Genomic DNA, 54,966 nt, shown 5'->3' with positions numbered 1-54,966 from the left:
CTCGGACCAGAAGACCGAGGCCTGGCCGTCGAAGCGGTAGATCGAACCCCACACGTACGGCTTGTTCAGCAGCACGCAGGCGTCGTTGACCAGGTAACGGGTCGCGAAGTTGTCCGTGCCGTCGACGATCAGGTCGTACTGGCTGAAGATCTCCATCACGTTGTCGGCTTCCAGCCGCTCCTCGTGAAGGATCACGTTCACGTACGGGTTGATGCCCTTGACGCTGTCGCGCGCGGACTCGGCCTTGGAGCGGCCGATGTCGGCCTGGCTGTGGATGATCTGGCGCTGCAGGTTCGACTCGTCGACCTCGTCGAACTCCACGATGCCGAGGGTGCCCACGCCCGCGGCGGCCAGGTACATCAGCGCCGGCGAGCCCAGGCCGCCGGCGCCCACACAGAGCACCTTGGCGTTCTTCAGCCGCTTCTGCCCGTCCATCCCGACGTCGGGGATGATCAGGTGGCGGGAGTACCTGCGAACCTCGTCTACGGTGAGCTCAGGAGCTGGCTCGACCAGGGGTGGCAACGACACGGGGACTCCGTTGGTCGGTCAATCACTACAGTTGTTCTCCTCGTAACACTGCCACGGCCTTCTTCATTCCGAGACACCCGTTCCGACACGCGAGACGATGTCGTCCCAGTAGCCGGGCATGGTCTCCCAGGGGTCCACGCGACCGCCCCTGTCCGTGCGGTCCGTGAAGTAGACGGTCGCCGCTCCCTGCCAGCGGGCGATCCGCAGCGCCTCGTCGAGATGGCCGCGGGGCACGCTGTGCACGAAGTGGCAGAAGCGATCGGGCGGGTAGTCGGCGGTCCACTCGGCCACCTGCGACCAGCGGTAGTCGGACCAGGAGCCGGCGAAGGTCACCAGCTGGTCGGCGTGCTCGGCGTAGCCGGGGTGCGGGTGGCGGCCGTGGCCGAGGACGATGTGGGCGGTGTCGCTGATCGCCCGGAGCGTGGTGACCGCGCGGCGGACCTCGGACAGCGCGGTCCGCTCGGTGGGACAGCGGTCCAGCAGGAAGCCGTCGACCCGGTACCAGTCGAGGTGGCGGTGGGCGTCGGAGAGCAGCTCGCCGAAGACCCGGGCGCCGTGGGTGAGGTCCAGGTGGCCGAGGACGCGCACGCCCGCGGCCCGCAGCCGGACGGCGGCCTCCAGGCAGTGCGGGTCGGGGCGGCTGCCGGGGCCGGACGCGACGTCGAGGACCACCCAGTCCAACGGGGTCCCGGGGCGGGCGAGTTCCGCCCACTGGGCCGGGGCGACGAGCGGGTGGGCGTAACCGGGGACGCCGAGGGCGGTGCGGACGCCGGTCCCGGTGCTGCCCGCGGTGCTGCTGGTCAGATGCGGCATGCCGCCTCCATCCAGATGTCGGCCAGGGACTCTTCGAGGTTGATGCGGGGCCGCCAGCCGAGCCGGTCGCGCGCGGTGCGGACGTCGGCCTGTTGCCAGCTGCCGCAGCCGTCCGGGTACGGGTACGCCACCGGGAGCTGGTGCTCGGATTCGGGGCGGGGGTGGGCCAGGGCGCCGCGCAGCGGCCCGGGCGGGGTGTCGAGTTCGTGCAGGGCACCGCCGTATCCGGCCACGCGCGCGAGGACGGCGGCGGCGTCTCTGAGGCGGACGGCGCGGCCGGAGCCGATGTTGATCACTCCCTGCGCGGCGGAGAGCGAGGCGGCGTGCACGGCCCGGGCGACATCGCGTACGTCCACGAAGTCCCGCTGGACGCCGAGGCCGCCGAGTTTGAGTTCGCCGTCGCCGGACTGCATGGCGCGGCGCATGGCCTCCGCCAGGCGGCCCAGCGGGGAGCCGGCCGGGGTGCCGGGGCCGGCCGGTGAGAAGACGCGCAGGACGACGGCGTCCAGACCGGAGCCGAGGACCAGTTCGGTCGCGGCAAGCTTGCTGACGCCGTACGGGCCGCCGGGGCGCGGTACGGCGTCCTCGGCCGTGGAGGAACCGGGCTGGCTCGGACCGTACTCGGAGCCGCAGCCGATCTGCACCAGGCGGGCGCCGCAGCCGCTGCGGCGCAGTGCCTCGCAGACGGTGGCGACGGCGACGGTGTTGTGCCGGGTGAGTTCGCGGGCGCCGCCGCGGGTGGCGCCGGCGCAGTTGACGACCACTCCGGGGTGGACCGCGTCCAGGAAGCGGGTGAGTGCGCCCGGGCTGCCGGTGGCGAGGTCGAAGCGGACGTCGGCGTCGTCGCCGCGGCCGAGCGCGGTCAACTGGACGGCCGGGTCGGCGAGCAGGCGGTCGGCGACGAAGCGGCCGATGAATCCGTTGGCTCCGATCATGAGGACCCTCATCGGGCGGCTCCCGGGGTGTGCGCGCCGGTGGTACCGGCCGTGTCGACGGCTCCTGCGGCTGCTCCGGAGGCGCCGGCGGTTCCGGGCGCTCCGGCTCGGGAGGTGGTCATCTGGTGTTCTCCTTCAGAAGGGTCGTGCGGATGCCTCCGGCGGCCGGACCGGGCCGGTGGCGGAAGGTTCACTCGGGCGCTCCCGTGGGCGCGTGGGCCGAGGCTCGGGTGAGGGCGCGGCCGGCGTGCCACAGCAGGGCCAGGGCCGTGGTGCCGCAGGCCAGGGTGGGTGCGGCGGCCTCGCCCCAGGCATCGGTGAGGGTTTCGACGGGCGTCGCCAGGAAGGCGCAGCCGGGCAGGCGTCCGGCCAGGGGCAGTGCCAGGGCAGCCGCCTCCCCGGCCGCCGCCGCGCCGAGCGCCAGGGCGGGCGCGCGCCGGTGCCGGTGCGCGGTGAGCAGGCGGGCGAGCAGGAGCAGGGCGCCCAGGGTGAGGGCCTGCAGGAAGGCGGCGGGCTCGTGCAGGGCGGTGCCGCACACGGCGAGCAGTGCGGTCAGCGCGCCCAGGAACAGGGCGAACACGCCGGACAGCAGTGGTTTCGCGGCGGCCGTGAAGTCCCCGAGGCCCCGGCTGCCCTCGAGCCTGCGGCGCGCGCCTGCGGCGAGGAGGTGGGCGGACCACGCAGCCGGGGCGCAGGCCGCGAGGAGGGCGAGGACGGGCGCGGTGGCCGTGGGCCAGGGGCCGTCCGGGGCCCCGGTGGGCGGGGAGTCGGGGCCGCCCGTCAGGACCGCGTGGAGGAGACCGTCGCCGACGAGGGCGTACCCGAGCAGCCAGAGCGTGCACGCACGCGGGCCGAGAGCGGTGCGCCACGTGCGCGTACGGAGGACGGTGCGCCACGCGCGCGTGCCGGGCGGGCCGGCGAGCGGGCCGTGGCGCAGGGCCGCGCGGGTGGCGACGGCGAGGGCGAGGAGGCCTCCGAGTGCGACCAGCAGCCGGGGGTGCCCGTGGGTGAGGCGCAGCCCGCTCACCGTGGCCGCGCCGAGCGCTCCGGGCAGAAGGGTGAGCAGGACCCAGCCGGCACGGACCCGGGGCACCGGCAGGGACCCGGAGCTGGGGCGCGGCTCGTCGGCGCGCGGCACGCGCGCGTACAGCTCCTCGGCGAGGGAGAACACGTCGCGGTGGCGGAAGCGGGTGGCGGTGCGGTCGGTGACCCCGTGCGCCTCCAGCCCCGCCGCGATCTCCAGCGGATCCACGGCGCGTTCGCACAGCGCACGGTGTCGGTGCAGCAGGGCTTTCACCGGGTCACCGGCCCCGCGGCGCGGACCCACGGCCCGCTTCCGCTCGGCCCCTGCATCCGCCCTGGCCTCCACGCCCGTCCTGACCTCCGCGTCCGCCCTGGCTCCCACGCCCGTCCTGGCCTCCGCGTCCGCCCTGGCCTCCATTGCGACCCGGGGGTCGACCGGGAGGGGGGTGCCGTGGGTGGGTGCGTCCGGGATGGGGATGCCACGGGTGGGACCGACCGGGGCCGGGGCGGCGCGCGTGGATCCGTCCGCCGTCGGGATGCCACGGGTGGGACCGACCGGGGTCGAGGCGTCGCGGCTGGGAACGGCAGGGGACGAGGCGGCGCGCGTGGATCCGTCCGCCGTCGGGGCGCCACAGGCGGGACCGACCGGGGTCGAGGCGTCGCGGGTGCGGCCGGCAGGGGACGAGGTGGCGCGGGTCGATCCGTCCGGGGTCCAGGCGTCACCGATGGCGCTGGCAGGGGCCGAGGTGCCGCGGGCGGGGCCGGCCGGGGCTCCGGACGTGTGCCCCGTGCTTCGCACGGCAGGGTCGGCCGTCAGCCACGCCCCCGACCGCGCGTCCCAGGGATCGGCGCCACCGGGCATCCCGGGCCGGTCCTCCGGGGCCGGCTCGTCACGGCGCGGGGTGACGTCGTCCGCGCCGGCATTCCTGCCCCCGCCGGCCCCCCCGCCCACGGTCCGGTCGTCCAGGTCGCTCATCGCGCGCCCTCCGCCGCCAGCGGGGTCGCGCGGACCGGGGTGTGGGCGGCCCAGGCGGGGGTGGAGCGGGTGGGGACGGAGCGGGGCAGGACGCGGGCCGTGGGGGCGGTCCAGCGGCCCGGGACGTGGGACTCGGCCGGGGTGGCGAACGGCAGGGGTTCGCCGGACTCGTCCAGGACGACTCGGCGGACCGGGCAGTGCGAGACGATCTCCAGGTAAATGCCGTGAAATGCCGCGATGTTCTGCTCGACGGTGAACAGTTCGAGCGCCCGGGCGCGCGCGGCGGCACCGAGGCGCTCACGGCGCTCGGGGTCGCGCAACAGCGCCACGCACGCCTCGGCGAGCGCCCTGGGATTGCGCGGGGGCACGACCAGCCCCGTGCCCCCGATGACCTCCACGACCGCGCCGACGTCGGTGGACACGGTGGCCCGGCCGCAGAACATGGCCTCGACGAGGCCGACCGGGAAGCCCTCGACGACGCTGGAGAGGACGACGACCGCGCCGGCGGCGTACGCGTCGGGCAGCGTGGGGGCGTCCGGTGCGCCGATGTCCTCGAAGGAGACGGGGTTGTCGCCGACGGCGTGCGCGCCCTCGGCCTCGTCCGGGAAGAGCTGCGCGGCCAGCGCCCGGCAGTGGCCGAGGTACTCCGCGCCCTCGGTGCCGGAGGGCGAGCCGACGATCCGCAGGCGGGCCTCGGGCTCCTCCTTGCGGACCTCGGCGAACGCGTGCAGCAGGGACACGAGGTCCTTCGCGGGTTCGACGCGGCCGACCCAGACCAGGGTGTGCGGATCGGCGCGGTCCGGGGACTCGCCGACCTCGGTGAAGCGGTCGGCCGCCATGCCGGGGTACACCGTGCGGATCCGCGCGCGGTCGGCGCCGCACCGCTCCTGCCAGCGGCGGGCGTGCGCGTTGCCCGGGGTGAGGATGGCGGCACGGCGGTAGACCTCGGTCGCGAGCCGGCCGTGGAAGGCGCCGAGCAGGGCGCGGACGGCGGGGGCGGCGGTGTCGGGGCCGAGGGCCAGGTAGTGCGAGCGCAGGTGGACGCCGTACTCGGTGACGAGCAGCGGTACGTCGCAGAAGTGCCGGGCGAGCAGTCCGGCGAGGGCGGCGGGGCCGCCGGTGGTGGCGTGGCAGAGGTCGGCCGCGCCGAGGGCGTCGTCGTCGTACCAGTCGAGGGAGAGGGGGCGCAGGGCGCGTTCGAGGTGGGCGGCGACGGCGAGCAGGTCGGGTACGCGCGCCTCGTGCGCCGTGCGCAGCGCGTGCGGGGCGCGGCAGGCGCGCTCCAGAGCGCGTACAGCGGTGTCGGAGCGCAGGGCGCCGACGAGTCCGCCCTTGTCGCGGGCGAGTTCGGCGAGCCCGTACAGCGCGTTGCCGAAACGGTCCGCCAGATCATCGGGAGTGCCCTGGGAGCCGGTGTCCGGGGCACCCTCGGCCGTGGCCGGGACGCTTGCGGCGCATACCGCCGCGACCAGTTCACCGTAGTACTCGGCGAAGCGCCGGCGTGTGCGCCATCCGTGTGTGACGCCGTCGTCCCCGGCCGTCCAGGGCGGCGCGGTACGCACGCGCCGGACCTGGGGCGGGAGCGGAACGCGGTCGTCGTCCCGCCGGAGCCCGCCGCCGTCGAGCGCGTAGACGTCGAACTCGTGCTGTCCGAGCCCGCGCACGAGCCGGTCGCACCAGAGCATGGCGTCGCCGCTGTTACACGGACGGCCACCCTCGGTGAGCAGTCCTATGCGCACGTGTACACCCCCGATCTCCCGTCTGGGGAGCCGCCCGCTCGTGTCCCGGCGGCTCACAGCGGGACGAACGTAAGGGGACGAGGCGGTGGTGCGACGGACGGTTGTCCGTCGCACCACCAAAAGGGGTGAACAGTCGTAACTTTCGCGTGCGGGTCGCGTTCCGTCGCGCTAAGGGACCAGACAGTGATCGTCCGAGCGCGAAACGTTACGCCACCCGCGAGCGCGGCCCGCGCGCCGGGCGCCGGACAGCCGCCGGTGCACGCCGGGCGTCAGACGGTCGCCGGTGCGCGCCGGGCCGCACGCCGCCGCGCCGCCAGCTCCGGGTCGAGCGCGGGTACGGCGGCCAGGAGCTGCCGGGTGTACGGCTCGCGCGGGCTGTCGTAGACCTCGTCGGCGGGCCCGTACTCGACGAGCCGGCCGCGCCGCATCACCGCCACCCGGTCGCTGACCTGGCGGACGACGGCGAGGTCGTGCGCGATGAAGACCAACGCGAGGCCGAGTTCCCGCTGGAGCTCGCCGAGCAGGGCGACCACCTGGGCCTGGGTGGTGACGTCGAGCGCGGAGACGGGCTCGTCGCACACGATGGCGCGCGGCTCGGCGGCGAGCGCCCGCGCGATGCCGATGCGCTGGCGCTGTCCGCCGCTGAACTCGTGCGGGTAGCGGTCGTAGTGCGCCCCGTCGAGCCCCACGCGCTCCAGCAGTTCCCTGACCCGCCCCCGGATGCGCTCCTCGTCCCGGTCTCCGCGCGCGCGGAGCGGGTCGGCGATGGACTCGCCCACGCTGCGGCGGGGGTTGAGGGAGGAGACGGGGTCCTGGAAGACCATCTGGACGGCAGGGTTCACCCCGGTGTGCGGGCGCCCCGCGTAGCGGATCTCGCCGGCGGTGGGTTCGAGCAGCCCGACGAGCATGCGGCCGAGCGTGGTCTTGCCGCTGCCGCTCTCGCCGACCACACCGAGGGTCTCCCCGCGCCGGACGGTCACCGAGACGTCGTCCACGGCGGTCAGCGCCCGCTTGCCGCGCCCGAACGCGCGCCGCACGCCGACGGTCTCCAGCACGACCTCGTCGGTGGCCGGGGAGCCGGTCCGGCGGGCGTCCACGCGCGGGACGGCGTCGAGGAGTTCGCGGGTGTACGGCTCGGCGGGTGCCGCGAGGACCGCGCCGACCGGGCCGCGTTCGACGGCCCTGCCGTGCCGCATGACGAGGAGCTCGTCCACGCTCTCGGCGGCCACACCCACGTCGTGGGTGACGAGCAGCAGCCCCATGCCGGTCTCCTCGCGCAGTTCGTGCAGCAGATCGAGGATCTGGGCCTGCACGGTGACGTCGAGCGCGGTGGTCGGCTCGTCGGCGATCAGCAGGTCCGGATCGCAGGCCAGGGCCATGGCGATGAGCGCGCGCTGGCGCATGCCGCCGCTGAACTCGTGCGGGCGGGACCGGGCCCGCCGCGCCGCCTCCGGGATGCCGACCCGCTCCAAAACCTCCACGGCACGCGCGCGTGCGGCGCGCCGCGACACGCGCGCGTGGACGCGGTGGACCTCGGCGATCTGGTCGCCGATCGCGTAGTACGGGTCGAGCGAGGACAGCGGGTCCTGGAAGACCATGGCGGCCTTCGCGCCGCGCAGCCGGCGCAGTTCCGCGTCCGAGGCCGCCTGTACGTCGGTGCCGGCCACCCGCACCGAGCCGCCGACCCGGGCCCCGGTGCCCCGGTGCAGGCCCAGCAGGGCGCCCGCGACCGTGGACTTGCCGGAGCCGGATTCGCCGACCAGGGCGAGGGCGGCGCCCTTCGCCAGGCTGAAGGAGAGCCCGTCGACGGCGCGCAGGGCGCCGAACTCGACGGTCAGGTCCGTCACGTCCACCAGGTTCGTGCCGGCGGCTTCCACCAGGCTCATGCGAGCACCACCCGTCGGTCGGCCACCGCGTACAGGACGTCCGCGACGGCGTTGGCGAGGACCACGAAGAAGCCGGTCACCAGGACCATGCCGACGACCACCGGCAGGTCGACGACCTTGACCGCGTGCACCAGCTCCTGGCCGATGCCGGGCAGCCCGAACAGGGTCTCGGTGAGGACGGCGCCGCCGATGGCCGAGCCGAAGGTGACCGCGTTGAGCGCGATGACGGAGGCCGTCGCGCCGCGCAGCGCGTGCCGGGCGATCACCGCGCGCTCGCCGACGCCGTACGCCCGGAAGGTGCGGATGTGGTCCTCGGCCAGTGTCTCCAGCATCGACGCCCGGGTCAGCCGGGCGAAGTTGGCCGCCTCGATGAGGGCGAGGGAGAACCAGGGCAGCAGCAGGTTCCAGGCCCACTGTTCGGGGTCGTCGGTGAAGTTCACGTACTGCGGGAAGGGCAACAGCCGGAGTTCTCCGCAGACGACGATCATCAGGACCAGGCCGATGACGAAGACGGGCGTGGCGACGCCGGCGAGGGTGACCGCGGTCAGGACGCGTTCGGAGAGCCGGCCGCGCCGCCATGCGGAGAGCACTCCGGTGCCGACGCCGAGCACGAGCCAGATCACCATCGCGCCGAGCACCAGCGAGAAGCTCACCGGCAGCTTGGTCAGGAGGATGTCGGTGACCTGGCGGCCGCTCTGGTACGACTGGCCGAGGCAGGGCGCCGGGCAGTGTTCCACGGAGGTGCCCGTGGAGAAGTCCTGGCCCGCGAAGATCCCCTGCAGGAAGTGCCAGTAGCGCACGTACAGCGGGTCGTCGAGATGGAGTTGCCGGGCCACCTGGTGGACCTGGGGCGGGGAGCAGCGCGGGCCGCAGGTGATCTGGGCGACGTCGCCGGGGGTGACGTAGAAGACGACGTAGATGACCACCGAGAGCACGAACAGGGTGACCACGGCGCCGATGACCCGGCGCAGCACGAAGCCGGTGAAGCCGCTCACGGCCGGTCCTCCTTCCTTGGCTTGCTCGGCTTGCTCGGCTTGCTCGCTTCACCGGCGGGTACGGCGGTGTCGGCGCGCGCCTCCCGCTTGCGGCCGGTGCCGATGCGCAGGCGCGAGGCGGCGCGCGGGTCGAGGGCGACGCGGACGCCGTCGCCGAGGACGGTCATCGCGACCACGGTGACGAACAGGGCGAGCGCGGGCAGCAGCAGGTACTGCGGGGCCGCCTGGTACCAGACGTCGGCGGAGGTGAGCATCTGGCCCCACGAGGGGGTGGGCGGCTTCACGCCGACGCCGAGGAAGGACAGGGCCGCCTCGGCGCTGATGTTCGACGGGATCAGCAGCGCGGCGTACGTGATGACCGGCGCGGCCAGGCCCGGGAGCAGTTCGTGCACGGCGGTCCGCCAGGTGCTCCAGCCGCTGAGCCGGGACGCGGCGACGTAGTCGAGGTTCTTCAGGGCCAGGGTCTGCGCGCGCACCATCTTCGCCATCGTGGACCACCCGGCGACCAGCGAGATGATCAGCGCGACCAGGACGGGGCGCGGGAAGCTGCCCGGCACGACGGCCAGCAGCGCGAGCGCCATGATCATCAGGGGCATGGAGATGAAGAGGTCGGTGACACGGCTCAGGACCAGGTCGACCCAGCGGTTGCCCAGTCCGGCGGCCACGCCCATGGCCACGCCGAGGACGACCTGGACCAGCGTGGCGCCCAGTGACACGCCCAGCGAGACCCGCGCCCCGTAGACGAGCCGGGCGAACATGTCGCGTCCGGTCTGCGGTTCGACGCCCAGCCAGTGGTCGGCGCCGACGCCGCCGAAGGAGCCGATGGGCACGCCCCCGCGCGCGGAGTCGATCAGGGTGGGGTGGTACGTGGTGGGGTCCTGGCCCTCCAGGGCGGTGAGCAGCGGCGCGGCGAGCGCGACCAGGACGAGCAGCGCGACGACGGCCGCGGCGACCAGGGCGGCCCGCTGCGCACGCAGCCGCCGCCAGAACTGACGTGCCCCCGAGACCGCCGGGACGGAGAGGTCCGTCCCGGCGGTCTCGACGGCGGCAAGTGCCTCGCTCACGGCGCTACTTCACCGCGACCTGGGAGATGTCCAGGACGCCGGTCCAGTCACTGATGACGACGTTCTTGACGTCCGAGCCGTACAGCCGCTTGTAGACGGGGTGGAACAGCGGCACGACGAGGGCCTTCTCGCCGATCTTCTGGTCCAGTGCGCCCCACCGCTGGGCGGCGGCGTCAAGGTCGGTCAACTTGTTGATCGCGTCAATCTCGTCATTGACCGACTTGTCGTTGAGCTGGCCCGTGTTGAAGTTCGCGCCGTCCTTGACGATCTGCCGGCCGTCGAAGATGGGGGCGAGGAAGGGGCCGCCGGACGGCCAGTCGGCACCCCAGTGGGCGAGGAAGAGACCGGGCTCGGTCTTCACGCTGTGGATCTTGTCCCGGTAGTCGTTGTCCTCCAGGCCCTGCAGCCTGACCGTGATACCCGCCTTCTTGAGGGCGTCCTGGACGGCGGTGGCGATCTCCGGGCTGGTCTCGAAGTCCTTGTTGTTGGAGTGGGTCAGCGTCACCGTGAGGCCGCTTCGGTAACCGGCCCGCCTCAGCAGTTCCTTGGCCTTCGCCGCGTTGCCGGACGCGCCCGCCGGGAACGGGTCGTGCGGCGTGTGGCCGAAGGACTTCTGGTTCGGCAGGAAGGTGGTGGCGGGCTCGGCGAGGGCGCTGCCGCCGGCCGCGTTGACCACGGAGGACCGGTCGATGGCGTAGGCGATCGCCTGGCGCACCTCCGGCTTGTCGAACGGCTTCACCTTCGGGTTGAAGGCGAGGTAGTTCGTGTAGCCGAAGTGGCCGGTGCCCACGCGCGCGGCCAGCCTCTTGTCGCCGGTCACCTTGGCGAGTTCGGCCGGGCCGAGGTTGGTGTCCGTGGTGACGGCGGCGGCGTCCGCGCCCTGGGACGCGGACAGCCGCTGGTTGATCACCGAGGAGTCGAGGCCGGAGCGCACGTCGATGCTGTCCGGGTACGCCTTGCGCTCCCCGTCGGTCGCCGCCGACCAGTGGGTGTTGCGCTCCAGGACGAGGTGCTCGCCGTCGTTCTCGTTCCTGACGACCTTGTACGGGCCGGAGGAGACCGGATGCGACTCGTACCTGGTGCCGGTGTCCTTGCTCCTGGGCACCGGGGTGAACTGCGTCTGGGTGGCGAGGTACGGGAACTCGCCCTCGGGCTTGTTCAGGTGGAAGACGATGGTCCGGGCGTCCGGCGTCTCGATCGCGGACAGGCCCTTCTTGTCCTTGTACGGCCCCTGGTAGTCGGCGGCACCGACCAGCCAGTCCCGCAGGTAGGGCGCCCCGCCGGAGAGCTCGGGGGCGAAGGAGCGCTCGATGCCGTACTTGATGTCGGCGGAGGTGATCGGCGTCCCGTCCTCGTACTTGAGGCCCTTCTTCAGGGTGTACGTCCACACGGTCGCGTTCTTGTCGGGGCGCCCGGTGTCGGTGGCGAGGTCCGGGACGACCTTGGCGCCGGCCGCGCCGTTCTCACGGTTGCGCGTGGTGAGGGTGCGGAAGACGAGCGAGGGGACGTTTCCGCCACCGGAGGTGTACAGGCGCGCGGGGTCGAAGTCGGTCTGCGGCTCGGAGTTCAGAACCGTGAGCGTGCCGCCCTTGTGGGGCAGGGAGTCGCCACCGGAACCCTTGGCATCGCTGTCCTCAGGGCCGCAGGCGGCGGCGCCCGCTGCCACGACCAGGCTGACGGATGCCGCTGCCACGCGGCGCGCTATGACGGACGGTTGACGCATCGGAATGACGACCTCTCGGGTGACGTGACGGGGTTGATCAAGAGTCGATCAGGACCTGGTCGAGGGTTTCTCGCGCGGTTCTCGATCGCTTCTCGAAAGGTGAGACATGTGGACGAGGAGTGAGACGGCTGCGGGCAGACGTCGGCCCCGGCGTCGGGTCGTCGAGACATCCGTGGCACAGCCACGGACGAAGAGGAAAAGGAGTCGCGACGCGAACGCCGGGAAGGCGGCGTCAGCGACAGTGGATGTCGGCCACGCAGAGCGCGGTCACACCGATGAGCGCCAGCTCGATGGCGGCGCTCCCACGGACGGCATGACTAGACCACATGCGCAGAAATATGTATGAACTCACGACTCATGTCAATGTGACATAAGTGAACCCGGTCAACTCGTGGGGTACGGCCAGGGGTTGGGCCGGCAGTGGATCCCGTCGTGATCGAGGAACTTGGTCTGCTGCTGCATGACGGGGGCCGGCTCGCCGTCCTTCTGGCAGGTGACATGGCCGTGGCCCAGCCGGTGGCCGACTTCATGGTTGATCAACATTTGCCGGTACGCATGGATCCGGTCACCGTATGTCTTGCTGCCTTGAGCCCACCGGTACGCATTGATCATGACGCGTTCGGTCGCTGCCGAGTCGCAGGAGACGTTGTCCTCGGTGGTGTCCAGACCGGACTTGGCGCACCACTTGGCGGTGGTGCCGGGGCTGGCCAGCGTGATCACGAAGTCGGGTTTGCCGGAGGAGACGCGCTCGAAGGTGCGGGCACCGCCGTGCGCCCAGCTGCGCTTGTCGTTCAGGGTCTTCTGCACCGCCTCGGCGAACAGCGCGCCGTCCAGCTCCAGGCCCTGCTCGACATCGACGCGGTAGCGGTACTTCTGCCCGCTGCCGGGGGCCTTGTCGAGTCCGGGCACGGCGTCGAACTTCCCCGGCCCGGCCAGCGTGGCGCCGAGCGGGTACTTCTCGCCCATCTTCTGGTCGTACGTCAGCGTCACCGCGCTCGGCCCGCCCGAGGGTGCCGGCACGCCCGGGACGTCGACGGGGGCACCCGCGTCGTGGACCTGGCCGGTGGCGGACTCCGCCTGCGCGTCCCCGTCCCGTCCCTCGGCCACCTGGCCGGCGACGATCACCGCGAGCACGGTGGTGACGGCGGCCGCCGCGATGCCGGTGAAGGCCCACCCCTTGGTCCCGCCGCGCTGCGCGGGCACGGCGGCGCCGGACGCGGGGGCCCCGGTCTCGTCGGTGTCCGGGGCGTCCCCGGTGTCCCGGGTGCCCCTGACGTCCTCGCTGCCAGCTCCGGACCCGTCGAAGGCGTCGAGGTACTCCTGCCGGGGGCCACGGCGGCGCCGCGCCCCACCCGGTCCCGGATCACCCGGCTCCGCCCGCCGCTGCCGGGGCAGCACGACACCGGGCCCGCCGGCGCCGCCGGCCCGGCCGGTGAACTCCCCCCAGCCACCGCCGGCTTCCCGCTGTTCGGGATGCCCGCCCCGCACCCCCAACACCGGCGCGTCGCCGCCGGCCCTCGGCACACCACGGGCCGGAGATCCGTCGGCCGTCCTCGGCACCCCCCGGCCGGGAGTGCCCTCGGGAAACCGGGGAGCGCCGTCAGGAGCCCCCTGGCCAGCGCCGGGGGCACCCGGCGCGCCGTCCCTCTCGGCGTCGGGGCGTGCACCCCGTCGCTCCCCGCGCCGTGCGGCTATGTCCGCGGAATCGCTCTTGGAGGCCGGTCCGCGGCGGCTGTGACGTCCCACCCCGGCCCTCAGCTCCTCGCGCCCGTGGCGACGGCACCGTCACCGTCACCGGCCTCGGCGTCGGCGTCGGCGCCCTCGCGGGAGCCGGCAGCCTGCGCCAGGAGTTCCCGGAAGGCACCGGCCACCACGTCCGGGTACTCCATCATCGCCACGTGTCCGGCGTCCGGCAGGCACAGCAGACGGGAGTTACGGAAGGCACGGGCGGCCTTGCGGGCCATGCGGAAGCCGACGAGCTGGTCCCGGCCGCCGTAGATCAGCAGGGTGGGGGCGAGCACCCGCTCTGCCTGGCGCCACAGCCCGTGCTGTCCGCCGAGCGTGTACGCGTTGACGATCCCGCGCGCGGAGCGGGCCATCGCGTCCCAGAAGTACGGCAGGCGCAGCCGCCGCTCCAATTCCTCGACGGCATGCCGGAAGGCCTCCGGCGACACCCGTCCGGGATCGCCGTAGCAGAGCGCCATGACGCCGCGCACCCGCTGCTCGGCCGTCCACTCCTTGGTGAGCCGGGTGAACAGTGCGGCGATACCGGGCACGGCGAGCAGCCCCGTCGGCACCGCGGTGCGCTGCACCCGCAGCTCGGGCAGGGCGGGCGAGACGAGCGTGAGCGTACGGACCAGGTCGGGGCGTACGGCGGCCACGCGCGTGGCGACCGCGCCGCCGAGCGAGTTGCCGAAGAGGTGGACCGGGCCGCGGCCGGCCGCGTCCAGACAGCGGATCACCGCGCGCGCGTGCCCGGTGACGGAGTAGTCGCCGTCGTCCGGGGGCGGGGAGTCGCCGAAGCCCGGCAGGTCGACCGCCTCGCTGTCGACGACACCGTCCAGCTCGGCCATGAGCGAGGACCAGTTCTGCGAGGAGCCGCCCAGCCCGTGGACGTACAGCGCGGGCGGCAGGCCCTCGCGCGCGGGGGGCCGGGAACGGACCGACAGCGTGACGCCGGGCAGGCCCACGGACCGCAGCCGCTCGCCCTCGCCGACCCGGACGGGCGCCACCCTGGGGAGCACACTGGCGGCCGGCGGGGTCGGCAACTCGGTCGAAGACATGCGGCAATGTTACGAGGTGATCACGCCGGGGTTCGTGTGTTCGCCGTCACAGCCTGACCCGCGCGGAGCTGGAGAACCGGTGCGGCGAACCCAGTGCGGCGAACGGCCCTGACGGCATGGCGTCAGGATCAGCGGTCTCCTAGGCTCGTACAGAGGGCACCCGCGTGTGGCCCCTGCTCTACCCAGGGACGTTCGTAGGAAGGGAGCCCACCATGGCCTATGACCCCATCGAGCCCGACGCGATCGAGGACGTCGACGAACTGGAGACCGGCGCGGTGCCGGAGCGGGACGTCGAGGCGCCGGAGGTGGACGCCGCCGAGCAGCAGGCGGACATCGCGCCGGACCGCGACGACCCCCTGACGGGCATGGACCCGGACCGCGGGAACGTGGCCGACCTGGTCGAGCAGGCGCGCGTGGTGTCGCTCGACGAGGACGACTACCGCTGACGCCGCGGGACCGCCACCGCCGACCTCACCGGCCCGCCGCCGCCGACCTCACCGGCTCACCGTCGCCGGCCTCGCGGGGCCGCCGTCGCGGATCTCGCGGGCCACGCGGGACCCGGCCGGCCGCGGCGGGCGGCCCGTTCGGCCTTCCGCCCTCGTCCGGTACGTGAAATTCTGCGTCCGCACCGCGCACACCGGGGTTACCGAAACGTACGATGGCGACGCGGCCGACACCGCATGTGGACGACTTTGGGAGGCGGCGTGACAGCCATCGAGCAAACTGAGGCAGCACGCCCGCGCGGCACCCGTCTGCCGCGCCGAGCCCGGCGGAACCAGTTGCTGGGCGCCGCTCAGGAGGTTTTCGTCGCGCAGGGCTACCACGCGGCGGCGATGGACGACATCGCCGAGCGGGCCGGCGTGAGCAAGCCGGTGCTCTACCAGCACTTCCCCGGCAAGCTCGACCTCTACCTCGCGCTGCTGGACCAGCACTGCGAGTCACTGATCCAGTCCGTGCGCGGCGCGCTGGCGTCGACGACCGACAACAAGCAGCGCGTGCGGGCGACGATGGACGCCTACTTCGCCTACGTGGAGGACGACGGCGGGGCCTTCCGTCTGGTCTTCGAGTCGGACCTGACGAACGAGCCCGCCGTGCGCGAGCGCGTGGACAAGGTCACCAACGAGTGCGCCGAGGCCATCTGCGACGTCATCGCCGAGGACACGGGCCTCTCGCGCGCGGAGTCCATGCTGCTCGCCTCCGGCCTGGGCGGACTCGCCCAGGTGGTGGCCCGTTCCTGGCTGCACAGCGACCGCAGTGTCCCGCGCGACCAGGCGGTGCAGCTGCTGACCTCCCTGGCCTGGCGGGGCATCGCCGGTTTCCCGCTGCACGGCACCGAGCACCACTGAGGCCGCGCGCTCCGCGTTTGTTCCCGCGCGGTGTTCGCTCCTGGCGTTCCGGCCCGCAGCGTGTACGTCCCCTCACCGGGCTAATGTGTGCGGGGTACGGCGCGGATGATCGCGCACATCACTGACCGTCGGAGGGACATAGCCGTGGAGGTCAAGATCGGCGTGCAGCACGCGCCCCGCGAGATCGTTCTGGAGAGCGGTCAGAGCGTCGAGGAGGTCGAGCGCCTGGTGAGTGACGCGCTGGCCGGCAAGACGCAGCTGCTGAGCCTCCAGGACGAGAAGGGCCGCAAGGTCCTGGTGCCGACGGACCGTCTGGCGTACGTGGAGATCGGCGAGCCGACCGTTCGCAAGGTGGGCTTCGGCACGCTGTAGACGACAGTCGTGCGAAGGGCCCGGCGGCCGTGTGCCGCCGGGCCCTTCCGCATCCACCGCGCCCACGGACGCGGCCTTGTGCCCGCGCGGGACCGCTCACACGGACGGGGCCGCGTACACAGACGGAGCACAACCTCTCCACAGCGCAGGGTTGCCAACCGCAGGTCACGGGTAAGACGGGGTACGACCGTCGAGCCAGACAGGCCGTGGGAGGGACCCCTACATGATCTTCGAAGCACTCGGCTCCGCCGTGCTGGGTCTGATCCTCGCGTGGGCGGCGACGCACCGCCTCGCCCACCGGCTGCCGGCCCGCCCACTGGTGTTCTGCACGGGCGTGGCCGGAGCCCTCTGCGGCGCCTTCGTCACCCACACCGCCCTGGGCCCCGGCACCGCCCTGCTCAGCCTCGTGGGCGCCGCGATCATCGCGGTGGCGTCGCTGTCCCTGCTCCTGCGCCCGACGGGCCGCCTGGGCCGCCGATCAGCGACGGCGTGAAGGAGCCCCACTCGGCGAGCCGGGGTGCGCCCCCACGGAGCGCTACGCCGCGAGGCCCAGCGCGGCCATCCGCTTGGTGTGCGCCTCCGTGATCCGCGAGAACATCCTGCCGACCTCCGCGAGGTCGAACCCGTCGGCCACCCCGCCCACGAGCATCGTGGACAGTGCGTCCCGGTCCGCGACCACCCGCTGGGACTGCGACAGCGCCTCCCCCATCAGCCTGCGCGCCCACAGCGCCAGCCGGCCGCCCACGCGCGGGTCGGCGTCGATGGCGGCCCGCACCTTCTCCACCGCGAACCCGGCGTGACCGGTGTCGTCCAGCACGGCCAGCACCAGCTCGCGCGTGTCCGAGTCGAGCCGGGCCGCGACCTCCCGGTAGAAGTCGCTCGCGATCGAGTCGCCGACGTACGCCTTGACCAGGCCCTCCAGCCAGTCCGACGGAGCGGTCTGCTTGTGGAAGCCGTCGAGGGCGGCCACGAACGGGTCCATCGCGGCCGTCGGCTCCTCGCCGATCCCGGTCAGCCGGTCCCGCAGCCGCTCGAAGTGGTGGAACTCGGCCGAGGCCATCTTCGCCAGCTCCGCCTTGTCCGCGAGGGTCGGGGCCAGCTTCGCGTCCTCCGCGAGCCGCTCGAACGCCGCCAGCTCCCCGTACGCGAGCGCGCCGAGCAGGTCCACGACCGCGGCGCGGTACTGCGGGTCGGCGGACGCCTGCGCCCAGTCCCGGGCGGCGACACCGGTGGGTTCGGTGGCTTCGGAGGACGGCTTCTCAGGCTTGTCAGAGCTAGTCATGAGGCGCACAATAGCCCGCTTGACGCACCGCTCAACCCCTGGTCAACGAGTGTGACCACGACTACGTGACCAATTCGGCCATCGCGTGTGCGCGATTCCGGGGTATGGTGGTATTGCGCCTGCCAGAGTGCGTCGACGATGCTCGACGCGTCCCGACAGGCCGCACGCATGAGGATGCCCGGTCGGTGGCCCGATCGGCTCCGACCCGACAGCCCTCCAAGGCCGTACGGCAGTGATCGTACGACGGCAGGAGGGACCCTCAGCGGTACGAGCGCTAGAGCGTCGGCAGAGGTCCCGTGTCATACGGCTCGCCCGAGTGGTTGATCCGTACGGCAGCCGACGTCCCCGGCACGGTCAGACATGACCCCCGCTCGCTCGCCTCGCACCGCGCACACAGAAGAGGCAGCACCCTGACTACGACGTTTCGAGAACTCGGAATCCTTCCCGAGACCGCCGAGGCCCTGGAGGCCGTCGGCATCACCACTCCCTTCCCCATCCAGGAGATGACGCTTCCCGTCGCCCTTTCCGGCACGGACGTCATCGGCCAGGCCAAGACCGGCACCGGCAAGACGCTGGGCTTCGGCCTCCCGCTCCTCGAGCGCGTCACCGTCCCCGCCGACGTCGAGGCCGGACGCGCCACCCCCGACGCCCTCACCGACGCCCCGCAGGCGCTCGTCGTCGTCCCCACGCGCGAGCTGTGCACCCAGGTCACCAACGACCTGCTGACGGCCGGCAAGGTCCGTAACGTGCGCGTCCTCGCGATCTACGGCGGCCGGGCCTACGAGCCCCAGGTGGAAGCCCTGAAGAAGGGCGTCGACGTGGTCGTCGGCACCCCGGGCCGGCTCCTGGACCTCGCGGGCCAGAAGAAGCTGGATCTGAAGCACGTCCGGTGCCTGGTCCTGGACGAGGCCGACGAGATGCTCGACCTGGGCTTTCTGCCCGACGTCGAGAAGATCATCGGCATGCTGCCGGCCAAGCGCCAGACCATGCTGTTCTCGGCCACCATGCCGGGCGCGGTCATCGGCCTCGCGCGCCGCTACATGTCCCGGCCCACGCACATCCGCGCCACCGCGCCGGACGACGAGGGCGCCACGGTCGCGAACATCAAGCAGTTCGTCTACCGCGCGCACAACATGGACAAGCCGGAGTTGGTCGCCCGCATCCTCCAGGCCGAGGGCCGCGGACTGGCGATGATCTTCTGCCGTACCAAGCGCACGGCCGCCGACATCGCCGAGCAGCTCCAGCGCCGCGGGTTCGCCTCCGGCGCGGTCCACGGCGACCTCGGCCAGGGCGCCCGCGAGCAGGCCCTGCGGGCCTTCCGCAACGGCAAGGTCGACGTCCTGGTCTGCACCGACGTCGCCGCCCGCGGCATCGACGTCGAGGGCGTGACCCACGTCATCAACTACCAGTCCCCCGAGGACGAGAAGACGTACCTGCACCGGGTCGGCCGCACCGGCCGCGCGGGCGCCAAGGGTACGGCGATCACGTTCGTCGACTGGGACGACATCCCGCGCTGGCAGCTGATCAACAAGGCGCTGGAGCTGGACTTCAACGACCCGGTGGAGACGTACTCCAGCTCCCCGCACCTGTTCTCCGACCTGGGCATCCCCCAGGGCACGAAGGGCATCCTGCCGCGCTCCGAGCGCACCCGTGCCGGTCTGGACGCGGAGGAGCTGGAGGACCTGGGCGAGACCGGTGGCCGTGGTGCGCGCGGCCGTGGCCGCGGTGGACGCGGTGGCCGTGACGAGCCGGCCCCGGCCGAGCGTGAGCGTCCGGCCCGTACGCCGCGCCGACGCCGCCGCACCCGCGGTGGAGCGCCGCTGGACGCGGCCGCCGCACCGGTCGCCGAGACCGCCGGTACGGAGGAGACGACGGCCGAGGCCCGCACTCCGCGCCGCCGTCGCCGTACCCGTGGCGGAGCGTCGGCGGAGCCGGTGACGGCCGCCGCGGCACCCGCGGCGACCGCCGAGGCCGTCGACACCGCCGCCGTCGAGACGGTGGTCACCGCCGAGGGCCCCGCCGTCGTGGACGCCCCGGAGAAGCCGCGCCGCCGCCGCACGCGCAAGTCGGCCGCGTCGGACGCTCCGGCGACCGATGCCGCCGTGACGACCGAGCCGGCCGTGGCCGAGGCCCCGGTGGCCGAGCCCGTGATCGCGGACAGCCCCGTGGCCGAGCCCGAGACCGCTCCGGCCGCGGAGACCAAGCCGCGCCGCCGCACCCGGAAGACGGCCGAGCCGGCCCCTCAGCCGGAGACGGCACCGGAAGCGGCCGAAGCCACCGAGGCCAAGCCGCGCCGGACCCGCAAGACCGCGGCTGCCGCGCCGGAAGCCACGGAGGCCGAGGCTGAGGTCAAGCCCCGCCGCACCCGCAAGACCACGGCTGCCGCCGAGGCCGCCGCGGACACCGCGGACACCGCGGAAGGCACGGAGACCAAGCCCCGCCGCACCCGCAAGGCAGCGGAGCCGGCCACGCCCGACGCCCCCGAGGCCGAGGCCAAGCCGCGCCGGACCCGCAAGGCCACCACGGCCGCACCGGAGACGACCGAGGCCGAGACCGCGACCAAGCCGCGCCGCACCCGCAAGACCACGGCCACCGCTCCGGAAGCCACCGAGGCCGAGGCCGAGGTCAAGCCCCGCCGCACCCGCAAGACCACGGCTGCCGCCGAGGCCGCCGCGGACACCGCGGAAGGCACGGAGACCAAGCCCCGCCGCACCCGCAAGGCCACCACGGCCGCACCGGAGACGACCGAGGCCGAGACCGCGACCAAGCCGCGCCGCACCCGCAAGACCGCGGCCACCGCGCCGGAAGCCACCGAGGCCGAAGCCGAGGCCAAGCCCCGCCGCACCCGCAAGACCACGGCTGCCGCCGAGGCCGCCGCGGACACCGTCGACGGTGAGGCGGCCGCCGCTCCCAAGGCGCGGCGGACCCGCAAGGCCGTGGCCGAGGCGGCCGCTCCGGAGATTCCGGCGCAGGCCACCGAGGAGCCTGAGGTCAAGCCCCGGCGCCGGACCCGTAAGGTGACGGCCGCCGCGGAGGCCCCCGAGGCCTGACCCGGCGCCGCGTGCGCGGTGACGACGTCAACCGGTCCGATGGCCGGGTTCACGACAGTGGACCCGGCCATCGGCGTTTCCCGCCCCGCGGCCCCCGGCCCCCGCCGCACCCCCACCCCGAACCGCCCCCAACCCCGCACCCACTCCGAAACCCGCAGCTCACCCCGCCCCTCCCCCACCACCCACCCCCCGTACTCCCGCCCCCTGCCGATAACCTCTCCCCATGAGCAGGCCGCCCACCTTCGTCCCGCCCCCCGGCGCCCGTGCGTACCCGCTGCGAACGGCTCGCGGTGAGTTCGCCGTGGTGGACGCTCCCGCGGCCCCCGGTGCGCAGCCCAGGGGCGTCGCGCTGCTGCTGCCGGGGTTCACCGGGAGCAAGGAGGACTTCAACCCGCTGCACGTGCCGCTCGCCGAGCGCGGATACCGGACCGTCGCCGTGGACGGGCGGGGCCAGTTCGAGTCGGACGGCCCCGCGACGGACGAGTCCGCCTACGCGCAGGAGGAGTTGGCGCGGGACGTGCTCGCGCAGGCGGAGGCGATCGGCGGCCCGGTGCACCTGCTGGGGCACTCCCTGGGCGGACAGGTCGCGCGCGCGGCCGTCCTGCTCGACCACACGCCCTTCGTGTCGTTCACTCTGATGTCCTCCGGTCCGGCGCAGATCTCGACGTCCCAGCAGCAGCGCGTGAAGCTGCTCCGGGACGCGCTCGCGGTGCTGGGCATGGCGGAGGTGTGGGAGGCGATCCAGGCGATGGAGCCGCCGGAGGAGACGGACACGCCCGCGCTCGACGCCGGGCTGGACGACCGGGACGACCTGCGGCGCCGCTGGCTGGCCACCAAGCCCGCCCAACTCATCGCCACCGGACGCCAGCTGTGCACGGAACCGGACCGCGTCGCCGAACTGGCGGCCGTACCGCTGCCGTTCCACGTGCTGTCGGGCGCGCTGGACGACACCTGGCCGCTGCCGCTGCTCGACGAGATGGCCGTACGGCTGGAGGCGCGCCGGACGGTCGTCGAGGGCGCCGGGCACTCGCCCAACACCGACCGCCCCGCGGAGACGGCCCGCGCCCTCGCCGACTTCTGGGACGGCGTGGCCGGGCAGGCCTAGTACTGTGCCTGCAGATGCTCCCAGAACCCGTCCCGCAGGGCACGCCGCAGGTCCGCCTGGCCGCGCAGGGAGTACTGCAGCAGTGCCTCGGCCTCGACCAGCAGGTCCTGGTCGACGGAGCCGGGCAGGTAGGGGTGGCCGGGGAAGAGTTCGACCATCGCCTCACGGCCCCGGGAGGCGAGCCAGCGTGCCGCGATCTGGGCGCCGACGAAGCGGACGTCCTCGCGGGTGGGGCGGTCGCCGCCGGCCGTGTCGTACGCGGCGGCCGTGCGCCGGGAGACGTACGGCTTGAAGAACTCCAGGTCGAAGGTGCGCTGGCTGTCGACCTCCCAGAGCAGCGGCTCGGCCTGGTTGCGGCCCTCGGGCGCCTCGATGCCCCACAGGTGGACGCGGGCGCCGTAGCCCTGGGCCGCCTCGACCGCCGAGACCAGGTCCTCGTCACCGCCGAGGAGGGCCGCGTCGCTGATCGCGCGGTGGCGGGCGAGTGACTCCAGGTCGGTGCGGATGAGCGAGTCGACGCCCTTCTGCTGGTTGTTGGCGTTGAGGTTGCCGAGGCGGACCTTGACGTCGGGCAGTTCGGCGATGACCTGCTGGTCGGCGGTGTGGATGCGGCGCCGGGCGCCGTCGTACCAGTACACGCGGAGCAGCCGGCTGTCCGCGAAGATCGAGCGGGCCTTGTCGATCAGTGCGTCGATCAGGCCCTCGGCGTCGAGGTCGAAGGCGCGGCGGTCCTCGGTTCCGGCGACCAGCCGGCCGGCGGCCGCGTACAGATAGCCCGCGTCGACGAAGATCGCGTGGGTGGAGGGCGTCTTCGCCACCTCGGCGAGCATGCGTTCGAGCAGCTCGTTCGTGCGGTTGATGCGGACACCGAGGGCGGCCAGGTCGTCGTTCATTGCCTCCATTGTCCCGGTGGTCACATACCGAACACAACCGGTCCCGATCCGTCCTGATCCCGACCCTCATCGATCCCGGTCGATCCCCGTCGGTCCTGATCGGTCTCGACCTGTCGGGCGTCGGCACCCGGCGGCTTACCAGTCAGTAATTAGTCGTTCGAAAAATTTCTTTAGCGTAGGGAATGTTCGTAACAAGCCGCGTGTTGACTACGTACGACGCTGGATACACCAGACGTCACACCAAGTAGTTCTCCGCAGGAGGATGACCAGACGAAGGGAGAAGCCCATGCGCTTCGAAATCATGCGACTCGACGAGGTCGACGGCACCGCCGTGGACAGTACCGTCGTGGACGCCGCCTCCGTCAACCGGATCGTTCAGCAGGCCGCCGCCATAGGGCAGCGCCTGTGGATCCGCCCGGCCGAGACCCCGGCCTCGTAGCCCGTACGGGCACGCGTCACTCAAGCTTTCCGGGGGTGCCGAGCCGTCGTCGGCTCAGCTCCCCCGGATCACCTGAGTGACCCCGTTGATGATCTGCTGCACGGCGATCGCGGACAGCATCATGCCCGCGAGCCGCGTCACCAGGACGACACCGCCGTCCTTGATGACCCGGATGATCAGCAGCGAGTAACGCATCACCAGCCACAGCACGACGTGGATCGCGAGGATCGCGGACCACACCGAGATCTGCGTGGACACGCTGTCGGCCTTCTGCACGGCCAGGATCACGGACACGATCGCGCCGGGCCCCGCCAGCAGCGGCATGCCCAGCGGTACGAGCGCGACGTTGACGTCCTTGGTCTGCTTGGGCTCGTCGGTCTTGCCGGTGAGCAGGTCCAGCGCGATCAGCAGGAGCAGCAGTCCGCCCGCGATCATCAGCGCGGGCACGGACACGTGCAGGTAGTCGAGGATCTGGTGGCCCAGGACGCCGAAGACGGCGATGACCCCGCCCGCCACGCAGACGGCCTGGAAGGCCATCCGCCTCTGCACCTTGGCCGGACGTCCGGCGGTCAGGGCGAGGAAGATCGGGGTGATCCCGGGGGGATCCATGATGACAAAAAGGGTCAGGAACAGGGAGCCGAAGACGGCGATGTCGAACATGGGGGAAGAACAGGCCTTGCGGGAAGAGGATGTACGGGCAGGAGTGGTGAGCCGGCGATCGGGATCCGAGGGCGCGGTGACTCGGTGATCCGGATCCGATGACGCGGCGATCCGGTGATGCGGTGATGCGGGCGGGCCTCAGGCTCCGCCGGTGCCCGGCACCGGGAACGCGCCCGTCGCCCGCCGGGTGATCTCCCCGTACACCTCGGGGTCGGTCGTGTACGCGCCCAGCGCCACGGCCTTACGGCTTCCGTGGTAGTCCGAGGAGCCCGTGACCAGCAGCCCCAGCTCCTTAGCCAGGCCCCGCAGGCGCTCCCGGGTGTCGGGGTCGTGGTCCATGTGGTCGACCTCGATGCCGTCGAGGCCGGCCGCGGCCATCTCCGCGATGCGGGACTCCGGCACGGTGCGGCCGCGCTTGGCGGCGGCCGGATGTGCGAACACGCAGACCCCGCCCGCGGCCTTGACCAGCCGGATCGCCTCGAAGGGGTCGGTCTCGTGCTTCTCCACGAAGGCCCGCCCGCCGTCTGCCAGCCACTCCTCGGTGAAGGCGTCGCTCACCGTCGGGACGACACCCAGCTCGACCAGTGCCGAGGCGACGTGCGGGCGACCCACCGAGCCGCCGGCGGCGATCCGCTCGACCTGCTCCCAGGTGACCGGCACGCCCAGCGTGTTCAACTTGGCGACCATGCCCTTGGCCCGCGGCACCCGGTCGTCGCGCACCAGCTCGCGCTCGGCGAGCAGAGCGGGCTCCTCCGGATCGAACAGGTAGGCCAGCATGTGCAGGGACACGCCGTCGATCCGGCACGACAGCTCGGCACCGGTGACCAGCGTCAGCCCCTGGGGCAACGCGGCGATCGCCTCGCCGTGGCCACGGGTGGTGTCGTGATCGGTCAGCGCGATGACGTCGAGCCCCGCGACAGAGGCCTTCCGCACCAGCTCGGCCGGGGTGTCCGTACCGTCGGACGCCGTGGAGTGACAGTGCAGATCGATACGCACACGAACTCCAGGCGGGGCGACGGAAGAAGGGGACACCTAAGGATAGCGGTGTTTTCCAGCCCGCCTGTCACACCCGAAACCACCCAGCGCCCCCTACGGCAGCCGACCCGAAGGGCGCCAGGAACCACGCGGGCGACCCCGACGCACCCGGCAGCCGCGGCCGCGGCCCACCCGGCACCCCGGCAGACGTCACGGCCGGAGCAAGCGCGGCGACAGCGCTCCACAGGGCACCAGGTCTATCTCCGCCCCCGCGTCACGCAGATCGGTCAGCACCAGTTCGTCGTACATGAGCAAGCCCGACTGCTCCGGCCACATCACCGCCCACAGCCACATCCCGAGCGCCTCGCCGGCGAAGACGGCGCGGTCGTCGGGGGTGCGGTAGACGTGCCAGAGCGGGGTCGGGCGGCCCGCGGCCAGCACCTTGGCCTGCGGTGGCTTCTCGACGTTCATGTACGACCCGGGGTCGGGGCCGTCGATGCCGGCATAGCGCGCGCCCAGGCCCACGCCCAGTTCCTCGGCGATCAGGATCATCTCGCCGGGGCCTCCGAGCGGGCCGGGGCCCGAGCAGGCCACCGCGGTCGCACGGCCGCCGCTGCGGTCGTCACCGGCGTACGCCACCCCGGTGAACAGCCAGCCGACGGGCAGCGGCCACGGCATCCACACCGGCACCTGCGTGCGGTGCACCACGACGTTGAGCGCCTCGACGCTGGGCGGGATCACGGGCTGCAGCGGATACACCGTGCCATGCACATCGCACTGCCACGCATCGGCGAAGAGTCCGGGAGCCCTGACCCGGCCACCGCACCTCGGGCAACTGGGTTCGCCCCTCATAGGGCTCCACGGTCCTACCCCTGCCCGCCCACGTCAAGGACGATCACCCGTCCGGACGGAAGACCCGACCATACGCCCCGCCGGGTCCGCGCGCGCCACGATAGATGCGCCTTGCATTAATTAGCTGACCTAACTTACTGTGTGTATAACCCAACCATCTCCAGTCAGCCCCCTACGTGAGGATGGGAGAAGCACATGGACCCCTTCGAGGCGGGAGCCGGAAGTCTCCTGCGACAGCCCAAGGCGGTCTGGGCCACGGCCGGCGCCTCCGTCGTCGCCTTCATGGGCATCGGCCTCGTCGACCCGATCCTGCCGTCGATCGCCCAGGGCCTGCACGCCACCGCCAGCCAGGTGTCCCTGCTCTTCACCTCGTACTTCCTGATCACCGCCATCGCGATGCTGCTGACCGGCTTCGTCTCCAGCCGCATCGGCGGCCGGAAGACCCTGCTGCTCGGCCTCGCCTTCGTGGTCGTCTTCGCGGGCCTCGCCGGAACGTCGGACACGGTCGGCCAGCTCGTCGGCTTCCGGGCGGGCTGGGGACTCGGCAACGCGCTGTTCGTGTCGACCGCCCTCGCGGTCATCGTCGGCGCGGCGGCCGGGGGCAGCGCGGCGGCGATCCTGCTGTACGAGTCCGCGCTCGGCCTCGGCATGGCCTGCGGCCCGCTGCTCGGCGCGGTCCTCGGCAACATCAGCTGGCGCTACCCCTTCTTCGGCACGGCCACGCTGATGGCGATCGGCTTCCTGTGCATCACGGTGTTCCTCAAGGAGCAGCCGAAGCCGGCCCGCAGGACTTCGGTCCTGGACCCCCTGAAGGCCCTCGGCCACGGCGGCCCGGCCTCGGCGGCGGTCTCGGCGTTCTTCTACAACTACACGTTCTTCACCGTGCTGGCCTTCACCCCGTTCGTGCTGGACATGACGCCGTACCGCTCGGGCGCGGTGTTCTTCGCCTGGGGTGTGCTGCTCGCCCTCTTCTCGGTGATCGTGGCCCCGCGCCTGCAGGCCCGCCTCGGCTCGCTGAGGGTGCTCGGCGGCTCACTGGTGCTGCTCGCCGCGGACGTGCTCGTGCTCGGCTACGGCGACCACACCACGGCCGTCGTCTGCACGATCCTGTCCGGCGCGTTCATCGGCGTGAACAACACCGTGTACACCGAGCTGGCCCTCGGCGTGTCGGACGCCCCGCGCCCGGTGGCGAGCGCGGGCTACAACTTCGTCCGCTGGTTCGCCGCCGCCGCCGCGCCCTACTTCGCGCCCAAGATCGAGGAGTGGACCGACCTCCACGTCCCGTTCGTGGTCGCGGCCGTCACGGCGGTGCTGGGCGCGCTCGTGGTCGTCGTACGGCGCAAGGCCCTCACCCTCCCCCAAGTTCTCGACTCCGCTCGAACAGGGGGGACCCCCATGGCGGAGGAGCTGGAGCCGGCGCACGCCACCGAGGACGGGGTCGGCGTCTTCGCCGACTGACCGGACCGCCGGCCGACGGGATCCCCGGCGACCGGACCGCCGACCGACCGCCAACTGACCGAATCCGGCCTTGTGTTGGTGAGATCGGTCACCCGGGCGTCAGTCCAGCGGGACGGACCGGCGGGCCGGGTCCCTCAGGTCCGTCCCGCTCGCCAGCCAGCGCTCCTGGAGGGCCTGGGCGCCGTGCACCCGCTTCCAGGCGGCCTCGTTCGGGGTCATCGGCAGCAGCGGCAGGAACCGTACGGGATCCATCGGGGCGTCCAGCTCCAGGTCCTCCACCAGCCCGCCCGGCTCGCCCACCAGCACCGAGGTGAAGGGGGCGCCGGGCCACAGCGGCCCGCCCACGTCCAGCGAGGCGCCCGGGGTCACCACCAGCCCCTCCACCTGGGGTGTCGCGGCCAGCACGGCGAGCGGGCGGAGCACCTTGTCGGTGTCGGCGAGACCCGCGCGGACGGACAGGACCAGTTCGGCACGGGGGCCCTCGACCGGGTCGGCGAGCATCGCCGTGGGATCCGCCATGGGGTGCCGCGACATGCCCAGGGTGGCGTAACGGACGACGTCCCCCTCCTGGAAACGGAGCACCTCGATGCGGTCCGTGCCGAGGAAGGTCACCGCGGCACGGCCGTCCGGTTCGCCCAGCGCGGTGGTCAACCGGGCCTCGACCAGTGGAAGAACATCAGCCATGCGCCGAGCATAGAACTCGTCAGCAGCGGGCAAAGCGGCGCCTTGACAGTACGGGCGGCTGGTACTCTGAGCCGGTGGTTCGGGGCAGCACGCGAAGCGTCGCTATCAGGTCCCGACGCCGATGAGACTCCCTTACGAGGGACCGGCCGGAGGAGGTGGGGCTGTCATGGATCGAAGTCGACCGTGCAGTACCACTCGCTCTTCCGGCTGCTGACGTAGTTACCGGCTGGCCGCCGCCTTCCTTTGCGCATCGTCGTGCGGAAGAGCACCTCGTTTCGCCCTGCCTGATCTGCCTGGTCCGCATCAGTTCTGCATCAGCAGCGAAAGTCGCCACCGCAACGGTGCGGTGCTCCCCGCTTTGTGGACGTGCCGGACGTACGCACACAGGACGTCCCCATTCCGGGTAGTTCCACCCGTTGCCGCGCGCATTCGCTGCCCGCCCGCGAAGGAGCCTGCCCATGTCGATGATCCGCGACCTGCGCGCCGTGGTCCGCCCGTCGTCCCGTGTCTCGCTGCGCAAGGACACCAGCCCGTCGTACGACACCACCCGCGCCCCCGGCACGCCCTCGGCCGTCGTCGACTGCGCCGTCTACCGCGACGGCGCCCGCGTGAGCGCCGGCCCGCTCACCCCGCACGAGGCGATGCGGCTGGTGCGCCGCGACGGCGGCTTCGTGTGGATCGGGCTGCACGAGCCGACGGAAGCCGAATTCGCCGGTATCGCGAGCGAGTTCGGGCTGCACCCGCTGGCCGTGGAGGACGCGGTCCAGGCCCACCAGCGCCCGAAGCTGGAGCGCTACGACGACTCCCTCTTCACCGTTTTCAAGACCATCCACTACGTCGAGCACGACCGGCTCACCGCCAACAGCGAGGTCGTGGAGACCGGCGAGGTCATGTGCTTCACCGGCCGGGACTTCTTCATCACCGTCCGGCACGGCGGCCAGGGCTCGCTGCGCGCCCTGCGGCACCGCCTCCAGGACGACCCGGAGCTGCTCGCCAAGGGCCCCTCGGCGGTGCTGCACGCCATCGCCGACCATGTCGTGGACGGCTACATCGCGGTCGCCGACGCGGTCCAGGACGACATCGACGAGGTGGAGACCGAGGTCTTCTCGCCCGGCCGCAGGGGCGGGGTCTCGCGCGGTGTGGACTCGGCGCGGATCTACCAACTCAAGCGCGAGGTGCTGGAGTTCAAGCGAGCGGTGGCTCCGCTGCTGCGGCCGATGCAGCTGCTGAGCGAGCGGCCGATGCGGCTGATCGACCCGGACATCCAGAAGTACTTCCGGGACGTCGCCGACCACCTGGCCCGGGTCCAGGAGCAGGTCATGGGCTTCGACGAACTCCTCAACTCCATCCTCCAGGCCAACCTCGCCCAGGCGTCCGTCGCACAGAACGAGGACATGCGCAAGATCACCGCGTGGGCGGCCATCATCGCCGTACCGACGATGGTGTGCGGCGTCTACGGCATGAACTTCGACCACATGCCCGAGCTGCACTGGAAGTACGGCTACCCGGTGATCATGGGCGTCACGGTCGCCCTGTGTCTGGGCATCCACCGCACGCTGAAGCGCAACGGCTGGCTGTGAGCGGGCCGGTACGGCCTGGTTAGGCTGGGGCGCATGACAAGCGAGCTGCTCGACCGGGCCCTCATCGAGGAGGCCTCGAAGAAGTCCGGCCTGATCTGGGTCAGGGGCGCCGGGGCGCCGGCCGCGCGTGCGCTGTGGCACGTGTGGCACGAGGGCGCGGTGTGCGTGGTCGGCGACGGTCCCGGTGAGCAGCCGCTGGAGGGGCTGGCCGACGGCGGCTCCGCCGAGGTGAGCGTGCGCAGCAAGGACAAGGGGGGCCGGCTGGTGACGTTCCCGGTGACCGTGTCCGAGCTGGCGTCCGGCTCCGAGCAGTGGGAGGCGGCCGTCGCCGAGCTGAAGGGCAAACGGCTGAACGCCCCCGACGGCGAGCGGATGCCGGCCCGCTGGGCGCGCGAGTGCCGGGTGCTCCGCCTGGTACCGACGGGACCGGTGACCCCGCTGCCCACCGGCGACCTCGCCGAGTCCCCCGTGCCGACCCCCGCGACCACCCGCACACCGGTCCCGGCGGGCCTGCACAAGCTGCTCCTCAAGCGCCGGAAGCGGAAGTGACGTGAGCGACGGGGAGTGAGGCGGGCGGCGGGGAGGCCGTGAGCGGCGGGCAGGCGACGTGAGCGGCGGGGGCCGGGGGGAGCCGGGCACCGCCGGGCCGTACCACGCGGGCTGAGCGCTTACGCGGCGGCCATGGGGCGCCCCACACTTGTCGACCGCCCCTCGGTCACCGCCTGCGGCTGCCGCCGCCGCCCTTCCGCTCCGCTGCTGCCGCCGTCGTCGTCACCGTCGCCGTCGCGGGTGCCGTCGCCACGGTGGCGTGCCGGGTCGGGCGTCCTCGCCGGTGGCCGTGCTACGACGTCGGCAGTTGCCTGCCGTAGTCCACCGTGTCCGACCTGGCCGGTTCCCGGACGGTGAAGCTCTTGCCCCAGTCCGAGAAGCGGAGCGTCCCCGCGTGGCCGGCGCGGACCAGGCGGAGGGGGTAGGGAGTGCCCTGGAGGGAGACGTCCAGCGTGCCGCCGGAGCCGTCGTCGCCGGTGATGCGGATCGTGCGGGTACCCGCCTCGTCGTGGTGGCCCTCCGTCGCCAGCGTGCCGTGCAGCGTCAGCAGACCATCGAGGAGGACGTCCTTGTCCGTGAAGCCGCTGAACTTCTTGTACGCGGGATCGCCCTGCGGCACCTTCACATACTTGCCGTCCAGCTTGCCGGTGGCGCCGTCGCTGCCGTCGGCGTGGTTCCAGAAGCCCGCGTCGGCCTTGAGGTACAGCTCCCGTCCGAGCCGCAGCAGCTTGAACGTCGATCCCCCGGAGGTCACCGACCCGGTGCCGCCGTCGGCCTTGAGCTGCATGTCCAGCCGGTACGTACGGCCGCTGGTGACCACGGTCCCGGAGAGCCGTACGGCGGAGGCCGCGTCCGCCGCGGCCCGGGTCTTCGCCTGGATCCTCGCGGCGGGCAGCTTGCCCACCCCGTTGGTCCCCGCGTCCGGGTCGTCACCGCCGCACCCCGACAGCACCATCGCTCCCGTCACGGCCAGCGCGCAGCTCGCGGTCACCAGCGCGGTCCGGCGGCTACGGCCCGGGGGAATCGCAGTCACAGGTGGGGTCGCCTTTCTGACGGTTCCTGAGCGGCGTACCGCAGGGTACCGGTGCCTCGCCCGCCCGGCGGAGCCAGTCCGTCCGGACCGCCCACCAGGGCGTATCGGAACAGGACGGGCTAGCCTGAAGCGCACCCGTGCGGGCATATCTGAGCAACTCACACGATCCCCACGCAAAGGAAGCACAGTCATGGCAGCCGGCGCCCCCCGGATCTTCGTCTCGCACCTCGCCGGGGTCCCCGTCTTCGATCCGGCCGGCGACCAGGTGGGCCGCGTACGCGATCTGGTCGTCATGCTGCGCGTGGGCCGCAAGCCCCCGCGCGTCCTCGGGCTGGTCGTCGAACTGTCCACCCGGCGGCGCATCTTCCTGCCCATGACCCGGGTCACCGGCATCGAGTCCGGCCAGGTCATCACCACCGGCGTGGTCAACGTCCGGCGCTTCGAGCAGCGGCCCACCGAGCGGCTGGTCTTCGGCGAGCTGCTGGACCGGCGCGTGACCCTCATGGAGACCGGCGAGGAGGTCACCGTCCTCGACGTGTCCGTGCAGCAGCTGCCCGCCCGCCGGGACTGGGAGGTCGACCGTGTCTTCGTCCGCAAGGGCAGGAAGGGCGGCGCCTTCCGGCGGGCGAAGGGCGAGACGCTGACCGCCGAGTGGTCGGCCGTCACCGGGTTCTCCCTGGAGGAGCACGGACAGGGCGCCGAGAGCCTGCTCGCCACCTTCGAACAGCTGCGCCCCGCCGACCTCGCCAACGTCCTGCACCACCTCTCCCCGAAGCGGCGCGCGGAGGTGGCCGCCGCCCTGGACGACGACCGGCTCGCCGACGTACTGGAGGAGCTGCCGGAGGACGACCAGATCGAGATCCTCGGCAAGCTGAAGGAGGAGCGCGCGGCGGACGTGCTGGAGGCGATGGACCCGGACGACGCGGCCGACCTGCTCGCCGAGCTCCCGGAGGAGGACAAGGAGCGGCTGCTGAGCCTGATGCAGCCCGCCGACGCCGCCGACATGCGCCGTCTGATGTCGTACGAGGAGCACACCGCCGGCGGTCTGATGACGACGGAGCCCATCGTGCTGCGGCCCGACGCCACCGTCGCCGACGCGCTCGCCCGGGTCCGCAACCCGGACCTGTCCCCCGCGCTCGCCGCCCAGGTCTACGTCTGCCGCCCGCCCGACGAGACCCCGACCGGCAAGTACCTGGGCACCGTCCACTTCCAGCGGCTGCTGCGCGACCCTCCGTACACGCTGGTCAGCTCGCTGGTGGACGACGATCTGCAACCCCTGTCCCCGGACGCGTCCCTGCCGATCATCGCCGGGTTCTTCGCCACGTACGACATGGTGGCGGCGCCCGTCGTGGACGAGTCCGGGTCGCTGCTCGGCGCGGTGACCGTGGACGACGTACTGGACCACATGCTCCCCGACGACTGGCGGGAGACGGAGTTCCACCTGGAAGAGGGGCTCGACCACGGAGAGGGGGCGGCCACGCATGGCTCCTGAGCGCGAGACCGCGACCCGCGAACGTCATCCGGCGGGTGCCACGGCCGCCGGGCGGCCCCGGGCCGCCCGGCTGGACCAGCCGCGTCCGCCGCGCCACCGGTTCCTGCCCGAGTGGGACCCGGAGGCCTTCGGCCGGCTGTCGGAGAAGATCGCCCGGTTCCTGGGGACGGGACGCTTCATCGTCTGGATGACGATCGTCATCATCATGTGGGTGGTGTGGAACGTCGCCGCGCCCCGCCACCTGCGCTTCGACGAGTACCCCTTCATCTTCCTCACCCTGATGCTGTCCCTCCAGGCGTCCTACGCGGCCCCGCTGATCCTGCTCGCGCAGAACAGGCAGGACGACCGGGACCGGGTCAACCTGGAGCAGGACCGCAAGCAGAACGAGCGGTCCATCGCCGACACGGAGTACCTGACCCGGGAGGTCGCCGCGCTGCGCACGGGACTGGGCGAGGTGGCCACCCGCGACTGGATCCGCTCGGAACTGCAGGACCTGGTCAAGGAGCTGGAGGAGCGCCGCCGTCACGACGGGCACCCCGGCCACGTCGTATTCCCGGCGGAACGGGCAGAACATCCGCCGGGACGTGACACAGACGACCGCTGAGGGGCATCCCGGACCCCCCTCGGCGCGCCGTACCATCGTCCTTATGGCTACGGAAGACGCGGTGCGCGAGGCACTGGCGACGGTGAACGACCCCGAGATCAACCGCCCGATCACCGAACTCGGGATGGTCAAATCGGTGGAGATCGGCGCGGACGGAGCGGTCGCCGTCACCGTCTACCTGACGGTGTCCGGCTGCCCGATGCGCGACACCATCACGCGGCGCGTCACCGAGGCGGTCTCCCGGGTCGACGGCGTGACCCGCGTCGACGTCACGCTGGACGTGATGAGCGACGAGCAGCGCAAGGAGCTGGCGGCGGCCCTGCGCGGCGGCCAGGCCGAGCGCGAGGTCCCCTTCGCCAAGCCGGGCAACCTCACCCGGGTCTACGCGGTCGCCTCCGGCAAGGGCGGCGTCGGCAAGTCCTCGGTGACGGTGAACCTGGCGGCGGCGATGGCCGCCGACGGCCTGAAGGTCGGTGTCGTGGACGCCGACATCTACGGCCACAGCGTGCCGCGCATGCTGGGCGCCGACGGCCGGCCCACCCAGGTCGAGAACATGATCATGCCGCCGTCCGCGAACGGCGTGAAGGTCATCTCCATCGGCATGTTCACCCCGGGCAACGCGCCGGTCGTCTGGCGCGGCCCGATGCTGCACCGCGCGCTCCAGCAGTTCCTCGCCGACGTCTACTGGGGTGACCTCGACGTCCTCCTGCTGGACCTCCCGCCCGGCACGGGTGACATCGCCATCTCCGTGGCCCAGCTGGTCCCGAACGCCGAGATCCTGGTCGTGACGACCCCGCAGCAGGCGGCGGCCGAGGTCGCCGAGCGCGCCGGGTCCATCGCGGTCCAGACCCACCAGAAGATCGTCGGCGTGGTCGAGAACATGTCCGGCCTGCCCTGCCCGCACTGCGGCGAGATGGTCGACGTCTTCGGCACGGGCGGCGGGCAGCTGGTCGCCGACGGCCTCACCCGCACCACGGGCGCGACGGTCCCGGTCCTCGGCAACATCCCGATCGACGTCCGCCTCCGCGAGGGCGGCGACGAGGGCAAGCCGGTGGTCCTGACCGACCCGGACTCCCCGGCGGGCTCCGCGCTGCGCGCGATCGCCGGCAAGCTGGGCGGGCGGCAGCGGGGGCTGTCGGGGCTGTCGCTGGGGATCACGCCGAAGAACAAGTTCTGAGAACCCCGGTTCCCGCGACTTCCCGCTTCCCGCTTGCTACGACGCAGAGGCGCCGTCTTCCGTGGACGGCGCCTCACGCGCGTCCGCGTGCTCCGGAAATCCGTCCAGGGGGCGTCCGGACGGGCACCGAGACGCTGCGCGACGAGCAGCCGTTCCCTCGGCGGGCGGCGGACCGCCCCGGGACCGCCGCACAGCCGCGGCGGTCCCTGAGGGCGCCGGTCAGGCGTAGGCGGCGATGTCCTTGATCGCGGCGAAGCCCAGCCCGTACGCGCTCATCCCCCGCCCGTACGCGCCCAGGTGCACCCCCGCCTCGGTCGTGCCGGCCAGTACCCAGCCGTACTCGGACTCCCGGTAGTGGAACGAGGCGGCGACCCCGTCCACCGGGAGGCTGAGTCTGGACCACTCGGGTCCGTCGAGATCGTCGGCGAGCGCCCACGCCGTCTCGGTCTGCTGCTCCAGCCAGTCGTCCCGCAGGCTGTGGTCCATCTGGCCGGGCCAGGTGAACGACAGCAGCCCGACCCCGGCCAGCCATGCCGCCGAGGACACCGAGGTCGCCTCCAGCAGTCCCGTGCCGTCGGCGCTGCGCCGGGACGGCTGTGCGGCGACGGTCACCACGACCGCGAACTTCTCCCGAGGCTCACCGGCGGTGCCGGACTCGCCCCGCACCGAGGGCTCGTCACCGTGCCCGATCGACCCGTGCTCGACGGCGCCGTCGGCCGCCGTGCCGACCTGCATCAGCCAGCGCGGGCCCGTGAACGCCTCGTCGAGCCCGTACCACGGGAAGGGCGCCCGCAGGTAACCGTCGACCGTACGCCGGGCGGAGGGGAGTTGCTGTCCGCCCTCCGCGGCCGGCGCCTGCGCGCCCACCCGACTTGTCGTCTCCATCTGCCCGGACGCCTCCTCGCTCTCGTCGGACCGGGGTGGCCCGCCCCCCTTCGGGCGTACGTGTCCGGTCCGCACAACAACTCGGCAGCATATCCACACCGCTGAGAGCAGCAGGGCAGGCGCTGGATGCGTGGGTCGCGCGCACGGCCTGTTCAGGCCGTGCGCGACGGGTGCGCGGTATGAAACGCGTCACGTGCGCGGCGTGCGCGCGCGTGCGCGTGTCGGCGGGGAGGGGCGCCGTCGGGAGCGCCTATGTCGCGTCCGCGTCGAAGGGCGGGCGGTCGTCGTCGGGCGTCTCGGGCTTCTTGGTCATGTCGACACGCCCGCCGCCGGACGACGAGGAGGGCAAGGAGGACGAGGAGGACGAGGAGGACGAGGAGGACGCGCCGCCGTCGCGGACCGCCTCCGTGACCTCCGCCATCTCCTTCTTCAGGTCGAATCCGTTGCGGATCTCCTTCAGCCCCAGATCGTCGTTGTCCAGCTGCTTGCGGATGAACGTCTTGGGGTTGAGGTCCTCGAACTCGAAGTCCTTGAACTCGGGACCCAGTTCGCTACGGATGTCCTGCTTCGCGCTCTCCGAGAACTCGCGGATCTTCCGGATCGTGCGCGTCACGTCCTGGATGACCTTGGGGAGCTTGTCCGGACCGAAGACGAGCACGGCGAGCACGATGATGGTCACCAGCTCCAGTGGTCCTATGTCATTGAACACCTGACGCTCCTTGCGATGTCCTCGGTCGCTCAACGGTACCCGGCGTTCCTGTCCGACCGGTACCGTCCCGAGGTGAGACTTGTGTCAGTTCTGCTCCGAGGCGCCCAGCACGAGTGACACCTCCCGTTCGGTTCCGTCGCGGTCGACCGTCAGCCGCAGCCGGTCACCGGGCCGGTGGGCGCGGATCTTGACGATCAGTTCCTCGCCGGTGTGGACGCGTTCCCCGCCGACCTCCCTGATGACGTCGCCCGCCTTGAGACCGGCCCGCTCGCCCGGGCCGCCCCTCAGGACGGCGGGACCGCCGCCGGCGCTTTTGTCGTCGATCCGGGCGCCGTCACCGGTGTAGCCCATGTCGAGGGTGACGCCGATCACCGGGTGGGTGGCCCGGCCGTCGTTGATCAGCTCCTCGGCGACGCGTCTGGCCTGGTTGACGGGTATGGCGAAGCCGAGTCCGATGGAACCGGCCTGGCCGCCGTCGGAGTCGGTGCCGCTGCCGGCCGAGCGGATGGCGGAGTTGATGCCGATGACCCGGGCCCGGGAGTCGAGCAGCGGACCGCCGGAGTTGCCCGGGTTGATGGGGGCGTCGGTCTGGAGGGCGTCGACGTACGACACGTCGCTGCCGTCGCTCTTCTCCCCGCCGGCCGTGATGGGCCGTTCCTTGGCGCTGATGATGCCGGAGGTGACCGTGTTCGCGAGGTCGAAGGGGGCGCCGATGGCCACGACCGGGTCGCCGACCCTGACGTCGTCGGAGTTGCCGAGCGGCAGCGGGGTGAGTCCGTGGACGCCGTGCACCTGGACCACGGCCAGGTCGTAGCCGCTGTCCCGGCCGACGACCTTCGCCCTGACGGTGTCACCGCTGCTGAAGGTCACGGATATCTCGCCGCCCGACCCGGCGGGCTCGACCACGTGGTTGTTGGTGAGGATGTGCCCCTCGCCGTCGAGCACGAAGCCGGTGCCGGTGCCTGCCTCGTCGGCCCCTCTGACATGCAGGGTGACCACGCTGGGCAGGGCACGGGCGGCGATCCCGGCCACGCTGTCCGGTGCCCGCCCGGCCGGCACGCTCCCGGCCTGCGGCAGCCGTACGTCGTCACCGAGGCCCTCGCGCTCCACATAGGCGCCGACGGCTCCGCCGATGCCCGCGGCGACCACGGCGACGACCAGGGTCCACGCGAGCAGGAACCGCCGCGCGCTCCTGCGGCGCTGCTGCTGTGTCGGCACCGCGGCGCCGGTCTGCTGCAGCGGCGCCCGGGCCGGCGCTTGCTCCGCGGCGGAACCGGCGGCCCAGGGGTCGTAACGGCCCCAGGGGCCGGCCTCCCGCGCCCCGGAGCCGCCGCCCTGCGGCACGGAGTCGGCGGTGTGCGGCACGGAGTCGCCGGTCTGCGACCCCGTGCCGGCCGCCGGGACGCCCGGCACGGGGACCCCGGGCGCGGGCGCTGGTGCGGGGACCGTGGGCGCGAGTGCCGGCGGGGCCGCGAGCGCCGGTGCGGTCGTGCCGTGGGCCGGAGTGGCCGCCGGGCGCTGGACCGGGGGCGCGGGCGCCCAGGGGCCGGGCTCGCCGTAGGGCGGGGTGCTGTACGGGTCGGGGTCGTGCAGCGGCCTGGGCCGCTCGGCCGGAGCCGACCAGGCGGACTCCCCGGCCACCGCGTTGTCCCCGGCCAGCGCGGGCCCCCCGGCCGCCCCGGTGTCCTCCGCGTAGGCGCCGGCCGGTGGCAGCGGTGTGGGCTCGGCCAGTTCGAAGTCGCCGTCGGTTTCCGCGGCCTGCGGTACGGCGCCCCCGGCGCCCGCCCCGCCCACGGTCCGGTAGGCCGGTGTCACCCCCGCCGCTCCCTCCGGTCCGTCCACCGGCGGGACACGGTTCCCCTCGTTCATGCTCTCCCCACGGCTGGGCCGTGACCGCGCGCTGCCGCGGCCATGGCACATCGACTGCCGGCCCGGGTCGTCGCCGCGGGCACGGCCTCCCAGGATTCAACCAGGTTCGCGGGCCGTGGCGCAGTGTCCGGTCAGGGCGACTGCCGGGGCGTGGCGGGAGCGGCCGGCGAGGCCGAGGGAGCGGGGGTGGTGTCGGGGACGGGGGCGGACAGCAGGCCGGAGCCGGTGACTCCGGGAGCGGTGGACCAGTCGCTGAGCGGAAGGGCCACGGCCTCGTCGAGCCGGCGTATCAGCGGGGCGACGGCCGCCGCACCGGCCAGCAGCGGCGCGGTCAGGCCGCGCACCGCCTCGGTGCGGCCCTGCCCGGCGGCGGGGTCCGGCACCCCGGGCAGCAGCGGCGCGGACAGGGTGGTCGGTACCACCGGGGCCGGGCCGGCGAGCATGCCGCCCTGGGCCAGCAGCGGTCCCACCGGGCGGCGGCGCTGGCTGTCCGGTGTGGCCACGCCCCCGCCGGAGCCGGTGCCCGCCGAGCGGGCCGGAACCACATTGCTGCCCGCGCCGGAACCGCTCCGGGCATCGGTGGTCAGGTCGCCGGGGAGGACGGTGGTCACGCCGCCGAGGGCGACCGCGGCCAGGGACACCGCGCCGGCGGCGGCGAACGCGAAGCGCAGCCCGCGCGAGCCCGAGCGGCCGTCGTCCGGTCGTCCGACGGGATGGATGCGGAAGCCGCGGTCGTCCGGGGCGGCCGGACGGTCCGCGTCGGACGGGGCGAAGCCGTGGGGACGGGCGGCGGCGTAGCCGAAGGGAAGGCGCTCGCCGCGCCTCACCCCGAAAGTCCCGGGGGATCCGGAGGATCGGGGGGATCCCGACGGTCCGGTTGCTCCGGCGGGTCCGGTGCCGTGGCCTCCGCCGAGGAGTCCGCCCCCGGGTGACGGCGCGCCGCCGCCGTCCAGGTCACCTCCCCCGGGGAGACCCTGGAGGCGGGCCAGGAAGTTCGCCGAGGGCGGCGGCGGGGCCGCCTCCGCGAAGACGTTCTTCAGCGCGCGCTGGGCGTCCGCCTCCGCCTTGCACCGGGCGCAGGTGGCCAGGTGCGCGAGGACACGCTCACGCGTCTCGTGACCCAGCTCTCCGTCCACCAGGGCGGAGAGCCGGTCTCCCAGGTGCTGCTCTGCGAGGCGTGCCTCGACAGGTTTCGGCCGAGATCCACTCACGCGGTCGCGCCCCCTCCCCCCAGAGCGGGGACCCGGGCCAGGAAGGAGCGCCGCTCGGCCGCGCGGGCCTCCGGGGAGCGGTGCGCGAGGGCCTTGCGGAGCTGGGACCGGCCGCGGTGGATACGGGAGCGGACGGTGCCGAGCTTCACGCCGAGGGTCGCGGCGATCTCCTCGTACGACAGTCCTTCGATGTCGCAGAGGACGACGGCGGCGCGGAACTCGGGCGCGAGGGTGTCGAGGGCCTGCTGGACGTCGGCGTCGAAGTGGGCGTCGTTGAACAGCTGTTGCGGGGTGGGCTCGCGGCTGGGCAGGCGCTCGGCCGCGTCCTCGCCGAGGGCGTCGAAGCGGATGCGCTGCTTGCGCCGGACCATGTCCAGGAAGAGGTTCGTGGTGATGCGGTGCAGCCAGCCCTCGAAGGTGCCCGGCGAGTACGTGGACAGGGAACGGAAGACGCGGACGAAGACCTCCTGGGTGAGGTCCTCGGCGTCGTGCTGGTTGCCCGTCAGGCGGTAGGCGAGCCGGTAGACACGGCCGCTGTGCGTGCTGACGATCTCGTCCCACGTGGGCGGAGTCCACGCCTGGCCGTCCGCGTCGGTGGCGAAGGTCGCGGTCTGGGTCTCGCCTGCGGCGAGACCGGCGGCGTGGCTGTCAGCAGCGGTGTCGGTCACGGATTTCGGCCTGCCCGCCGACCCGAGGAAGCGCCGCAGCACTCCGCCCCGGTCCCCGGGCGCAGCCGCACCTCCCCTGTCGGCTCTGGTGGTGTCCAGTGGAGCCCCTACCATAGCCACCTCGCCCGTTAGCTCCGGATAAGCGGTTTTACGAGAATTTGATACTCGCTGATACGGCTCATGCCGCTGCGTCAGCAGTTGCTCGGCGCCCCGATCCACCTCTCGCCCCCCGTCGCGTCCCCGACCACCGGCTCTTCCCCTTAAACGCCCGGTCCCATCTGCGGGTTCCCGTCGGCAACGGATACAGTCACGCCCAGGCAACCACGGGGACAGGAGAGGGTCATTACCGGCAACCGGCAGACGAGCTGGGCGTTCGCCGACGCCTTTGTCGCCGAGGACGAAGCGCTGCACTGGGCCCGCGACCGGGCCCGCGAGGCAGGGCTGCGCTCGGTGTCGCCCAGCACGGGCGCCGCGCTGCGCCTGCTCGCCGCCTCCGTGGACGCGAAGGCGGTCGCGGAGATCGGCACGGGCTGCGGGGTCTCCGGGATCCATCTGCTGCACGGGATGCGGCCGGACGGGGTGCTCACCACGGTGGACCCGGAGCCGGAGCACCAGCAGTTCGCCCGGCAGGCCTTCCGCCTCTGCGGCTTCGCCAGCAACCGGGCCCGGTTCATCCCCGGCGGCGCCCTGGACGTGCTCCCGCGTCTCGCGGACGCCGGCTACGACCTCGTCTTCTGCGACGGGGACCGCCTCGAGTACCCGGACTACCTCGGTGAATCGTTGCGGCTGCTCCGACCGGGCGGTCTGGTGGTCTTCGAGGGCGTCTTCGCGGGCGGCCGTACGGTCGACTCGGGGCCGCAGCCGACCGAGGTGCTGCGGCTGCGCGAGCTGCTGCGCACGGTCCGGGAGAGCCAGGAGCTGGTCTCCTCGCTGCTGCCGGTGGGCGACGGCCTGCTGTGCGCCGTCAAACGCTGACGGTCAGACGCCGACAGGCGAACCGAGACGGGCGAACCGAGACGGGCGAACGGTGACAGCGAACCGTGGCAGCGAACCGTGACAGGCGACCGGTGAGGGTCGACGGTGAGGCCCGCGGCCGGGGCGTCCGAACGCGGCTGCCCCGGCACCGTATGCGATGCCGGGGCAGCCGGAAGGACTGATCGCTGGGACGTCAGACGACGACCTTCTTGAGGGCGTCTCCGAGCGCCTCGGCCTCGTCAGGGGTCAGCTCGACGACGAGTCGACCGCCGCCTTCGAGCGGAACGCGCATGACGATGCCCCGCCCCTCCTTGGTCACCTCGAGCGGGCCATCACCCGTCCGCGGCTTCATGGCCGCCATGCTCGTTCCCCTTCCTGAAACCAGCTCATCGTCTGCCGACGGCCCCGGAAGGGCACCCGCCATCCGAAACGGACACGCGACACCGGCATCGAACACATTGCTTCCCAGCCATTATCCCGCATCGCACGACCCGATGACCAACATCGGTCGGCATCGCTTGGGCAACGCGCGCGAGCAAAACCACCCAATTCGGCGATGTGACTGCGATACTGCGCCACCGCGCGAAGATCCGCCGACGCGTTCCGCTCCGGATTTCTTTGACGCAGGTCACACGTCCGGTCCGGCTCCTGGACGGCGATCTCCGCCATGCTGTCCTCAGACATGGGCGTACCGAGCGGTACGCCACCAGCCGCTGCACCGGAGGGGATCCGCCATGGCCGACACCGTGCTCTACGAGGTGAGCGACGGACTCGCGACGATCACGCTGAACCGCCCGGAGGCGATGAACGCGCTGAACATCGCGACCAAGGTCGCCCTCCGCGAGGCGGCGGAATCGGCGGCCGCCGACACGGCCGTACGGGCGATTCTGCTGACCGCCGCCGGGGAGCGGGCGTTCTGCGTGGGCCAGGACCTCAAGGAGCACATCGGGCTGCTCGCCCAGGACCGGGAGACCGGGTCCGGGCAGACGATGAGCACGGTCAGGGAGCACTACAACCCGATCGTGCGGGCCCTCGCCGGGGCGGCGAAGCCCGTCGTGGCGGCGGTGAACGGCGTCGCGGCCGGGGCCGGCTTCGGCTTCGCGCTCACCGCGGACTACCGCGTCGTCGCCGACACCGCCTCCTTCAACACGTCGTTCGCCGGGGTGGCCCTCACCGCCGACTCCGGCATCTCCTGGACGCTGCCCCGGGTGATCGGCCCGAGCCGCGCCGCCGACCTGCTGCTCTTCCCGCGCAGCATCAGCGCCCAGGACGCGCTGGAGCTGGGCATCGCCAACCGGGTCGTCCCCGCCGCGGAACTGCGCGCCGAGGCGGAGAAGGTGGCGCGGGCACTGGCGGAGGGGCCGACGGTGGCGTACGCGGCGATCAAGGAGGCGGTGGCCTACGGGCTGACGCACTCGCTCACGGAGACGCTGGAGAAGGAGGACGAGCTGCAGACCCGGGCCGGGCGGTCCGAGGACCACGCCATCGCCGTGCAGGCGTTCGTGAACAAGGAGCGGCCCAAGTACCTGGGGCGGTGAACCGCCCCCTCACCGGGCGTTGCGGGCCACGCAGGTCTCCAGGTGGTCGTCGACCAGCCCGCACGCCTGCATCAGCGCGTACGCCGTCGTCGGGCCGACGAATCTCAGGCCCCGTTTCTTCAGGGCCGTGGAGAGCGCGGTCGACTCCGGAGTGACCGCCGGGACGTCCGCGAGCGTCCTGGGGGCCGGGCGGGTCGCCGGGTCGGGGGCGTGGGACCAGATCAGCTCGTCCAGGTCGCCCTCGGCCCAGTCGGCGAGGACGCGGGCGTTGGCGAGGGTGGCGTCGATCTTGGCGCGGTTGCGGATGATGCCCGGGTCGGCCAGGAGGCGCTCGCGGTCGGTGTCGGTGAAGGCGGCGACCTTCTCGATGCGGAATCCGGCGAAGGCCGCGCGGAAGCCCGGGCGGCGGCGCAGGATGGTGATCCAGGACAGGCCGGACTGGAAGGCCTCCAGGCTGAGCCGCTCGAACAGGGCGTCGTCGCCGTGGACCGGTCGGCCCCACTCCTCGTCGTGGTACGCCACGTAGTCGTCGGTGGACAGCGCCCAGGGGCAGCGCAGCGCCCCGTCCGGCCCGGCGACGGCCGCTCTGGTGCTCATCGCCGGTCCTCCGGGCCCTCGCCCGTCTCCGGCTGGGCGTGCGGTGCGGGGTGCGGGTGCGTGGCGGCGGCTCTGGCGCCGGCCAGCGCGGACTCCAGGTCGGCGATGCGGGCGTCCCGCTCCGCCAGTTCCGCGCCGAGCCGGCCGAGGGCGTCGTCCACGTCGGCCATGCGGTAGCCGCGCGGGGCGACCGCGAACCGCAGGCTCTCCACGTCCGCGGCGTCCACCGGGCGGTCGGCGGGCAGCGGGTCCTGCAGGCGCTCCGGTGCCGCCTCGGGGAGCGGGGCGCTCTCGCCGCCGCCCACCACGGCCAGGGTCACCGCGGCGACCACGACGGCCAGCGCGACGACCAGGAACAGGAACATCATCATCGCCTCGGGGTCCCCACGCTCGTACCGGACGCTGTGCCGGATGCCGAATCTGTCAGGGTCCGATCGTGCCATGCGACTCCGACAGTTAGGGTCACAGGCGGCCGTACTGCGGAACGTACTAGGAGAGGTCACAGCGGATGCTCAGGCTGGGCAGGCGGGAATTCGGCCCGCACGAGCCGGTGATCATGGCGATCGTCAACCGGACGCCGGACTCCTTCTACGACCGGGGAGCCACCTTCCTCGACGAGCCGGCCCTCGCCCGGGTGGAGCAGGCGGTGGCCGAGGGTGCCGCGATCATCGACATCGGCGGGGTCAAGGCCGGGCCCGGCGAGGAGGTCACGGCCGAGGAGGAGGCGCGCCGGACGGTCGGTTTCGTCGCGGAGGTACGGCGCCGGTTCCCCGACGTGGTCATCAGTGTGGACACCTGGCGGGCCGAGGTCGGCGAGGCGGTGTGCGAGGCCGGCGCGGATCTGCTGAACGACGCGTGGGGCGGGGTCGACCCCGGGCTCGCGGAGGTCGCGGCGCGGTACGGGGCGGGGCTGGTGTGCACGCATGCCGGGGGTGTGGAGCCGCGGACGCGTCCGCACCGGGTGACGTACGACGACATCATGGCCGACGTCCTCGATGTGACCGTGGGGCTGGCCGAGCGGGCGGTGGCGCTCGGTGTGCCGCGGGAGTCCGTGCTGATCGATCCCGGGCACGACTTCGGGAAGAACACCCGGCACAGCCTGGAGGCGACGCGGCGGCTGGACGAGATGGTGGCCACGGGCTGGCCGGTGCTGGTCTCGCTGTCCAACAAGGACTTCGTCGGCGAGACACTGGACCGGCCGGTGAAGGAACGGCTGATCGGTACGTTGGCGACGACCGCGGTCTCCGCGTGGCTCGGGGCGCAGGTGTACCGGGTGCACGAGGTGGCGGAGACCCGCCAGGTGCTGGACATGGTGGCGTCCATCGCCGGTCACCGGCCCCCCGCGGTGGCGCGGCGGGGTCTGGCCTGACGCCCGGGGCCGAGCCCCGGGGGGCGGGCCCCCGGGGGGTGAGGCGCCGTGTCAGCGGCCCGCCTCCTTGGAGACCAGGGCCACCGCCTCCGCCACGTCGTCCGTCACGTGGAAGAGCAGCAGATCCTTCTCCGCCGCCTTGCCCTGGGCCACCAGCGTGTTCCGCAGCCAGTCCACCAGGCCGCCCCAGTACTCGGTGCCGAACAGGACGATCGGGAAGCGGGTGACCTTCTGGGTCTGGACCAGGGTCAGGGCCTCGAAGAGTTCGTCGAGGGTGCCGAGGCCGCCGGGAAGGACCACGAACCCCTGGGCGTATTTGACGAACATCATTTTTCGTACGAAGAAGTACCGGAAGTTGAGACCGATGTCGACGTACGGGTTGAGCCCCTGCTCGAAGGGCAGCTCGATGCCGAGGCCGACCGAGGTGCCGCCCGCCTCGCACGCCCCCTTGTTGGCCGCCTCCATGGCTCCCGGGCCGCCGCCGGTGATGACCGCCCAGCCGGCCTCCACCAGCCCGCGCCCGAGCCGCACCCCCGCGTCGTACTCCGGTGAGTCCACCGGTGTCCGCGCCGAACCGAAGACGCTGATGGCGGGCGGGAGTTCGGCCAGCGTGCCGAAGCCCTCGATGAACTCCGACTGGATGCGCAGGACCCGCCAGGGGTCGGTGTGCACCCAGTCGGTGGGGGCGCGCTCGTCCAGCAGGCGCTGGTCGGTCGTGCTGGCCGTCACCTGGCCCCGCCGTCGGAGGACCGGTCCGAGCCGCTGCTCGTCCGGCGGCTGCTTCTTCCCCTCGGGGTTGCCGGTAGCCATGTGCGCTCCCTCCGCTTGCCGGTAGTTCGATCTCAGACTAGATCCACCCGGGGCACGGAGGGGGGAACCGAGCATGTCCGGCGTGCGGCGGGGCCGTCCGGCGGGGCCTCACGCGGTGAGCCAGTTCCGCAGCCGCTCCTCGCCCGCGAGGATCTTCGCGGTGTCCACGCGCTCGTCCCGCTTGTGCGCCAGGAGCGGGTTGCCGGGGCCGTAGTTGACCGCCGGGATGCCGAGCGCGGAGAAACGGGACACGTCCGTCCAGCCGAACTTGGGCCGCGGGGTGCCGCCGACCGCCTCGATGAAGGCCGCGGCGGCCGGCTGGGAGAGGCCGGGCAGCGCGCCGGGGCTGTGGTCGTCCACCACGAACTCCTCCACACCGCAGTCCGCGAACACCTCCTGGACATGCCGGATCGCCTCCTGCTCGGTGCGGTCGGGGGCGTAGCGGAAGTTGACCGTCACCACGCACTCGTCCGGGATGACGTTCCCGGCCACTCCCCCGCCGATCCGCACCGCGTTCAGGCCCTCGCGGTACTCCAGGCCGTCGATGACCGGCCGGCGCGCCTCGTAGGAGGCCAGGCGGGCCAGGACGGGGGCGGCCGCGTGGATCGCGTTGGAGCCCATCCAGCCGCGCGCGGAGTGGGCCCGCTCGCCCTTGGTCTTCAGCAGCACCCGCAGCGTGCCCTGGCAGCCGCCCTCCACCTCGCCGTCGGAGGGCTCCAGCAGCACCGCGAAGTCGCCCGCCAGCCATTCGGGGTGGGCCTCGGCGACATGCCCCAGGCCGTTGAGGTGGGCGGCGACCTCCTCGTTGTCGTAGAAGACGAAGGTCAGGTCCCGGTTGGGGGCGGGGACCGTGGCCGCGATGCGCAGCTGTACCGCCACGCCCGACTTCATGTCGCAGGTGCCGCAGCCCCACAGCACGCCGTCCGCGTCGAGCCGCGAGGGCACGTTGTCCGCGATGGGCACGGTGTCGATGTGACCGGCCAGGACCACGCGTTCGGCGCGGCCCAGGTTCGTGCGGGCGATCACGTTGTTGCCGTGGCGGTCGACGGTCAGGTGCGGCAGGGCGCGCAGGGCGGTCTCGATGGCGTCCGCGAGCGGCTTCTCGGTGCCGCTCTCGGAGGGGAAGTCCACGAGCCGCGCGGTGAGCGCGGCGGCGTCCAGCGTGAGGTCAAGCGTGGTGTCGGCCATGGCCTCGACCCTAGCGCGCCCCTGACGGGGGCAGGGTGGGGCGCAGCGCGCCGCTGAACCCCCCGCGAGGGGTGGGCGGGGCTCCAGTACCTTGTACGCGTGTCAGAGCCGTCCCCCACCCGTCCCAAGCGCCGCGGTCGCCTCTTGCGTGTCTCCGCGGCCCTGTTGGTCCTGTGCGGTGTCGCCGCGTACCTCGTGGTGCAGTACGTCACCGGAGGTGGCGGAGCGCGCGGCTGCAAGGTGGTGTCGGCCTCCGGCGACGGGGCGTCGTACGAGTTCACGCCCGAGCAGGCGGTGAACGCGGCGACGATCGCCGCCGTGGGCACCGGACGCGGGATGCCCGAGCGGGCCGTGACGATCGCGCTGGCGACCGCCCTGCAGGAGTCGGGGCTGCGCAACATCGAGCACGGCGACCGGGACTCGCTGGGCCTGTTCCAGCAGCGCCCCTCGCAGGGCTGGGGCACCGACGAGCAGATCATGGACCCGTCGTACGCGGCGGGCATCTTCTACGCGCATCTGGCCAAGGTGCCGGACTACACCGCTCTGCCGCTGACGGTGGCCGCGCAGCGGGTGCAGCGCAGCGGTTACCCGGAGGCGTACGCCAAGCACGAGCGGGACGCCACGCTGCTCGCGGCGGCCCTGACCGGACAGGCCGCGGCCACGCTGACCTGCGACGGACGCCCGGAGCGCACCGCCTCGGCGACCGGTCCCGACGCGGTACGGGACGCGCTGGTACGCGACTTCGGGCGGGACGCGCTGCAGGAGACCGGCGCGGTGGTGGGCGGGACGCCCGTGCCGTCGCCGTCCCCGTCGCCGAGCGTGACCGCGACCGCGCACGGGCGGACGGTGACGGTTCCGGTGCGCCAGGGCGGCGGGAGGACGGCCACGACCGAGCGTGGCGAGAGGGCGCGGGGCTGGCAGCTGGCCGAGTGGGCGGTCGCCAACTCCTCGGCGCTGCACATCGAGCGGGTGTCGTACGCGGGGCGGGTGTGGACCGCGGGGAGCGAGAGCGACGCGTGGCGGGCGGCCGGTTCCGAGGGGGCCGGCGGGGCGGAGCAGTCCCTGGGGTCGGTGCGGATCGTGACCCGGCAGTAGACCGGACAGGAGACCGGACAGGAGTACGGCCGCTCACTCCGGCGGGTTGCGCGGCGCGGCGGCGCCCGGCCGTCCGGGCGGGTGCGGCACGAGGCGCGGAACCCCTTGGCATTGCAGGGCCGGAAGGATTCTGCACGCGGGCGGCCGGACGTTCTTTGCCCGTTTTTATCCACACCTGATAATGCGATGCGTTATCCATTCTTTACCTGAGGCGTCCGCAACCTTCGCGGGCTTCGAGCGGTAGTCACGGCGTCCGAGCCGGACACGGTTCCCGGACACCCAGACCGTTCTCTCCCGTCGAATGGAGCATCATGTCCCTCCCTCTGACCCGCCGTATCGCCCGTGCCGCGCTGCTCGTCGCAGCGGGAGCGGCTGCCGGGGTCGGTGCGGCCGGCTCCGCCGGAGCGGCCACGAATCTGCCGGCGGCCACCCCGAACCTGGGCGGTCTGACCGCCCTGGACGCCGCGCACGCCGGCAACACCGTCGACGGTGTCGCGCAGGGCGCCACCTCGCTCGCGGGCCACGCGGGCGGCAAGGCGGTCGAGCAGACCGTGCCGGCCGCGGGCAAGACCGGCGGCGGCGCCGTGAAGAAGACGACGCCCGTGGCGCAGAAGGCCGCGGGGGACGCGGCCGGGACGGCCGGGAGTGTCCTGGGGGACACCGCCTCCGGCGCGACGAAGGGCGGGCTGCCGACGGACTCCCTCACCAAGGGCGGCCTGCCGACGGACTCCCTGTCGGCCAAGGGGCTGCCGCTGGGCGGCTGACCCACGCCGCACACGCCGACGGGGCCCAGGCAGTCTCCTGGGCCCCGTCGGCCTTTGTGTACGCGGTGCCGGCCTCGGCGGGCGCCGGCGGCGCCCGGCCGCGTCACGCCGTCAGGCGGGCGACCGCTGCTCGTACGCGCTCGTCCGTCGCCGTGAAGGCGACGCGGACGTGGTTCTCGCCGGCCGTGCCGTAGAAGTCGCCCGGTGCCACCAGGATGCCCCGCTCGGCGAGGTCGGCGACCGTGGTCCAGCAGGACTCGTCCCGGGTGGCCCACAGGTAGAGGCTGGCCTCGCTGTGCTCGATGCGGAAGCCGCGGGCGAGGAGGGCCGCGCGCAGGGCCTCGCGGCGGGCCGCGTAGCGTTCGCGCTGCTCGTGGACGTGGGTGTCGTCGGACAGCGCGGCCACGACCGCCGCCTGGGTCGGCGCGGAGGTCATCATGCCGCCGTGCTTGCGGATCTCCAGCAGCGGGCCGAGGACCGCCGGGTCGCCGGCGGCGAAGGCCGCGCGGTAGCCCGCCAGGTTGGAGCGCTTGGAGAGGGAGTGGACGGCCACGATGCCGTCGTACGAGCCGCCGTTGACGTTCGCGTGCAGGACGGAGACCGGGTCGGCCTCCCAGCCCAGCTCCAGGTAGCACTCGTCGGAGAGGACGAGGACGCCGTGGGCGCGGGCCCAGGCGACGATGTCGGTCAGCTCCTGCTTCGACAGCACCTTGCCCGTCGGGTTGGACGGGGAGTTCAGCCAGAGCAGCTTCAGGTTCGACGGGTCCAGCTCGCGCGGGTCGTCGTAGACCTCGTGGTCCGCGCGGGCCAGGCGGGCGCCGACCTCGTAGGTGGGGTAGGCCAGGCGCGGGTAGGCGACCCGGTCGCCGGGGCCGAGGCCGAGCTGGGTCGGCAGCCAGGCGACCAGTTCCTTGGAGCCGACGACCGGCAGGACGTGGTGGTGGGTGACCCCGCGGGCACCGAGGCGGCGCTCCAGCCAGCCGGTGATCGCGTCGCGCAGGGCGGGGGTGCCCCAGACCGTCGGGTAGCCCGGGGAGTCGGCCGCGTCGATCAGGGCCTTCTGGACCAGGTCGGGGACCGGGTCGACCGGGGTGCCCACGGAGAGGTCGACGATGCCGTCCGGGTGGGCCGCGGCCGTCTTCTTGTACGGGGCCAGCTTGTCCCAGGGGAAGGCGGGGAGCCGGTCGGAGACTGCGGACACGGGAATCGGGCTCACTTTCGTACGGTGCGGCAAACGCCTCGGTCCCGTGCGGCGGTGATCGGGGTGATCGGGGCCGTACGGGACCGAGGCGGCGCGTTCGCGGGCGGCCGCCTGGCGCTTAGACGGTCACTCGCCCTGCGGCGGCAGCGCGGCGACGAAGGGGTGGTCGCGCTCGATCAGCCCCAGCTTGCTGGCACCGCCGGGCGAGCCCAGCTCGTCGAAGAACTCGACGTTCGCCTTGTAGTAGTCCTTCCACTCCTCCGGGACGTCGTCCTCGTAGAAGATCGCCTCGACCGGGCAGACCGGCTCACAGGCACCACAGTCGACGCATTCGTCCGGGTGGATGTACAAGGACCGCTGGCCCTCGTAGATGCAGTCGACCGGGCACTCCTCGATGCACGCCTTGTCCTTGACGTCGACACAAGGCTGCGCGATGACGTAGGTCACGCTGTCGTTCCTCCTCGATAGGGCGCTGGCGGGCCTCCTCAGGCTCCGCCGCCTGGCGCGCGGGAGCGCGGCGTCGTCGATGCCCGCCCCTAGTATCTCCGTTCCGGAGCATGATCCGAACAGGAGGGGTGAACTGACCGGTGGAATTCTCGGCGAAAGGACGCCTGGAGGTCCGAATCACCCCTGCTGACGTGGGGAAACGGGTCTCTGTACGGCGCTTGGGCGAAACCGGTTCCGGATCGGAGAAGTTCACTGACACGGTGGGTGTTCTCACATCATGGGACGGTGGCGTGCTCATGATCACACGGCGGGACGGGGAACGGGTACGGATTCCGGAAACCACGCTGGTCGCGGGCAAGGTGGTGCCGGCGGCTCCGGCGCGGCGGAGGGGGCCCTCCGCCACGTACCCGGAACTCGCGCACATCGCCGCGCGCGCGTGGCGGCCGGTGGAGAGCGAGCGGCTCGGGGAGTGGGAACTGCGGGCCGCCGTCGAGGAGGTGCCGTGCGAAGCAGGTCCGGCCGGGGTGGTGGTCGGGCGCCGGGCGGGCTTCACCCGGCGGGCCAACAGTGTGCTGCCGCTCGGTGATCCCGGTCTTCCGCTCGACGCGGCCCTGGCGGCCGTACGACGCTGGTACGACGCGCGTGGCCTGCCCGCCTACGTGCAGACCGCGACCGGCGCCGAGGGCACCCAGGAGCTGCTGTGCGCGGAGCTGGAGCGGCGCGGCTGGGTGCGGGAGGTGACCGCCGAGGTGTGGACCGGGGCCCTGGCGCCGGTCGCGGACCGGGCCGCGGGCACGGGGGTGGTCCTGTCCCGGACGGCGGACGAGGCATGGCTCGCGCGGTACCGGCGCAAGGGGGCGAGCGAGGTGGCCCTGCGGGTGCTCGGGTCCGGGCCGTCGGTGTGGTTCGCCTCCGTGCCCGGTGCGGCGGAGGGCGAGCCTCCGGCGGCGATCGGGCGGTGTGTCGTGGACGGGCGCTGGGCCGGGTTCGCCGCCGTCGAGGTGGACCCCGGCCGGCGCCGGCGGGGGCTGGCCGGCGAGGTGATGGCCGCGCTGGCCCGGCGCGCCCTGGACGAGGGCGCCTCGGCGGCCTGGCTCCAGGTGGAGACGGACAACGAGGGCGGCCGGGCGCTGTACCGGGCGCTCGGCTTCCTGCCGCACCACGCCTACCACCACTACCGGGCGCCCGAGGAGCCCGGGTCCGGCCGTCAGCCCGGGGCAGCGCGGGGGCCGGAGGCGACCGCCGGCCCCGCACGCCCGTAGAACCCGCCGTGGAAGGGCATGAGCCTGGCATGCGTCACCCCCATCTGCCGCCCCCGTATCCGCCCCCGCCGGAGCGCTCCGCCGAGCTGCGGCGGCGCTTCGCCGAGGAGGCCCGGTCCGAGCGGCCGGACCTGTCGGCGCTGTGCCTGCTGATCGGCGCGGAGACGGACGGCTCGCTGGACGAGGCCGGCATCGACACCGCGCAGGCGGAGCTGGACCGGCTGGCGGGCGAGCTGCCGTACCGGCCGGGCGGGCCGCGCGCGTGGGCGGAGGCCGTGAGCCGGCTGCTCGGCACCCGCCACGGGTTCCACGGCACACCGGGCGACTACCAGCGCCTGGAGTCCTCCCTGCTGCACGAGGTGCTGCGGCGGCGGCGCGGGCTGCCGATCCTGCTGTCGGTGGTGTGGCTGGAGGTCGCGCGCCGCGCGGGGGCCCCGGTGTACGGGGTCGCGCTGCCCGGGCACTTCGTGGTCGGGTTCGGCACGGCGGCCGAGCAGGTGCTGGCCGACCCGTTCGACGCGGGCCGGGTGCTGACCGGGACGGACGCCGAGTTGCTGGTGGTGGGTGCCACGGGCGCGCCGCTGCACCCCTCGATGCTGGAGCCGGCACCCCCGCTGGAGGTCGTCCAGCGCGTCCTGAACAACATCCGGGCCTGGGCGGCGGCGCGGCCGGAGCGGTCGGACGTCGCGCTGCGGGCCGTGGAGTTGGCGCTGCTCATCCCCTCCCATCCGGCCCGGCTGCGCTATGAACACGGGCAACTGCTCGTACAGCGCGGACAGTTCGTGGCGGGCGCCGAGGAGATGGAGTACTACGCCGACCTGATCGAGGTGGTGGACGAGTCGGCGGCGCGGAAGGTGCGGCAGGAGGCGGGGACGGCGCGGGCGAAGCTCAACTGAGCGGATCCCTCAGAGCCATCCCTTGTCCCGGGCGATCCGTACCGCCTCCGCCCGGTTGCGTACCGCCAGTTTCTGGATGGCGGTCGACAGGTAGTTGCGGACCGTGCCCTGGGAGAGGTGGAGGGCGCGGGCCAGTTCGGCGTTGGTGGAGCCGTCGGCCGCCGCCCGGAGCACCTCGCGTTCGCGCTCGGTGAGCGGGTTCGCGCCCTCGGCGAGCGCGGCGGCGGCCAGCGTGGGGTCGATGACCCGCTCGCCGGTCAGCACCTTGCGGATCGCCTCGGCGAGCTGGGCGGCCGGCGCGTCCTTGACGAGGAAGGCGTCGGCGCCCGCCTCCATGGCGCTGCGCAGGTAGCCGGGCCGGCCGAAGGTGGTGAGGACGACCAGCTTGACCCGCGGGTACTCCCGGTGCACCCGGGCGCAGGCCTCGATGCCGGTGCAGCCGGGCATCTCGATGTCGAGCAGCGCGACGTCCACGCCGTGCGCGCCGACGGCCGCGAGCACCTCGTCGCCGCGCGCGACCTGGGCGACGACCTCGATGTCGTCCTCCAGGCCGAGCAGCGCGGCCAGCGCCTCGCGGACCATCGACTGGTCCTCGGCGAGAAGGACCTTGATCGTGCTCGTCATGCCCCGGATCCTACGTCGGCCGCGGAGTCCGTGGGGACGCGGGCGAGCAGCCGGAACCCGTGCCTGGACCGGCCCGCCTCCAGGGTGCCGCCGGCCTTCTCCAGCCGCTCGGTCAGCCCGGTCAGGCCGTTGCCGGGACCCGTACCGGAACCACCGGATCCGTTGTCCTCGACGCAGAGTTCGAGCACCGGACCGTCCAGGGTCTGGCGGCGCAGCAGCCGGATGGCGCAGCGGTCGGCGCCGCTGTGCCGGACCACGTTGGTGATCGCCTCGCGCAGCGCCCAGGCGAGCGCGGACTCGGCGTCCTCCCCGACGCCGTCGAGGTCGACTTCTGCGGGTGTGTCCGCGACGACTCCGGCGGCGGTCAGGGCGACCTGGGCGCCGGCGAGTTCGGCGGCGAGCCGGGGCCGCCGGTAGCCGGTGACGGCCTCCCGGACGTCGACCAGGGCCTGCCGGCTGACCTGTTCGATGTCGGCGACCTGCCGGGCCGCCTTGTCGGGGTGGTCGGGCAGCATCCGGCCGGCCAGCTCGCTCTTCAGCGTGATCAGCGACAGCGAGTGGCCGAGTAGATCGTGCAGGTCGCGGGCGAGACGGAGGCGTTCCTCGTTGGCGGCCAGCTGGGCGACGGTGGCCCGCGCCTTGCGCAACGCGATGGTGGTGCGCACGAGTTGGCCGACGCCCGTCATCGCGAACCCGATGAGGAGCACCAGCACGACCAGGCCCCGCGCCTCCTTGTTCTCGCCGAGGCGCAGGCCGATCAGGTACATCGCCACGGCGGAGGCCGGGATGGCCCAGTACGCCGCCCGCAGCGGCAGGGTGGCCCCCCACGCGACCGACAGGTAGACGAACAGGCCCAGCCAGGCGCCGCCGAGGGTGTACGCCAGGACGGGGGCGAGCACCCCGAGGATGCCGCCCAGGGTGAGCACCACACGCGGGGCCAACGGCCGGCCCATGTTGCGGTAGACCAGCGTCAGATAGACCCCGACGAAGACGGTGAGACCGGCCGCCCCGGCCACGGTGGCGCCGGTGGAGTGCCCGCCGCTCACCAGGTCCCCGACCGGTGAGCTGAGGAAGACCAGCCAGACCCCGATCCACAGCGTCTTGACGAGCAGCTCGCGCCGGTTGCGGGGCGGCCAGCCCACGGGCGCGTGGTTCGGCATCCCGGTGTGCGGGTCTTCCCTCATCGTGCTCACGCCTTCAGCGTGTCCTTCCGGTACAGCCAGGCCGCGCCGCCCGCGAAGAGGACGAAGGAGACGGCGAGGACGGCGATGTCCTGCGCGTGCGGTGCCTGGCTCTGTTCGATCGCGCGTCCCAGGGCAGCGTACGCGTGGGTGGGCAGCCACCGGGCGATGTCCTGGAGCCACTGCGGGAAGCCCGTGGACGGCATCCACAGGCCGCCGAGGAGCGACAGGCCGAAGTACACGATCATCGTGATCGGGCGCACCGCGTCCCCGGAGGCGAGGTAGCCGATGGCGACGCCGAGCGCGGCGAAGACGAGGCTGCCGGCCCAGATGACCCCGGTGAGCGCGAGCCACTGCCAGGCGTCCAGGCGTACGTCCTTGATCCCGGCGGCGACGGCGAACACCACGACGATGGCCGGCAGGCTCACCACGGCGGCGCTCGCGGTCTTGGCGAGGACGTAGCCGCGCCCGGGCAGCGGGGTCAGCCGCAGCTGCCGTACCCAGCCGCTCTCGCGCTCCTTGGCGATGCGCTCGCTGTTGCCCATCAGGACGGCGGTCAGGGCGCCGAAGGAGGCCATGGAGACCATCAGGTAGGTGGCCACGGTCAAGTCGGTGCCGTCGACCTTCCCGGACGGGCCGGTGCTGCTGGAGAAGATCAGGTAGATGATCGAGGGGTAGAGCACCGAGAAGAACAGGAACTTCTTGTTCCGCAGGGCGCGGGCCAGTTCGAGCTTGATGAGGGCGTTCATGACTGCCGGGCCTCCTCGGCCTCCGTGATGGCGACGAAGGCCTGCTCCAGACCGAGCCCGGCGACTTCGAGATTGCGGGGGTAGAGACCGAGGCCGTACAGGGCGTGCACGGTCGCGTCGGCGTCGGTGGACTGGGCGCGCACGGTCTGGCCGGACACGTCGAGCGAGGTGAGGAAGGGCAGTCCGCGCAGGGCGCCCTCGTCGATGGCGCCCTCCAGGTCGAAGGAGATCCGCCGCGCGCCCGCCTTCGCCTTGATCTCGGCGGCCGTGCCGTCGGCGAGGAGCCGCCCGCGGTGCAGCACCAGCACCCGGTCGGCGATGGCGTCGGCCTCCTCCAGGTAGTGGGTGGCGAAGAGCACCGTACGGCCCTGGTCGGCCTGTTCCCGCATGGTGGCCCAGAAGGCCTGGCGGGCGGTGACGTCCATGCCGGTGGTCGGCTCGTCCAGGATGATCAGGTCGCTGTCGCCGGCGGTGGCCAGGGCGAACCGGACCCGCTGGGCCTGGCCGCCGGAGAGCTTGTCCACCTTGCGGTCGGCGATCTGGGCGATGCCCGCGCGGGCCAGCACCTCGGACACCGGGTACGGCCGCGGGTGCAGCGAGCAGGCCAGCTTGACCAGTTCGGCGACGGTGACCCCGTCCATCAGCCCGCCGCTCTGCAGCATGGCGCCGACCCGGCCGGCGACGATCGCCTCGCGCGGGCCGGTGCCGAACAGGCTCACCGAGCCGCTGTCGGCGTGCTTGAGCCCTAGGAGCAGGTCCAGGGTGGTGGACTTGCCCGCTCCGTTCGGGCCGAGGAGGGCGACGGTCTCGCCCGGGTACAGCCGGAGCGAGAGGCCGTCGACGGCCCGCACGCTTCCGTACGTCTTGGTCACCTGGTCGAACCCGACCACCGGGGTGGTGGTGGCCGGTGCC

55 protein-coding genes (2 of these 55 running past the window's edge) are annotated in these 54,966 nt (G+C 72.9%); 20 read left to right on the top strand and 35 right to left on the bottom strand.

What is annotated here, in order from left to right; genetic code table 11:
* The 12 genes from moeZ to ACZ7N4_RS10280 all read right to left on the bottom strand — a co-directional run.
* On the bottom strand, positions 1–528 hold the start of the coding sequence (gene moeZ, locus ACZ7N4_RS10335; RefSeq protein ID WP_471356014.1) for an adenylyltransferase/sulfurtransferase MoeZ. The gene continues 651 nt to the left of window position 1, outside the view; 528 of the gene's 1,179 nt are visible here — the first part of the coding sequence; it begins with the start codon at positions 526–528; its stop codon lies beyond the left edge, outside the window.
* A 63-nt stretch (positions 529–591) separates the two neighbouring features.
* A complete protein-coding gene (locus ACZ7N4_RS10330; protein ID WP_471356011.1) occupies positions 592–1,341 on the bottom strand; it encodes a spherulation-specific family 4 protein in 750 nt (249 codons plus the stop codon).
* Positions 1,329–2,288: an NAD-dependent epimerase/dehydratase family protein gene (locus ACZ7N4_RS10325; protein WP_471356009.1), complete on the bottom strand. Its 960-nt coding sequence runs from the start codon at positions 2,286–2,288 to the stop codon at positions 1,329–1,331. The genes ACZ7N4_RS10330 and ACZ7N4_RS10325 overlap by 13 nt, the downstream gene beginning before the upstream one ends.
* A 178-nt stretch (positions 2,289–2,466) precedes the next feature.
* Entirely contained in the window at positions 2,467–3,717 is a 1,251-nt protein-coding gene (locus ACZ7N4_RS10320) for a hypothetical protein (protein ID WP_471356198.1), read from the bottom strand.
* 554 nt (positions 3,718–4,271) lie between these two features.
* Positions 4,272–5,960 carry a glycosyltransferase gene (locus tag ACZ7N4_RS10315; protein ID WP_471356195.1) on the bottom strand — a complete coding sequence of 563 codons (1,689 nt, stop codon included), beginning with the start codon at positions 5,958–5,960 and terminating at the stop codon, positions 4,272–4,274.
* Positions 5,961–6,283: 323 nt separating this feature from the next.
* Positions 6,284–7,900: a dipeptide ABC transporter ATP-binding protein gene (locus ACZ7N4_RS10310; RefSeq protein WP_471356006.1), complete on the bottom strand. Its 1,617-nt coding sequence runs from the start codon at positions 7,898–7,900 to the stop codon at positions 6,284–6,286.
* A complete protein-coding gene (locus ACZ7N4_RS10305) occupies positions 7,897–8,895 on the bottom strand; it encodes an ABC transporter permease (protein ID WP_471356004.1) in 999 nt (332 codons plus the stop codon). Before ACZ7N4_RS10305 ends, ACZ7N4_RS10310 begins: the two co-directional genes overlap by 4 nt.
* Positions 8,892–9,959, bottom strand: a complete 1,068-nt coding sequence (locus ACZ7N4_RS10300; protein WP_471356002.1) for an ABC transporter permease — start codon at positions 9,957–9,959, stop codon at positions 8,892–8,894. Before ACZ7N4_RS10300 ends, ACZ7N4_RS10305 begins: the two co-directional genes overlap by 4 nt.
* A 4-nt stretch (positions 9,960–9,963) precedes the next feature.
* Entirely contained in the window at positions 9,964–11,682 is a 1,719-nt protein-coding gene (locus ACZ7N4_RS10295; protein ID WP_471355999.1) for an ABC transporter substrate-binding protein, read from the bottom strand.
* A 232-nt stretch (positions 11,683–11,914) separates the two neighbouring features.
* Positions 11,915–12,010 (bottom strand): Ms4533A family Cys-rich leader peptide, encoded by a 96-nt coding sequence (locus tag ACZ7N4_RS10290; protein ID WP_345942578.1) that lies wholly within the window; start codon positions 12,008–12,010, stop codon positions 11,915–11,917.
* A 56-nt stretch (positions 12,011–12,066) separates the two neighbouring features.
* On the bottom strand, positions 12,067–13,428 hold the full coding sequence (locus tag ACZ7N4_RS10285) for a DUF3152 domain-containing protein (RefSeq protein WP_471355996.1): 1,362 nt from the start codon (positions 13,426–13,428) through the stop codon (positions 12,067–12,069).
* 8 nt (positions 13,429–13,436) lie between these two features.
* The gene (locus ACZ7N4_RS10280; protein WP_471355994.1) at positions 13,437–14,465 is read right to left on the bottom strand and encodes an alpha/beta fold hydrolase; all 1,029 of its coding nucleotides are present in this window, start codon (positions 14,463–14,465) and stop codon (positions 13,437–13,439) included.
* Positions 14,466–14,677: 212 nt separating this feature from the next.
* Here ACZ7N4_RS10280 and ACZ7N4_RS10275 point away from each other — a divergent pair, with 212 nt between their 5' ends.
* The 4 genes from ACZ7N4_RS10275 (at position 14,678) to ACZ7N4_RS10260 (ending at position 16,676) form a co-directional block, all read left to right on the top strand.
* Positions 14,678–14,911 carry a hypothetical protein gene (locus tag ACZ7N4_RS10275; protein ID WP_471355991.1) on the top strand — a complete coding sequence of 78 codons (234 nt, stop codon included), beginning with the start codon at positions 14,678–14,680 and terminating at the stop codon, positions 14,909–14,911.
* Between the two features lie 258 nt (positions 14,912–15,169).
* A complete protein-coding gene (locus ACZ7N4_RS10270) occupies positions 15,170–15,811 on the top strand; it encodes a TetR/AcrR family transcriptional regulator (RefSeq protein ID WP_356855333.1) in 642 nt (213 codons plus the stop codon).
* A gap of 144 nt (positions 15,812–15,955) precedes the next feature.
* On the top strand, positions 15,956–16,183 hold the full coding sequence (locus tag ACZ7N4_RS10265; RefSeq protein ID WP_471355988.1) for a DUF3107 domain-containing protein: 228 nt from the start codon (positions 15,956–15,958) through the stop codon (positions 16,181–16,183).
* A 223-nt stretch (positions 16,184–16,406) separates the two neighbouring features.
* Positions 16,407–16,676, top strand: coding sequence for a hypothetical protein (locus ACZ7N4_RS10260; RefSeq protein WP_471355986.1), 270 nt, complete (start codon positions 16,407–16,409; stop codon positions 16,674–16,676).
* 42 nt (positions 16,677–16,718) lie between these two features.
* On the opposite strand, the gene ACZ7N4_RS10255 is transcribed toward ACZ7N4_RS10260, so the two are convergent.
* Positions 16,719–17,465, bottom strand: coding sequence for a ferritin-like fold-containing protein (locus ACZ7N4_RS10255; protein ID WP_471355984.1), 747 nt, complete (start codon positions 17,463–17,465; stop codon positions 16,719–16,721).
* Between the two features lie 503 nt (positions 17,466–17,968).
* Between ACZ7N4_RS10255 and ACZ7N4_RS10250 the strand changes: the two genes are divergently transcribed.
* Both ACZ7N4_RS10250 and ACZ7N4_RS10245 read left to right on the top strand, forming a co-directional pair.
* Positions 17,969–20,515 carry a DEAD/DEAH box helicase gene (locus ACZ7N4_RS10250; protein ID WP_471355981.1) on the top strand — a complete coding sequence of 849 codons (2,547 nt, stop codon included), beginning with the start codon at positions 17,969–17,971 and terminating at the stop codon, positions 20,513–20,515.
* A gap of 223 nt (positions 20,516–20,738) precedes the next feature.
* On the top strand, positions 20,739–21,620 hold the full coding sequence (locus ACZ7N4_RS10245) for an alpha/beta fold hydrolase (protein ID WP_471355978.1): 882 nt from the start codon (positions 20,739–20,741) through the stop codon (positions 21,618–21,620).
* Here ACZ7N4_RS10245 and ACZ7N4_RS10240 read toward each other — a convergent pair.
* A complete protein-coding gene (locus ACZ7N4_RS10240; RefSeq protein WP_471355976.1) occupies positions 21,617–22,522 on the bottom strand; it encodes an NYN domain-containing protein in 906 nt (301 codons plus the stop codon). The two genes, ACZ7N4_RS10245 and ACZ7N4_RS10240, sit on opposite strands and share 4 nt — an antisense overlap.
* 277 nt (positions 22,523–22,799) lie before the next feature.
* Between ACZ7N4_RS10240 and ACZ7N4_RS10235 the strand changes: the two genes are divergently transcribed.
* Positions 22,800–22,952 carry a hypothetical protein gene (locus ACZ7N4_RS10235; RefSeq protein WP_014674826.1) on the top strand — a complete coding sequence of 51 codons (153 nt, stop codon included), beginning with the start codon at positions 22,800–22,802 and terminating at the stop codon, positions 22,950–22,952.
* A gap of 54 nt (positions 22,953–23,006) precedes the next feature.
* Here the strand turns inward: ACZ7N4_RS10235 and ACZ7N4_RS10230 are convergent, their stop codons facing one another.
* The 3 genes from ACZ7N4_RS10230 to ACZ7N4_RS10220 all read right to left on the bottom strand — a co-directional run bounded on the left by ACZ7N4_RS10230 (position 23,007) and on the right by ACZ7N4_RS10220 (position 25,439).
* The gene (locus ACZ7N4_RS10230; RefSeq protein ID WP_471355972.1) at positions 23,007–23,612 is read right to left on the bottom strand and encodes a MarC family protein; all 606 of its coding nucleotides are present in this window, start codon (positions 23,610–23,612) and stop codon (positions 23,007–23,009) included.
* A gap of 138 nt (positions 23,613–23,750) precedes the next feature.
* Complete coding sequence (locus tag ACZ7N4_RS10225; protein WP_471355969.1) at positions 23,751–24,608, bottom strand: PHP domain-containing protein; 858 nt, start codon at positions 24,606–24,608, stop codon at positions 23,751–23,753.
* A 189-nt stretch (positions 24,609–24,797) separates the two neighbouring features.
* The gene (locus ACZ7N4_RS10220; RefSeq protein WP_471355966.1) at positions 24,798–25,439 is read right to left on the bottom strand and encodes a DUF6758 family protein; all 642 of its coding nucleotides are present in this window, start codon (positions 25,437–25,439) and stop codon (positions 24,798–24,800) included.
* Positions 25,440–25,634: 195 nt separating this feature from the next.
* On the opposite strand from ACZ7N4_RS10220, the gene ACZ7N4_RS10215 reads away from it, so the two are divergent.
* Positions 25,635–26,897: an MFS transporter gene (locus tag ACZ7N4_RS10215; protein ID WP_471355963.1), complete on the top strand. Its 1,263-nt coding sequence runs from the start codon at positions 25,635–25,637 to the stop codon at positions 26,895–26,897.
* Between the two features lie 99 nt (positions 26,898–26,996).
* Here ACZ7N4_RS10215 and ACZ7N4_RS10210 read toward each other — a convergent pair whose 3' ends face one another.
* Positions 26,997–27,581 carry a suppressor of fused domain protein gene (locus ACZ7N4_RS10210; RefSeq protein WP_471355960.1) on the bottom strand — a complete coding sequence of 195 codons (585 nt, stop codon included), beginning with the start codon at positions 27,579–27,581 and terminating at the stop codon, positions 26,997–26,999.
* Positions 27,582–28,039: 458 nt separating this feature from the next.
* Between ACZ7N4_RS10210 and ACZ7N4_RS10205 the strand changes: the two genes are divergently transcribed.
* Positions 28,040–29,161, top strand: coding sequence for a magnesium and cobalt transport protein CorA (locus tag ACZ7N4_RS10205; protein WP_471355957.1), 1,122 nt, complete (start codon positions 28,040–28,042; stop codon positions 29,159–29,161).
* Between the two features lie 33 nt (positions 29,162–29,194).
* Positions 29,195–29,710, top strand: a complete 516-nt coding sequence (locus ACZ7N4_RS10200) for a hypothetical protein (RefSeq protein WP_471355954.1) — start codon at positions 29,195–29,197, stop codon at positions 29,708–29,710.
* 292 nt (positions 29,711–30,002) lie between these two features.
* Here ACZ7N4_RS10200 and ACZ7N4_RS10195 read toward each other — a convergent pair whose 3' ends face one another.
* Positions 30,003–30,743 carry a hypothetical protein gene (locus ACZ7N4_RS10195; RefSeq protein ID WP_471355952.1) on the bottom strand — a complete coding sequence of 247 codons (741 nt, stop codon included), beginning with the start codon at positions 30,741–30,743 and terminating at the stop codon, positions 30,003–30,005.
* 190 nt (positions 30,744–30,933) lie between these two features.
* Here ACZ7N4_RS10195 and ACZ7N4_RS10190 point away from each other — a divergent pair, with 190 nt between their 5' ends.
* Genes ACZ7N4_RS10190 through ACZ7N4_RS10180 form a run of 3 tightly spaced genes read left to right on the top strand, consistent with a single transcriptional unit; the run spans position 30,934 to position 34,016 of the window.
* A complete protein-coding gene (locus ACZ7N4_RS10190) occupies positions 30,934–32,235 on the top strand; it encodes a magnesium transporter MgtE N-terminal domain-containing protein (protein ID WP_471355950.1) in 1,302 nt (433 codons plus the stop codon).
* Complete coding sequence (locus ACZ7N4_RS10185) at positions 32,225–32,839, top strand: DUF1003 domain-containing protein (RefSeq protein WP_471355947.1); 615 nt, start codon at positions 32,225–32,227, stop codon at positions 32,837–32,839. Before ACZ7N4_RS10190 ends, ACZ7N4_RS10185 begins: the two co-directional genes overlap by 11 nt.
* A gap of 43 nt (positions 32,840–32,882) precedes the next feature.
* Positions 32,883–34,016 (top strand): Mrp/NBP35 family ATP-binding protein, encoded by a 1,134-nt coding sequence (locus ACZ7N4_RS10180; protein ID WP_471355945.1) that lies wholly within the window; start codon positions 32,883–32,885, stop codon positions 34,014–34,016.
* Between the two features lie 219 nt (positions 34,017–34,235).
* Here the strand turns inward: ACZ7N4_RS10180 and ACZ7N4_RS10175 are convergent, their stop codons facing one another.
* The 5 genes from ACZ7N4_RS10175 to sigE all read right to left on the bottom strand — a co-directional run bounded on the left by ACZ7N4_RS10175 (position 34,236) and on the right by sigE (position 39,400).
* The gene (locus ACZ7N4_RS10175; protein ID WP_467926620.1) at positions 34,236–34,901 is read right to left on the bottom strand and encodes a hypothetical protein; all 666 of its coding nucleotides are present in this window, start codon (positions 34,899–34,901) and stop codon (positions 34,236–34,238) included.
* Positions 34,902–35,151: 250 nt separating this feature from the next.
* Positions 35,152–35,610 carry a sec-independent translocase gene (locus ACZ7N4_RS10170; protein WP_471355940.1) on the bottom strand — a complete coding sequence of 153 codons (459 nt, stop codon included), beginning with the start codon at positions 35,608–35,610 and terminating at the stop codon, positions 35,152–35,154.
* 84 nt (positions 35,611–35,694) lie between these two features.
* Complete coding sequence (locus ACZ7N4_RS10165) at positions 35,695–37,479, bottom strand: S1C family serine protease (RefSeq protein WP_471355938.1); 1,785 nt, start codon at positions 37,477–37,479, stop codon at positions 35,695–35,697.
* A gap of 131 nt (positions 37,480–37,610) precedes the next feature.
* Positions 37,611–38,690: a zf-HC2 domain-containing protein gene (locus tag ACZ7N4_RS10160; protein WP_471355935.1), complete on the bottom strand. Its 1,080-nt coding sequence runs from the start codon at positions 38,688–38,690 to the stop codon at positions 37,611–37,613.
* Positions 38,687–39,400, bottom strand: a complete 714-nt coding sequence (gene sigE, locus ACZ7N4_RS10155) for an RNA polymerase sigma factor SigE (protein WP_467926625.1) — start codon at positions 39,398–39,400, stop codon at positions 38,687–38,689. The genes ACZ7N4_RS10160 and sigE overlap by 4 nt, the downstream gene beginning before the upstream one ends.
* 234 nt (positions 39,401–39,634) lie before the next feature.
* On the opposite strand from sigE, the gene ACZ7N4_RS10150 reads away from it, so the two are divergent.
* The gene (locus ACZ7N4_RS10150; RefSeq protein WP_471356193.1) at positions 39,635–40,333 is read left to right on the top strand and encodes an O-methyltransferase; all 699 of its coding nucleotides are present in this window, start codon (positions 39,635–39,637) and stop codon (positions 40,331–40,333) included.
* A 193-nt stretch (positions 40,334–40,526) separates the two neighbouring features.
* On the opposite strand, the gene ACZ7N4_RS10145 is transcribed toward ACZ7N4_RS10150, so the two are convergent.
* Positions 40,527–40,694, bottom strand: a complete 168-nt coding sequence (locus tag ACZ7N4_RS10145; protein ID WP_018544333.1) for a DUF3117 domain-containing protein — start codon at positions 40,692–40,694, stop codon at positions 40,527–40,529.
* A gap of 373 nt (positions 40,695–41,067) precedes the next feature.
* Between ACZ7N4_RS10145 and chcB the strand changes: the two genes are divergently transcribed.
* Entirely contained in the window at positions 41,068–41,871 is an 804-nt protein-coding gene (chcB, locus tag ACZ7N4_RS10140; protein WP_471355930.1) for a 2-cyclohexenylcarbonyl CoA isomerase, read from the top strand.
* Between the two features lie 9 nt (positions 41,872–41,880).
* Here the strand turns inward: chcB and ACZ7N4_RS10135 are convergent, their stop codons facing one another.
* On the bottom strand, positions 41,881–42,468 hold the full coding sequence (locus ACZ7N4_RS10135; RefSeq protein WP_471355928.1) for a DNA-3-methyladenine glycosylase I: 588 nt from the start codon (positions 42,466–42,468) through the stop codon (positions 41,881–41,883).
* Complete coding sequence (locus ACZ7N4_RS10130; RefSeq protein ID WP_471356191.1) at positions 42,465–42,839, bottom strand: DivIVA domain-containing protein; 375 nt, start codon at positions 42,837–42,839, stop codon at positions 42,465–42,467. The genes ACZ7N4_RS10135 and ACZ7N4_RS10130 overlap by 4 nt, the downstream gene beginning before the upstream one ends.
* Before the next feature lie 137 nt (positions 42,840–42,976).
* On the opposite strand from ACZ7N4_RS10130, the gene folP reads away from it, so the two are divergent.
* Positions 42,977–43,837: a dihydropteroate synthase gene (folP, locus tag ACZ7N4_RS10125; RefSeq protein ID WP_471355924.1), complete on the top strand. Its 861-nt coding sequence runs from the start codon at positions 42,977–42,979 to the stop codon at positions 43,835–43,837.
* 51 nt (positions 43,838–43,888) lie between these two features.
* Here the strand turns inward: folP and ACZ7N4_RS10120 are convergent, their stop codons facing one another.
* On the bottom strand, positions 43,889–44,647 hold the full coding sequence (locus ACZ7N4_RS10120; protein ID WP_471355922.1) for an LOG family protein: 759 nt from the start codon (positions 44,645–44,647) through the stop codon (positions 43,889–43,891).
* Positions 44,648–44,755: 108 nt separating this feature from the next.
* Entirely contained in the window at positions 44,756–45,835 is a 1,080-nt protein-coding gene (gene dapE, locus ACZ7N4_RS10115) for a succinyl-diaminopimelate desuccinylase (RefSeq protein WP_471355919.1), read from the bottom strand.
* A 99-nt stretch (positions 45,836–45,934) separates the two neighbouring features.
* Between dapE and ACZ7N4_RS10110 the strand changes: the two genes are divergently transcribed.
* Together ACZ7N4_RS10110 and ACZ7N4_RS10105 are read left to right on the top strand one after the other, a co-directional pair.
* On the top strand, positions 45,935–46,930 hold the full coding sequence (locus tag ACZ7N4_RS10110; protein ID WP_471355917.1) for a VldE C-terminal domain-containing protein: 996 nt from the start codon (positions 45,935–45,937) through the stop codon (positions 46,928–46,930).
* Positions 46,931–47,241: 311 nt separating this feature from the next.
* Positions 47,242–47,694, top strand: a complete 453-nt coding sequence (locus ACZ7N4_RS10105) for an ATP-binding protein (protein ID WP_471355915.1) — start codon at positions 47,242–47,244, stop codon at positions 47,692–47,694.
* Between the two features lie 103 nt (positions 47,695–47,797).
* On the opposite strand, the gene ACZ7N4_RS10100 is transcribed toward ACZ7N4_RS10105, so the two are convergent.
* Together ACZ7N4_RS10100 and fdxA are read right to left on the bottom strand one after the other, a co-directional pair.
* Positions 47,798–48,895 (bottom strand): bifunctional succinyldiaminopimelate transaminase/glutamate-prephenate aminotransferase, encoded by a 1,098-nt coding sequence (locus tag ACZ7N4_RS10100; RefSeq protein ID WP_471355913.1) that lies wholly within the window; start codon positions 48,893–48,895, stop codon positions 47,798–47,800.
* 126 nt (positions 48,896–49,021) lie between these two features.
* Complete coding sequence (gene fdxA / locus ACZ7N4_RS10095) at positions 49,022–49,342, bottom strand: ferredoxin (protein WP_014674796.1); 321 nt, start codon at positions 49,340–49,342, stop codon at positions 49,022–49,024.
* A 140-nt stretch (positions 49,343–49,482) separates the two neighbouring features.
* Between fdxA and ACZ7N4_RS10090 the strand changes: the two genes are divergently transcribed.
* Positions 49,483–50,604: a GNAT family N-acetyltransferase gene (locus ACZ7N4_RS10090; RefSeq protein WP_471355908.1), complete on the top strand. Its 1,122-nt coding sequence runs from the start codon at positions 49,483–49,485 to the stop codon at positions 50,602–50,604.
* Between the two features lie 29 nt (positions 50,605–50,633).
* Positions 50,634–51,500, top strand: coding sequence for a transglutaminase family protein (locus ACZ7N4_RS10085; RefSeq protein WP_471355905.1), 867 nt, complete (start codon positions 50,634–50,636; stop codon positions 51,498–51,500).
* A 9-nt stretch (positions 51,501–51,509) separates the two neighbouring features.
* On the opposite strand, the gene ACZ7N4_RS10080 is transcribed toward ACZ7N4_RS10085, so the two are convergent.
* The 4 genes in view from ACZ7N4_RS10080 to ACZ7N4_RS10065 are tightly spaced (at most 5 nt apart) and all read right to left on the bottom strand, a layout consistent with a single transcriptional unit that may run on beyond the window.
* A complete protein-coding gene (locus tag ACZ7N4_RS10080; RefSeq protein WP_471355903.1) occupies positions 51,510–52,124 on the bottom strand; it encodes a response regulator in 615 nt (204 codons plus the stop codon).
* Positions 52,121–53,308 carry a sensor histidine kinase gene (locus tag ACZ7N4_RS10075; protein WP_471356188.1) on the bottom strand — a complete coding sequence of 396 codons (1,188 nt, stop codon included), beginning with the start codon at positions 53,306–53,308 and terminating at the stop codon, positions 52,121–52,123. The genes ACZ7N4_RS10080 and ACZ7N4_RS10075 overlap by 4 nt, the downstream gene beginning before the upstream one ends.
* A gap of 5 nt (positions 53,309–53,313) precedes the next feature.
* Positions 53,314–54,054 (bottom strand): ABC transporter permease, encoded by a 741-nt coding sequence (locus ACZ7N4_RS10070; protein ID WP_471355901.1) that lies wholly within the window; start codon positions 54,052–54,054, stop codon positions 53,314–53,316.
* Positions 54,051–54,966, bottom strand: the 3' portion of a protein-coding gene (locus ACZ7N4_RS10065) for an ABC transporter ATP-binding protein (RefSeq protein WP_471355897.1). 14 nt of this gene lie beyond the right edge of the window; 916 of the gene's 930 nt are visible here — the last part of the coding sequence; its start codon lies beyond the right edge, outside the window; it ends in the stop codon at positions 54,051–54,053. Before ACZ7N4_RS10065 ends, ACZ7N4_RS10070 begins: the two co-directional genes overlap by 4 nt.

It is taken from the genome of Streptomyces sp. NPDC107654, from assembly GCF_055639035.1.
The sequence above is the reverse complement of the archived record's forward strand: the minus strand, read 5'-3'. Positions and strand labels throughout refer to the sequence as shown.

Coding starts and splice junctions, on each gene's coding strand:
- ACZ7N4_RS10145 (WP_018544333.1), bottom strand. CDS start 40,694: ATGGCGGCCATGAAGCCGCGGACGGGTGATGGCCCGCTCGAGGTGACC.
- dapE (WP_471355919.1), bottom strand. CDS start 45,835: ATGGCCGACACCACGCTTGACCTCACGCTGGACGCCGCCGCGCTCACC.
- ACZ7N4_RS10185 (WP_471355947.1), top strand. CDS start 32,225: ATGGCTCCTGAGCGCGAGACCGCGACCCGCGAACGTCATCCGGCGGGT.
- ACZ7N4_RS10240 (WP_471355976.1), bottom strand. CDS start 22,522: ATGGAGGCAATGAACGACGACCTGGCCGCCCTCGGTGTCCGCATCAAC.
- ACZ7N4_RS10280 (WP_471355994.1), bottom strand. CDS start 14,465: ATGTCTTCGACCGAGTTGCCGACCCCGCCGGCCGCCAGTGTGCTCCCC.
- ACZ7N4_RS10200 (WP_471355954.1), top strand. CDS start 29,195: ATGACAAGCGAGCTGCTCGACCGGGCCCTCATCGAGGAGGCCTCGAAG.
- ACZ7N4_RS10220 (WP_471355966.1), bottom strand. CDS start 25,439: ATGAGGGGCGAACCCAGTTGCCCGAGGTGCGGTGGCCGGGTCAGGGCT.
- ACZ7N4_RS10330 (WP_471356011.1), bottom strand. CDS start 1,341: ATGCCGCATCTGACCAGCAGCACCGCGGGCAGCACCGGGACCGGCGTC.
- ACZ7N4_RS10105 (WP_471355915.1), top strand. CDS start 47,242: ATGTCCCTCCCTCTGACCCGCCGTATCGCCCGTGCCGCGCTGCTCGTC.
- ACZ7N4_RS10165 (WP_471355938.1), bottom strand. CDS start 37,479: ATGAACGAGGGGAACCGTGTCCCGCCGGTGGACGGACCGGAGGGAGCG.
- ACZ7N4_RS10250 (WP_471355981.1), top strand. CDS start 17,969: ATGACGCTTCCCGTCGCCCTTTCCGGCACGGACGTCATCGGCCAGGCC.
- ACZ7N4_RS10215 (WP_471355963.1), top strand. CDS start 25,635: ATGGACCCCTTCGAGGCGGGAGCCGGAAGTCTCCTGCGACAGCCCAAG.
- chcB (WP_471355930.1), top strand. CDS start 41,068: ATGGCCGACACCGTGCTCTACGAGGTGAGCGACGGACTCGCGACGATC.
- ACZ7N4_RS10245 (WP_471355978.1), top strand. CDS start 20,739: ATGAGCAGGCCGCCCACCTTCGTCCCGCCCCCCGGCGCCCGTGCGTAC.
- ACZ7N4_RS10320 (WP_471356198.1), bottom strand. CDS start 3,717: ATGGAGGCCAGGGCGGACGCGGAGGCCAGGACGGGCGTGGGAGCCAGG.
- ACZ7N4_RS10135 (WP_471355928.1), bottom strand. CDS start 42,468: ATGAGCACCAGAGCGGCCGTCGCCGGGCCGGACGGGGCGCTGCGCTGC.
- ACZ7N4_RS10070 (WP_471355901.1), bottom strand. CDS start 54,054: ATGAACGCCCTCATCAAGCTCGAACTGGCCCGCGCCCTGCGGAACAAG.
- ACZ7N4_RS10310 (WP_471356006.1), bottom strand. CDS start 7,900: ATGAGCCTGGTGGAAGCCGCCGGCACGAACCTGGTGGACGTGACGGAC.
- ACZ7N4_RS10295 (WP_471355999.1), bottom strand. CDS start 11,682: ATGCGTCAACCGTCCGTCATAGCGCGCCGCGTGGCAGCGGCATCCGTC.
- ACZ7N4_RS10130 (WP_471356191.1), bottom strand. CDS start 42,839: ATGATGATGTTCCTGTTCCTGGTCGTCGCGCTGGCCGTCGTGGTCGCC.
- ACZ7N4_RS10080 (WP_471355903.1), bottom strand. CDS start 52,124: ATGACGAGCACGATCAAGGTCCTTCTCGCCGAGGACCAGTCGATGGTC.
- ACZ7N4_RS10190 (WP_471355950.1), top strand. CDS start 30,934: ATGGCAGCCGGCGCCCCCCGGATCTTCGTCTCGCACCTCGCCGGGGTC.
- folP (WP_471355924.1), top strand. CDS start 42,977: ATGCTCAGGCTGGGCAGGCGGGAATTCGGCCCGCACGAGCCGGTGATC.
- ACZ7N4_RS10085 (WP_471355905.1), top strand. CDS start 50,634: ATGCGTCACCCCCATCTGCCGCCCCCGTATCCGCCCCCGCCGGAGCGC.
- ACZ7N4_RS10230 (WP_471355972.1), bottom strand. CDS start 23,612: ATGTTCGACATCGCCGTCTTCGGCTCCCTGTTCCTGACCCTTTTTGTC.
- ACZ7N4_RS10210 (WP_471355960.1), bottom strand. CDS start 27,581: ATGGCTGATGTTCTTCCACTGGTCGAGGCCCGGTTGACCACCGCGCTG.
- ACZ7N4_RS10075 (WP_471356188.1), bottom strand. CDS start 53,308: ATGAGGGAAGACCCGCACACCGGGATGCCGAACCACGCGCCCGTGGGC.
- ACZ7N4_RS10205 (WP_471355957.1), top strand. CDS start 28,040: ATGTCGATGATCCGCGACCTGCGCGCCGTGGTCCGCCCGTCGTCCCGT.
- ACZ7N4_RS10235 (WP_014674826.1), top strand. CDS start 22,800: ATGCGCTTCGAAATCATGCGACTCGACGAGGTCGACGGCACCGCCGTG.
- ACZ7N4_RS10175 (WP_467926620.1), bottom strand. CDS start 34,901: ATGGAGACGACAAGTCGGGTGGGCGCGCAGGCGCCGGCCGCGGAGGGC.
- ACZ7N4_RS10260 (WP_471355986.1), top strand. CDS start 16,407: ATGATCTTCGAAGCACTCGGCTCCGCCGTGCTGGGTCTGATCCTCGCG.
- ACZ7N4_RS10315 (WP_471356195.1), bottom strand. CDS start 5,960: ATGCTCTGGTGCGACCGGCTCGTGCGCGGGCTCGGACAGCACGAGTTC.
- ACZ7N4_RS10120 (WP_471355922.1), bottom strand. CDS start 44,647: ATGGCTACCGGCAACCCCGAGGGGAAGAAGCAGCCGCCGGACGAGCAG.
- ACZ7N4_RS10180 (WP_471355945.1), top strand. CDS start 32,883: ATGGCTACGGAAGACGCGGTGCGCGAGGCACTGGCGACGGTGAACGAC.
- ACZ7N4_RS10290 (WP_345942578.1), bottom strand. CDS start 12,010: ATGTGGTCTAGTCATGCCGTCCGTGGGAGCGCCGCCATCGAGCTGGCG.
- ACZ7N4_RS10325 (WP_471356009.1), bottom strand. CDS start 2,288: ATGAGGGTCCTCATGATCGGAGCCAACGGATTCATCGGCCGCTTCGTC.
- ACZ7N4_RS10255 (WP_471355984.1), bottom strand. CDS start 17,465: ATGACTAGCTCTGACAAGCCTGAGAAGCCGTCCTCCGAAGCCACCGAA.
- ACZ7N4_RS10275 (WP_471355991.1), top strand. CDS start 14,678: ATGGCCTATGACCCCATCGAGCCCGACGCGATCGAGGACGTCGACGAA.